At 66.8% G+C, this 56,346-nt stretch carries 51 protein-coding genes (1 of these 51 cut by a window edge); 35 read left to right on the top strand and 16 right to left on the bottom strand.

Features of this window, described 5'->3' with window-relative positions; translation table 11 throughout:
* Positions 1-288: 288 nt before the first annotated feature.
* From ACM0PB_RS15050 to ACM0PB_RS15015, 8 genes are all read left to right on the top strand, one after another.
* Positions 289-3,417 carry a TonB-dependent receptor gene (locus tag ACM0PB_RS15050; RefSeq protein ID WP_414604439.1) on the top strand — a complete coding sequence of 1,043 codons (3,129 nt, stop codon included), beginning with the start codon at positions 289-291 and terminating at the stop codon, positions 3,415-3,417.
* A 130-nt stretch (positions 3,418-3,547) separates the two neighbouring features.
* Positions 3,548-4,306: a SapC family protein gene (locus ACM0PB_RS15045; RefSeq protein ID WP_139727123.1), complete on the top strand. Its 759-nt coding sequence runs from the start codon at positions 3,548-3,550 to the stop codon at positions 4,304-4,306.
* Positions 4,307-4,309: 3 nt separating this feature from the next.
* Complete coding sequence (locus ACM0PB_RS15040) at positions 4,310-5,332, top strand: cupin-like domain-containing protein (protein ID WP_414604438.1); 1,023 nt, start codon at positions 4,310-4,312, stop codon at positions 5,330-5,332.
* 12 nt (positions 5,333-5,344) lie between these two features.
* Positions 5,345-6,877, top strand: a complete 1,533-nt coding sequence (locus ACM0PB_RS15035; RefSeq protein WP_414604437.1) for a tryptophan halogenase family protein — start codon at positions 5,345-5,347, stop codon at positions 6,875-6,877.
* A gap of 165 nt (positions 6,878-7,042) precedes the next feature.
* Positions 7,043-8,536, top strand: coding sequence for a xylulokinase (gene xylB, locus ACM0PB_RS15030; protein ID WP_414604436.1), 1,494 nt, complete (start codon positions 7,043-7,045; stop codon positions 8,534-8,536).
* A gap of 43 nt (positions 8,537-8,579) precedes the next feature.
* Positions 8,580-9,914: a xylose isomerase gene (gene xylA, locus ACM0PB_RS15025; RefSeq protein WP_111128083.1), complete on the top strand. Its 1,335-nt coding sequence runs from the start codon at positions 8,580-8,582 to the stop codon at positions 9,912-9,914.
* 31 nt (positions 9,915-9,945) lie between these two features.
* A complete protein-coding gene (locus tag ACM0PB_RS15020) occupies positions 9,946-11,355 on the top strand; it encodes a sugar porter family MFS transporter (protein WP_061478284.1) in 1,410 nt (469 codons plus the stop codon).
* Positions 11,352-13,910, top strand: coding sequence for a glycoside hydrolase family 3 protein (locus ACM0PB_RS15015; RefSeq protein WP_414604435.1), 2,559 nt, complete (start codon positions 11,352-11,354; stop codon positions 13,908-13,910). Before ACM0PB_RS15020 ends, ACM0PB_RS15015 begins: the two co-directional genes overlap by 4 nt.
* Before the next feature lie 8 nt (positions 13,911-13,918).
* Here the strand turns inward: ACM0PB_RS15015 and ACM0PB_RS15010 are convergent, their stop codons facing one another.
* Complete coding sequence (locus ACM0PB_RS15010; RefSeq protein ID WP_414604434.1) at positions 13,919-14,977, bottom strand: LacI family DNA-binding transcriptional regulator; 1,059 nt, start codon at positions 14,975-14,977, stop codon at positions 13,919-13,921.
* Between the two features lie 92 nt (positions 14,978-15,069).
* Between ACM0PB_RS15010 and ACM0PB_RS15005 the strand changes: the two genes are divergently transcribed.
* The 7 genes from ACM0PB_RS15005 (at position 15,070) to ACM0PB_RS14975 (ending at position 27,100) form a co-directional block, all read left to right on the top strand.
* A complete protein-coding gene (locus ACM0PB_RS15005; protein ID WP_414604433.1) occupies positions 15,070-17,244 on the top strand; it encodes an alpha-glucuronidase family glycosyl hydrolase in 2,175 nt (724 codons plus the stop codon).
* Positions 17,245-17,276: 32 nt separating this feature from the next.
* A complete protein-coding gene (locus ACM0PB_RS15000) occupies positions 17,277-19,229 on the top strand; it encodes a sialate O-acetylesterase (protein ID WP_414604466.1) in 1,953 nt (650 codons plus the stop codon).
* Between the two features lie 53 nt (positions 19,230-19,282).
* Positions 19,283-20,977, top strand: a complete 1,695-nt coding sequence (locus tag ACM0PB_RS14995; RefSeq protein WP_414604465.1) for a glycoside hydrolase family 43 protein — start codon at positions 19,283-19,285, stop codon at positions 20,975-20,977.
* A 62-nt stretch (positions 20,978-21,039) separates the two neighbouring features.
* Complete coding sequence (locus ACM0PB_RS14990) at positions 21,040-23,667, top strand: glycoside hydrolase family 3 protein (protein ID WP_414604464.1); 2,628 nt, start codon at positions 21,040-21,042, stop codon at positions 23,665-23,667.
* Between the two features lie 59 nt (positions 23,668-23,726).
* Positions 23,727-25,211 (top strand): MFS transporter, encoded by a 1,485-nt coding sequence (locus ACM0PB_RS14985; RefSeq protein ID WP_414604432.1) that lies wholly within the window; start codon positions 23,727-23,729, stop codon positions 25,209-25,211.
* A 16-nt stretch (positions 25,212-25,227) separates the two neighbouring features.
* Positions 25,228-26,265 carry a glycoside hydrolase family 43 protein gene (locus tag ACM0PB_RS14980; RefSeq protein ID WP_204324510.1) on the top strand — a complete coding sequence of 346 codons (1,038 nt, stop codon included), beginning with the start codon at positions 25,228-25,230 and terminating at the stop codon, positions 26,263-26,265.
* On the top strand, positions 26,255-27,100 hold the full coding sequence (locus tag ACM0PB_RS14975) for an aldose epimerase family protein (RefSeq protein ID WP_262220017.1): 846 nt from the start codon (positions 26,255-26,257) through the stop codon (positions 27,098-27,100). The genes ACM0PB_RS14980 and ACM0PB_RS14975 overlap by 11 nt, the downstream gene beginning before the upstream one ends.
* An 89-nt stretch (positions 27,101-27,189) precedes the next feature.
* On the opposite strand, the gene ACM0PB_RS14970 is transcribed toward ACM0PB_RS14975, so the two are convergent.
* The 4 genes from ACM0PB_RS14970 to ptsP form a co-directional block, all read right to left on the bottom strand.
* Complete coding sequence (locus tag ACM0PB_RS14970) at positions 27,190-28,443, bottom strand: carbohydrate porin (RefSeq protein WP_065186398.1); 1,254 nt, start codon at positions 28,441-28,443, stop codon at positions 27,190-27,192.
* A 14-nt stretch (positions 28,444-28,457) separates the two neighbouring features.
* The gene (locus tag ACM0PB_RS14965) at positions 28,458-30,164 is read right to left on the bottom strand and encodes a PTS fructose transporter subunit IIC (RefSeq protein ID WP_414604431.1); all 1,707 of its coding nucleotides are present in this window, start codon (positions 30,162-30,164) and stop codon (positions 28,458-28,460) included.
* An 86-nt stretch (positions 30,165-30,250) separates the two neighbouring features.
* Positions 30,251-31,207: a 1-phosphofructokinase family hexose kinase gene (locus ACM0PB_RS14960; RefSeq protein ID WP_065186396.1), complete on the bottom strand. Its 957-nt coding sequence runs from the start codon at positions 31,205-31,207 to the stop codon at positions 30,251-30,253.
* The gene (gene ptsP, locus ACM0PB_RS14955) at positions 31,204-33,717 is read right to left on the bottom strand and encodes a phosphoenolpyruvate--protein phosphotransferase (RefSeq protein ID WP_164230096.1); all 2,514 of its coding nucleotides are present in this window, start codon (positions 33,715-33,717) and stop codon (positions 31,204-31,206) included. The genes ACM0PB_RS14960 and ptsP overlap by 4 nt, the downstream gene beginning before the upstream one ends.
* Before the next feature lie 157 nt (positions 33,718-33,874).
* On the opposite strand from ptsP, the gene ACM0PB_RS14950 reads away from it, so the two are divergent.
* The 4 genes from ACM0PB_RS14950 to ACM0PB_RS14935 all read left to right on the top strand — a co-directional run bounded on the left by ACM0PB_RS14950 (position 33,875) and on the right by ACM0PB_RS14935 (position 36,478).
* Positions 33,875-34,858: a LacI family DNA-binding transcriptional regulator gene (locus ACM0PB_RS14950; protein WP_065186758.1), complete on the top strand. Its 984-nt coding sequence runs from the start codon at positions 33,875-33,877 to the stop codon at positions 34,856-34,858.
* A 126-nt stretch (positions 34,859-34,984) separates the two neighbouring features.
* Entirely contained in the window at positions 34,985-35,605 is a 621-nt protein-coding gene (locus tag ACM0PB_RS14945; RefSeq protein ID WP_231109150.1) for a hypothetical protein, read from the top strand.
* Between the two features lie 45 nt (positions 35,606-35,650).
* On the top strand, positions 35,651-36,097 hold the full coding sequence (locus tag ACM0PB_RS14940; protein WP_235646763.1) for a Rap1a/Tai family immunity protein: 447 nt from the start codon (positions 35,651-35,653) through the stop codon (positions 36,095-36,097).
* Between the two features lie 147 nt (positions 36,098-36,244).
* Positions 36,245-36,478, top strand: coding sequence for a metallothionein (locus tag ACM0PB_RS14935; RefSeq protein WP_061478271.1), 234 nt, complete (start codon positions 36,245-36,247; stop codon positions 36,476-36,478).
* Between the two features lie 15 nt (positions 36,479-36,493).
* On the opposite strand, the gene ACM0PB_RS14930 is transcribed toward ACM0PB_RS14935, so the two are convergent.
* The 3 genes from ACM0PB_RS14930 to ACM0PB_RS14920 form a co-directional block, all read right to left on the bottom strand.
* On the bottom strand, positions 36,494-37,045 hold the full coding sequence (locus tag ACM0PB_RS14930; protein WP_164093098.1) for a cysteine hydrolase family protein: 552 nt from the start codon (positions 37,043-37,045) through the stop codon (positions 36,494-36,496).
* Positions 37,046-37,048: 3 nt separating this feature from the next.
* Positions 37,049-37,687 (bottom strand): DUF6766 family protein, encoded by a 639-nt coding sequence (locus ACM0PB_RS14925; RefSeq protein WP_065196298.1) that lies wholly within the window; start codon positions 37,685-37,687, stop codon positions 37,049-37,051.
* Between the two features lie 99 nt (positions 37,688-37,786).
* On the bottom strand, positions 37,787-37,975 hold the full coding sequence (locus ACM0PB_RS14920; RefSeq protein WP_065196297.1) for a hypothetical protein: 189 nt from the start codon (positions 37,973-37,975) through the stop codon (positions 37,787-37,789).
* Positions 37,976-38,123: 148 nt separating this feature from the next.
* Here ACM0PB_RS14920 and ACM0PB_RS14915 point away from each other — a divergent pair, with 148 nt between their 5' ends.
* From ACM0PB_RS14915 to ACM0PB_RS14885, 7 genes are all read left to right on the top strand, one after another.
* The gene (locus ACM0PB_RS14915) at positions 38,124-39,287 is read left to right on the top strand and encodes a zinc-dependent alcohol dehydrogenase (protein ID WP_065186753.1); all 1,164 of its coding nucleotides are present in this window, start codon (positions 38,124-38,126) and stop codon (positions 39,285-39,287) included.
* 10 nt (positions 39,288-39,297) lie between these two features.
* Complete coding sequence (locus ACM0PB_RS14910) at positions 39,298-39,795, top strand: hypothetical protein (protein ID WP_414604430.1); 498 nt, start codon at positions 39,298-39,300, stop codon at positions 39,793-39,795.
* A 109-nt stretch (positions 39,796-39,904) separates the two neighbouring features.
* Complete coding sequence (locus ACM0PB_RS14905) at positions 39,905-40,846, top strand: acyl-CoA dehydrogenase family protein (RefSeq protein ID WP_414604429.1); 942 nt, start codon at positions 39,905-39,907, stop codon at positions 40,844-40,846.
* Positions 40,834-41,592 carry a PIG-L deacetylase family protein gene (locus tag ACM0PB_RS14900; RefSeq protein WP_065196296.1) on the top strand — a complete coding sequence of 253 codons (759 nt, stop codon included), beginning with the start codon at positions 40,834-40,836 and terminating at the stop codon, positions 41,590-41,592. Before ACM0PB_RS14905 ends, ACM0PB_RS14900 begins: the two co-directional genes overlap by 13 nt.
* On the top strand, positions 41,589-42,176 hold the full coding sequence (locus ACM0PB_RS14895; protein WP_065196295.1) for a class I SAM-dependent DNA methyltransferase: 588 nt from the start codon (positions 41,589-41,591) through the stop codon (positions 42,174-42,176). Before ACM0PB_RS14900 ends, ACM0PB_RS14895 begins: the two co-directional genes overlap by 4 nt.
* Positions 42,173-42,862, top strand: a complete 690-nt coding sequence (locus ACM0PB_RS14890) for a glycosyltransferase family 2 protein (RefSeq protein WP_005416574.1) — start codon at positions 42,173-42,175, stop codon at positions 42,860-42,862. The genes ACM0PB_RS14895 and ACM0PB_RS14890 overlap by 4 nt, the downstream gene beginning before the upstream one ends.
* Positions 42,863-43,040: 178 nt before the next feature.
* On the top strand, positions 43,041-43,469 hold the full coding sequence (locus ACM0PB_RS14885; protein WP_005416573.1) for a BLUF domain-containing protein: 429 nt from the start codon (positions 43,041-43,043) through the stop codon (positions 43,467-43,469).
* Between the two features lie 15 nt (positions 43,470-43,484).
* On the opposite strand, the gene ACM0PB_RS14880 is transcribed toward ACM0PB_RS14885, so the two are convergent.
* The gene (locus ACM0PB_RS14880) at positions 43,485-43,862 is read right to left on the bottom strand and encodes a response regulator (RefSeq protein WP_032954170.1); all 378 of its coding nucleotides are present in this window, start codon (positions 43,860-43,862) and stop codon (positions 43,485-43,487) included.
* 166 nt (positions 43,863-44,028) lie between these two features.
* Between ACM0PB_RS14880 and ACM0PB_RS14875 the strand changes: the two genes are divergently transcribed.
* The 4 genes from ACM0PB_RS14875 (at position 44,029) to ACM0PB_RS14860 (ending at position 46,651) form a co-directional block, all read left to right on the top strand.
* Positions 44,029-44,409 (top strand): hypothetical protein, encoded by a 381-nt coding sequence (locus tag ACM0PB_RS14875; RefSeq protein WP_229765966.1) that lies wholly within the window; start codon positions 44,029-44,031, stop codon positions 44,407-44,409.
* 286 nt (positions 44,410-44,695) lie between these two features.
* Entirely contained in the window at positions 44,696-45,163 is a 468-nt protein-coding gene (locus tag ACM0PB_RS14870) for a BLUF domain-containing protein (protein WP_005416570.1), read from the top strand.
* A complete protein-coding gene (locus ACM0PB_RS14865) occupies positions 45,160-45,927 on the top strand; it encodes a DUF72 domain-containing protein (protein ID WP_164230088.1) in 768 nt (255 codons plus the stop codon). The genes ACM0PB_RS14870 and ACM0PB_RS14865 overlap by 4 nt, the downstream gene beginning before the upstream one ends.
* On the top strand, positions 45,920-46,651 hold the full coding sequence (locus ACM0PB_RS14860; protein ID WP_414604428.1) for a DNA-formamidopyrimidine glycosylase family protein: 732 nt from the start codon (positions 45,920-45,922) through the stop codon (positions 46,649-46,651). The genes ACM0PB_RS14865 and ACM0PB_RS14860 overlap by 8 nt, the downstream gene beginning before the upstream one ends.
* 39 nt (positions 46,652-46,690) lie before the next feature.
* Here the strand turns inward: ACM0PB_RS14860 and ACM0PB_RS14855 are convergent, their stop codons facing one another.
* Both ACM0PB_RS14855 and ACM0PB_RS14850 read right to left on the bottom strand, forming a co-directional pair.
* Entirely contained in the window at positions 46,691-47,188 is a 498-nt protein-coding gene (locus ACM0PB_RS14855; protein ID WP_005416567.1) for a YciE/YciF ferroxidase family protein, read from the bottom strand.
* A 230-nt stretch (positions 47,189-47,418) separates the two neighbouring features.
* A complete protein-coding gene (locus ACM0PB_RS14850; RefSeq protein ID WP_139727112.1) occupies positions 47,419-47,697 on the bottom strand; it encodes a hypothetical protein in 279 nt (92 codons plus the stop codon).
* A gap of 178 nt (positions 47,698-47,875) precedes the next feature.
* Here ACM0PB_RS14850 and ACM0PB_RS14845 point away from each other — a divergent pair, with 178 nt between their 5' ends.
* Positions 47,876-50,557, top strand: a complete 2,682-nt coding sequence (locus tag ACM0PB_RS14845) for an excinuclease ABC subunit UvrA (protein ID WP_414604427.1) — start codon at positions 47,876-47,878, stop codon at positions 50,555-50,557.
* Here the strand turns inward: ACM0PB_RS14845 and ACM0PB_RS14840 are convergent.
* A complete protein-coding gene (locus tag ACM0PB_RS14840) occupies positions 50,554-50,904 on the bottom strand; it encodes a hypothetical protein (protein ID WP_235649597.1) in 351 nt (116 codons plus the stop codon). The two genes, ACM0PB_RS14845 and ACM0PB_RS14840, sit on opposite strands and share 4 nt — an antisense overlap.
* A gap of 83 nt (positions 50,905-50,987) precedes the next feature.
* Between ACM0PB_RS14840 and ACM0PB_RS14835 the strand changes: the two genes are divergently transcribed.
* From ACM0PB_RS14835 to ACM0PB_RS14825, 3 genes are all read left to right on the top strand, one after another.
* Positions 50,988-51,203, top strand: coding sequence for a hypothetical protein (locus ACM0PB_RS14835; protein ID WP_081275850.1), 216 nt, complete (start codon positions 50,988-50,990; stop codon positions 51,201-51,203).
* A 56-nt stretch (positions 51,204-51,259) separates the two neighbouring features.
* Positions 51,260-51,529: a hypothetical protein gene (locus ACM0PB_RS14830; RefSeq protein ID WP_414604426.1), complete on the top strand. Its 270-nt coding sequence runs from the start codon at positions 51,260-51,262 to the stop codon at positions 51,527-51,529.
* A 281-nt stretch (positions 51,530-51,810) separates the two neighbouring features.
* On the top strand, positions 51,811-52,092 hold the full coding sequence (locus ACM0PB_RS14825; protein ID WP_262220023.1) for a hypothetical protein: 282 nt from the start codon (positions 51,811-51,813) through the stop codon (positions 52,090-52,092).
* A gap of 43 nt (positions 52,093-52,135) precedes the next feature.
* On the opposite strand, the gene ACM0PB_RS14820 is transcribed toward ACM0PB_RS14825, so the two are convergent.
* Positions 52,136-52,447, bottom strand: coding sequence for a hypothetical protein (locus ACM0PB_RS14820; protein ID WP_111201036.1), 312 nt, complete (start codon positions 52,445-52,447; stop codon positions 52,136-52,138).
* 237 nt (positions 52,448-52,684) lie between these two features.
* Positions 52,685-53,638, bottom strand: a complete 954-nt coding sequence (locus tag ACM0PB_RS14815) for an alpha/beta fold hydrolase (protein WP_111201037.1) — start codon at positions 53,636-53,638, stop codon at positions 52,685-52,687.
* A 480-nt stretch (positions 53,639-54,118) separates the two neighbouring features.
* Here ACM0PB_RS14815 and ACM0PB_RS14810 point away from each other — a divergent pair, with 480 nt between their 5' ends.
* A complete protein-coding gene (locus ACM0PB_RS14810) occupies positions 54,119-55,039 on the top strand; it encodes an MBL fold metallo-hydrolase (protein WP_414604425.1) in 921 nt (306 codons plus the stop codon).
* Between the two features lie 112 nt (positions 55,040-55,151).
* On the opposite strand, the gene ACM0PB_RS14805 is transcribed toward ACM0PB_RS14810, so the two are convergent.
* Positions 55,152-56,033 (bottom strand): RNA polymerase sigma-70 factor, encoded by an 882-nt coding sequence (locus ACM0PB_RS14805; RefSeq protein WP_414604424.1) that lies wholly within the window; start codon positions 56,031-56,033, stop codon positions 55,152-55,154.
* Between the two features lie 75 nt (positions 56,034-56,108).
* Positions 56,109-56,346 carry the 3' portion of a cupin domain-containing protein gene (locus ACM0PB_RS14800; protein ID WP_065186737.1) on the bottom strand. 167 nt of this gene lie beyond the right edge of the window, so the window shows 238 of its 405 coding nt (coding positions 168-405); its start codon lies off the right edge, out of view; the stop codon is at positions 56,109-56,111.

Below are 56,346 nucleotides of genomic sequence, written 5' to 3'. Positions count from 1 at the left end.
GCGAACCTCGGTGATTACTCTCCGCTGCAACGCGATGGTAGCGCTACCAGTCGGACGGGGATCCTGGGTCCGGGAGGCTGCCTTCTTTGCCGCGTGTTTGTCCTGGCAGGCTTGAAAAGCAAGTGTAAGTCGCGGCGTGCCCGAGCACCCGTGCTGTTCGGTTTGGAATGCGGGCCACGCCCGTGCGTGCCCCTGGGAGGGGGCGGTACATCCATTCGATCGTATGTCAGAGGGGACTTTCATGAGCACCTGCAGTTTCCGTGGCACCCTGGCCCCGAGGTCCGGTTCATGAGCCGCGCATTGGCGAAGTTCCGGTCCCGGGCCATGTTCACCTTCGTGGGTGGCGCCCTGGTCATCAATCCTGCCTTTGCGCAGGACGCAGCACCGGCGACCGGGCAGCAGCCGCAGAGCCAGTCGCAGCCCACCCAGCTCGATGCAGTGCAGGTCACGGGCATACGCAACAGCCTGAGCCAGGCCATGGACATCAAGCGCGACTCGGCGGGCGTGGTCGACGCGATCAGCGCTGAGGACATCGGCAAGTTCCCCGATACCAATCTTGCCGAGTCGTTGCAGCGCATCACCGGCATCTCCATCGAGCGCCGTGACGGCGAGGGTGCGCAGGTGACCGCGCGTGGCTTCGGCCCCCAGTTCAACATGGTCACGCTCAACGGTCGGCAGATGCCGGGTGCCGATGCATTCGGTGCCTCTGGACAGGTCGCCATCGGCGGTGTCGACGGCGGCACCCGCGCCTTCAACTTCGCGCAGCTGGCCGCCGAGGCCATCAATGGTATCGAGGTCTACAAGACCAGCCAGGCACAGGTGCCCAGCGGTGGCATCGGTGCGACGATCAACATCCTGACCTCGCGCCCGCTCGATCACGCCGGCATCGTGGCCAACGCCGGGGCGAAGCTGGTGTCCGACCAGAGCCAGCCGTTCGACAATGACCTGACACCGGAGCTGTCGGGCATCTTCAGCTACAGCAATCCGGAAAAGACCTTTGGCGTCAGCCTCAGCGCGAGCCAGCAGAAGCGCAAGGGTGGCTCGGTGCAGGCCACGGAGAACTACTGGAACGTGCAGCCGTGGACAGGGTCGATGCCGGGCAATCCGACCGTGGTCAATGCCCCGGCCGTCGGCCAGCTTTACGCGCGGCCCAACGACCTGCGCTACGCGTTCTCCGAATTCGAGCGCGAACGCGTCAACGGCCAGGCCGTGCTGCAGTTCGCACCGACGGACAGCCTGACCCTGACCGTGGATTACACCTACTCGACCAACGAGATCACCGAGAATCGCGGCGAGCAGGGCATGTGGTTGCAGAACAGCAACTACACCAACGTCGAGTTCGACACCAGTGGCGCCGTCGCGACGCCGGTATACATCCGTGAAATCGCCGGCACCAAGGATTTCGGCCTGGAACAGCAGCGCAGCATGCAGGAATACAAGCTGGGTTCGCTGGGTTTCAATGCCGTCTGGAATGTCAGCGACCGCTTCAAGCTCAGTTTCGATGCGCACAACTCGAAGAACGAGAGCCGCCCGAATGACCCGCTCACCGGCGGTGGTTCGATCTTCATGAGCATCGCCGGCACCAACAACTGCACCCGTGGCCCGCATTGCGGTGGCTCCTGGGTGCAGGAGTTGAACTTCAACAATGGCCTGCCGGTTGGCACCCAGGTCTGGTATCCCAGCACCGCCGATGCGCTCGCCGGGACCAATGGCGTGGTCAATCCGGGCTTCCAGGAAGGCGAGGTCGGCACGCAGGTGCTGCGCGTCAACGCGCAGACCCAGATCAGCGAGATCAAGCAGGCGCGCGTCGATGGCGAATGGAACTTCGACCACGGGCGCTTCCAGTTCGGCGTGGACACCAACAAGTCCACCACCCACCGCATCCAGGCCGCCGAGGCCTACTCGACCCTGGGCGACTGGGGCGTGGCCAACGTGGACCGGGATACCGCCGCAGGCCTGATGGACCTGCTGCAGCCGGTCAGCATCGTCGGCCTGTTCGACGACTACAGTGCCAACAGCTGGCCCGCCTGGCGCGGCAATGCCGGGCAGCTCGCGCAATGGGCATCGCGCGAGTACGGCGTCGGCCTGGGTGTGAACCCGCAACGCGCGGCCGACAACTTCGTGGAAGAGAAGACCAAGGCGGCGTACTTCCAGGTGGAGCTGGACGGGGAGCTGGGTGGCATGCGCACCAACACCCGCCTGGGCGTGCGCTATGAAACCACTGACGTGGTGTCGACCTCGGTCATTGCCGTCCCCGAGTCCATCGAGTGGCAGGCCAACAACGATTTCCGCATCGTGCTGTCCGATGAGCAGCAGCCCTTCACGGAGAAGGCGCGCTACAGCTACATCCTGCCCAACCTTGATTTCAGCATCGACCTCACCGAGGAGCTGAAGGGCCGCGTTTCGTTCGGCAAAAGCATCGCCCGCGCGCCGTATGGCAATCTCTATGCGGGACCCGGGGCCCAGCAGCCGTTCGGCTCGGTGCTGATCGATCCCTCGTCGCGCGCCAGCGGCAACTCGCAGAACCCGAGCCTGAAGCCGCTGGAATCGGACAACCTCGACCTGGGGCTGGAGTGGTACTTCGCCGACGCCAGCTATGTGTCATTGACCTACTGGAACAAGTCGGTCAGCAACTTCATCGGCAACACCGTCGTGCAGGAAAGCCTGTACGGCCTCACCGACCCGACCTCCGGGCCGGATGCGCGGGCGGCGTTGGACTTCCTGACCAGTGGCGCCTGCGTCGCCCAGGTCGGGCCGGCCAATGCCGCTGCCTGCTCGGCCAACGACACCTCGCTGTTCACCGCACTGGCATTGCTGCGCAACGATCCTGCCGGCCTGGGCGCCTACAACGGCACTGATGCGCAGGTGCTGGCCACCGAAGCGGCCTACGATCTGTATGGGCAGCCCAACGACCCGCTGTACCAGTTCAACGTCAATCGCCCGATCAACCAGAACAAATCCAAGCTGCATGGCTGGGAGCTGGGCGGACAGTACTTCTTCGGCGACACCGGCTTCGGCGTGCTGGCCAACTACACCGTGGTCAAAGGCGATGTCGGCTACAACAATGGCGGTGACCCGGGCATCGACCAGTTCTCGCTCACCGGCCTGAGCGACACCGCCAACGCCATGCTGATGTACGAGAAGTACGGGTGGTCGGTGCGCCTGGCATGGAACTGGCGCGACCAGTACCTGATCCTGGCCAACCAGGGCTCCAGCCGCAATCCCTACTATGTGGAGCCGTACGAGCAGTGGGATCTCAGCGTCAACTACGCGCTGGATGACCACTGGTCCTTCAGCCTGGAGGCGATCAACCTGACCGGCGAGGATGTGCGCTGGCGCTCGCGCACCTCGCAGATGATCGTCAAGCTGGCAGACCAGAGCCCGCGCTACATGCTGGGCGTCCGCTACAAGTTCTGAGCCTGGTTGCCGATGCGTCCGGCATGGCACCACTGCCCTCCAGCGGTGCCCTGCCGGGACGGTGTCGCCGCACCTGTCGCGCCTGCGCTACGCTGCCGGCCAGCCACCCCGCACTGGACTGGATACCCTGATGGCCCGCTACGAAATGCTCAACAACATCGCGCATCGGGACCTGAGGGTCGCCACCGGATTCGGGCCGCAGTTCGGCGATGCCGTGGGCATGGTGCCGGCCTATCCCAGCGAGTTCGCCGAACTGCAGCGTGAGTATCCGATCTTCCTGCGCAGGGATACCGGGACGAAGGCGTGGCAGTCCGTGGCCCTGCTGGGTTTCGAACAACACGAGAACCTGTTCCTGCAGGACGGGCGCTGGAATGCTTCCTACCTGCCAGGCGCGGCGGCCAAAGGGCCGTTCCTGATCGGCTTCCAGGAGCACTACGTGGATGGCGTGCTCACCCAGGATTCGGTGATGCACGTGGACCTGGACCATCCGCGCGTCACCGACGGCGCCGGTGAGCCGGTGTTCCTGCCGCAGGGCGGCAACACGCCCTACCTGGACCACATCGCCGGCGTTCTGCGCGGCATCCACGAGGGCAGTGCCTTCGCGGCCAGTATGTTCACGATGCTCGACGACTGCGGGCTCATCCAGCCGGTCACGCTCGATGTGCAGCTCGCGCCGCACCACCGGGTGAGCGTGAGCGGATTGCACGGCATCGACCGCGAGCGCCTGGCTGCGCTGGACAGTCCACGCCTGGCTGCGTTGAACCGCGCCGGTTACCTGGAGGGTGCGTACCTGATGCTTGCCTCGCTGCATAACATGCGCCACCTGATCGCCGAGAAGCAGCGCCGTCTCCGCGTCCAGGACGGCACCGCGCAGGCGGCCAGGAACTGACCGGTGCAGGCCACCCTGCCGATGCGGATGCTGGAAGGCATCGATCCTGCCGCCTTGCCACTGGCTGACCTGGTGGAGGCCGGTGAGCCGGTCGTACTGCGTGGCATCGCCACCGATTGGCCACTGGTCCAGGCCGGGCTGGGCGGGGTGCAGGATGCAATGGCGTACCTGTGCAGCGTCGATGCGGGTGCACCCATCCAGTACTCGTTCGGCGGCGCCGAGATCGGGGGGCGCCCGTTCTACAGCGCGGACTTCACCCGGTTGAACTTCGAAGTGCGGCGCGGCGTGCTGGCCCAGGTGCTGGAAGAGATCGCCATGACGCTGCATGCACCGCAACCGCCCACTTACTACGTGGCCTCGCTGCCGATTGCGCGGGCACTGCTGCCGGCATTCGCGCAGGCCAACGACGCCGGTCTGGCGAAGCAGGGCATCGACGCCACCGCCAGCATCTGGATCGGCAACCGGGTGACGGCCTCGTGCCATTTCGACACACCCGACAACCTCGCCTGCTGCGCGGTGGGGCGGCGCGAGTTCACCCTGTTCCCGCCCGCCCAGATCGACAACCTCTATCCGGGCCCGCTCGATCCCACGCCGGGCGGACAGGTGGTCAGCGTGGTGGACTTCGAACAGCCAGACTTCGATCGGCATCCACGTTTCCGCGAGGCGCTGGCGCACGCGCGCAGTGCGGTGCTTGGGCCCGGCGATGCGATCTTCATTCCCAGCATGTGGTGGCACCATGTACGCAGCCTGGAACCGTTCAACGTGCTGGTGAACTACTGGTGGCGAAGCTCGCCGGCCTGGCTGGGATCCGCGCTGGCGGCGCTGCACCACGCGATGTGGGCCGTGCGTGATCTGCCGGCGCGCGAAAAGCAGGCCTGGGAAGGGCTCTTCCGCTACTACGCATTCGGCCCTGGCGAGCGCGCGGGGCAGCACCTGCCTGACGCGGCGCGCGGGGATCTGGCACCGTTTGACGAGCAGCGCGCCCGCCGCATGCGCGCGATGCTGCTGGGCAGGCTCAACCGTTGAGAGAGGGGCACCATGTTGGATACCCAGAGCACGCCCTCAGGGCGCATCCGCAAGGTGGTCATTGCCGGTGGCGGTACGGCGGGTTGGCTGGCCGGCTGCGCGCTTGCGCACCAGTTCCGTGACCAGCTGCAGATCACGCTGGTCGAGTCCGAGCAGATCGGCACGGTCGGTGTCGGTGAGTCCACTGTGCCGCCGATCCGCACCTTCCACCGCTTCCTGCAGATCGACGAGCAGGAGTTCCTGCGCGCGGTGGCCGGCACCTTCAAGCTGTCGATCTCGTTCGAGAACTGGCGCCTGCCGGGCGATCGCTTCTTCCATCCGTTCGGCACCATCGGCCATGGCACCTGGGCGGCCCCCTTCCATCACTTCTGGCTGGACAGCCTGCGCCGCGGCATGCCCTCGGACCTGGGCGACTTCTGCCTGGAGAGCATCGCCTCGCGTGGCGACCGCTTCTCGCTGCACACCCAGCCGCAGGCCAGCTATGCGTATCACTTCGATGCCGGGCTGTATGCGCGGTTCCTGCGCGGCAGGGCCGAGGCCCACGGCCTGCGCCGGATCGAAGGCCGGATCGCCCAGGTCAGGCAGCACGCGCACGACGGGTCGGTGCAGGCGCTGGTGCTGGACGACGGCCAGGTGATCGAGGGCGATCTGTTCATCGACTGCACCGGCTTCCGCGGCCTGCTGATCGAGCAGGCACTGGGCACCGGCTACGAGGACTGGCACGAATGGCTGCCATGCGACCGGGCCGTGGCGGTGCAGACCGAAGCGGTGGCGCCGCCGGTACCCTATACCCGGGCGATCGCCCACGAGGCGGGGTGGCGCTGGCACATCGCGCTGCAGCACCGCGTTGGCTGCGGGCTGGTGTATGACAGCCGCCATCTGTCCGATGACGAGGCCGCCGCGAAACTGCTGCGCGATGCCGGGGCTCGACCCTTGCGCGATCCATGGAAGGTGCCGTTCCGCAGTGGACGCCGGCTTAAGGCCTGGAACAGGAACGTGGTGTCGCTCGGGCTGGCCAGCGGCTTCATCGAACCGCTGGAGTCGACCAGCATCCATCTGACGATCAGCGCGGTAGTGCGCCTGATCCAGCTGTTCCCGTTCGACGGCATCAGTGCGTCGCTGGTGCAGCTGTACAACGATGTCAGCCGCCAGGAAATGGAGCACGTGCGCGACTTCATCATCCTGCACTACCACGCCACGCAGCGCAGCGAACCGATGTGGAAGGCCTGTCGCGAGATGCGCGTGCCGGAATCGCTGCAGCAGCGGCTGCAGGCGTGGCGCGAGCGTTCACATGCGTGGCAGGACCCCGGCGAGCTGTTCCGTGTCGAATCCTGGACCAGCGTGCTGCTCGGGCAGGGCATCGCGCCCGGTCCTGCGCACCCGCTGGCGCGGGCCGTGAGTGATGTCGATCTGCTCACCTTGTTGAAGGGCATCCAACGGCCTGTGCAGCAGGCCGCCGCGCAGATGCCGGCGCAGGCGGAGTTCATCGCGCAGTACTGCAGGTCCGGCGTGGACGTGTGGCGTTCGACGGCAGCAAGCGCGTAGCAGGGTTTTGCGTTGCAGCACGCTTTTTCCGCTGCAGCTGGTTACAGTGCGGCAACACCGCTGGCGATGACGCGCGCGGTGGCAACGAGGGGGCCGGACACCACGCCCCCTTTTTGAGTCCACGGAATGTTAGCGCTACCTTTTTGTTGATCGGAGGCGGTTTCGATGGGTCTGGTTGCAGGGATCGATGCAGGGACGCAGAGCCTGAAGGTGCTGGTCTATGACCCGCGGAAGCAGGCGGTGGTGGCCTCGGCCGGCGCGCCGCTCGCGCTGGACAGCGGTGCCGACGGCAGCCGCGAACAGGCGCCGGCCGACTGGGTGTCGGCCCTGCGCGACTGCTTTGCCCGGATCGATCTCTCGCTGCGCGCACGCATCGTCGCGCTGGCGGTATCGGGGCAGCAGCATGGGTTCGTGCCGGTCGATGATGCTGGCGAGGTACTGGCGCCGGCCAAGCTGTGGTGCGACACCAGCACCTCGGCCGAATGCATCCAGATCATGGACGCCGTGGGTGGGTTCCAACGGACCATCGCGCTGGCGGGCAATCCGATCCTGGCCGGCTACACGGCCTCCAAGCTGCCCTGGACCCGGACCCACCGTGCCGACGCCTATGCGCGGCTGGCGACCATCCTGCTGCCACACGACTACCTGAATTTCGTGTTGACCGGGCAGCGGTTCTGCGAGCTTGGCGATGCGTCCGGCACCGGCTGGCTGGACGTGCGCACACGCACATGGTCGCAGGAACTGCTGCGCGCAACCGATCCTGATCGTGATCTTGCTGCCTGCCTGCCGCCGATCGCTGCGCCCGATGCCCTGTTCGATATCGCGCCGAAGGCAGCCGCCGAGTTCGGGCTGCCGGCGGCCGTGAAGATTGCCGTGGGTGGCGGCGACAACATGATGGCGGCGATCGGCACCGGCTGCGTCACGGAAGGGCGGCTGGCGATGAGCCTGGGAACCTCCGGAACGCTGTTTGCGTATTCCGGCTCGCCAGTGATCGATCCGGACGGCGCGTGGGCGGCGTTCTGCTCGTCCACGGGGGGCTGGCTGCCGCTGATCTGCACCATGAACTGCACCGTGGCCACCGAACGCGTGGCCACCGCCTTCGGTTTCAGCAGCCGCGACGGCGACGCGCATCTTCGCGCAACGCCGCCGGGGGCAGGGGGCCTGGTGATGCTGCCGTTCCTCAATGGCGAACGCACCCCTGACCTGCCGCTGGGCAAGGGTGTGCTGGCTGGCCTGGATACCGCCAATTTCACCCCGGCGCATCTCTACCGCGCCGCCATGGAGGGCGCGACCTACAGCCTGAAGTACGGCTACGACGCCTTCGTCCGCGCGGGCATGCAGTTCGATCGCATCGTGCTCACCGGCGGTGGCAGCAACAGCGCTGCCTGGCGTCAGCTGGTGGCTGATGTGTTCGGCCTGCCGGTGGACGTCCCGGTGCAGGCCGAAGGTGCGGCGTTTGGTGCGGCACTGCAGGCGCTGTGGGCGCTCGCCCGGGCGCTGGGAGACGCCACCTCGATCAGCGACATCACCGCGCGCCACGTCACCGTCGATCCCGCGCTGTCCGCACGGCCGGATCCGGACCGCAGCGATGCCTATGCACGGGCCTACGCACGCTTCCTCAGTCATCTCGATGCCATCACGCCGCTGCAGCGCGGCTGATGACTCCTCCACGACACCCCGTACAACGACAGGAGCACGCACCATGAGCACGCAGCCCTTCATCGGCGCCAAGGAATACTTCCCCGGCGTCGGCCGCATTCCGTTCGAGGGCAAGGGCTCGGACAATCCGCTTGCCTTCAAGGTCTACGATGCCAACCGGGTCATCGGTGGCAAGACCATGCAGGAGCATCTGCGCTTCGCCGTGTGCTACTGGCACACCTTCTGCAATGCCGGGCACGATCCGTTCGGCCCGGGCACCCGCCAGTTCCCGTGGGAGGCCGCCTCGCCACTGGCCACGGCCGAAGCAAAGGTGGACGCGGCGTTCGAGTTCTTCACCAAGCTGGGCGTGCCGTACTGGTGCTTCCACGATATCGACCTGGCGCCGGATGCCGACGACATCGGCCAGTACCAGAAGAACCTCTCGCATATGGTGGGCCTGGCCAAGGCGCGCCAGGAGGCCACCGGCGTCAAGCTGCTGTGGGGCACGGCCAACCTGTTCTCGCACCCGCGCTACATGAACGGTGCATCGACCAATCCCGACTTCGCGGTGGTCGCGCGTGCAGCCGTGCAGGTCAAGGCCGCCCTCGAGGCCACGGTCGAACTCGGTGGCGAGCACTACGTGTTCTGGGGCGGGCGCGAAGGCTATGCGTCGCTGGCCAATACCCAGATGAAGCGGGAGATCGAGCATTTCGCACGTTTCCTGACCATGGCACGCGACTATGGCCGCAGCATCGGGCTGAAGGGCAACTTCCTGATCGAGCCCAAGCCGATGGAGCCGATGAAGCACCAATACGACTTCGACAGTGCCACGGTGGTGGGTTTCCTGAAGGAGCATGGGCTGGACAAGGACTTCAAGCTCAACATCGAGGCCAACCACGCCACATTGTCCGGGCACACCTTCGAGCACGATCTGCAGGTCGCGTCCGATCACGGCCTGCTGGGCAGCATCGATGCCAATCGCGGCAACGCGCAGAACGGCTGGGACACCGACCAGTTCCCCAGCGATCTGTACGACACCGTCGGCGCGATGCTGGTCGTGCTGCGCCAGGGTGGGCTGGAGGGCGGGTTGAACTTCGATGCGAAGGTGCGCCGCGAGTCGACCGACCTGGAGGATCTGTTCATTGCCCACATTGGCGGCATGGACGCGTTCGCACGCGGGCTGGAGGTTGCCCATGCACTGCTGACCGAGTCGCCGTGGGAGCAATGGCGTGCGCAGCGCTACGCCAGCTTCGATTCCGGCGCCGGCCAGGATTTCGAGCGTGGCACGCTCAGCCTGCCGGACCTTGCGGCACTGGCCGCCCGCCTCGGCGAACCGCGCCAGGCCAGCGGCAAGCAGGAGCGTTACGAAAACCTGCTCAACCAGTACCTGCTGCGCTGAGCGCGGCCACGGTGCACTCAAGGGGATGGGGATGAACCAGGCAGCAGGCAGCGGTGAGAACACGCGGCTGATCGTACTGATCAGCGTGGTGGCGACGATTGGCGGTTTTCTGTTCGGCTTCGACAGCGGCGTGATCAATGGCACCCAGGATGGTCTGCACCAGGCGTTCCGGTCCGGCGAGTGGATGCAGGGCTTCGAGATCGCGTCGATGCTGCTGGGCTGTGCGGTGGGCGCGTTCAGTGCAGGCCGGCTGGCCGACCGCCTGGGCCGTCGCAACGTGTTGATCCTGTCGGCAGTGATGTTCCTGCTGTCGGCACTCGGTGCCGGGGCGGCGGTCTCCTCGGGTTGGTTCATTGCGGCGCGGGTGGTGGGCGGATTCGCGGTAGGCGCGGCCAGCGTGATCTCGCCGGCCTACATTGCCGAGGTCGCTCCGGCCCGCTATCGCGGCCGCCTGGCTACCGTGCAGCAGATCGCGATCATCACCGGGCTCACCGCCGCGTTCCTGTCCAACTACCTGCTGGCGGCTGCAGCGGGCGCGTCGACCGAACCGCTGTGGGGCGGGCAGCCCGCCTGGCGCTGGATGTTCTGGATGCAGGCCGCGCCATCACTGGTGTTCCTGCTGCTGTTGCTGACCATTCCGGAGAGCCCGCGCTACCTGGTGGTGAAACGGCGCAAGGAAGACGCCCTGCGGGTACTGACCCGGCTGCTGGGCAGCGACAAGGCCAGGGCCACGCTCGAGGAGATCGATGCCTCGCTGTCCAACGACCATCATCGCCCGCGCCTGTCCGATCTGAAGAGCCGGGCGACCGGGCGGATCCGCCCGATTGTGTGGGTCGGCGTCGGGCTGGCCTGCTTCCAGCAGCTGGTCGGCATCAACGTGGTGTTCTATTACGGCGCGGTGCTGTGGCAGGCAGTCGGCTTTTCCGAGAACGACGCGCTGCTGATCAACGTGCTGTCCGGAGCACTGAGCATCGGTGCCTGCGTGGTCACCGTGCTGCTGATCGACCGGATCGGCCGCAAGCCCCTGCTGTGGTTCGGCTCGGCCGGGATGTCGCTGTCGCTTGCACTGGTGGTGGTGGCGTTTGCCAGCGGTTCGCTGGCCGACGGGCATCTGCAGCTGCCCGGCCGCATGGGCACGCTGGCGCTGGTGGCGGCCAATGCCTACGTCGTGTTCTTCAATCTGTCCTGGGGGCCGGTGATGTGGGTGATGCTGGGCGAGATGTTCCCGAACCAGATCCGCGGTTCGGCACTGGCAGTCGCCGGCGCGGCGCAGTGGACCTCCAACTTCGTGGTCACGGTGACGTTCCCGATGCTGCTGGCCGCGGCAGGGCTGGCAGCCACCTACGGCATCTACCTGGTGGCTGCCGTGATCTCGGTGATCTTCGTCGTCCGACATGTGCACGAGACCAAGGGCAAGGAACTGGAGCAGATGGAAGGATGAGCGCCATGACATCGCAGACCTTCGTAATCCGCAGCGGCGCGCTGGTCGCCGCACTGATGCTGGGATTGCTCGGCTGCCGCGGCCAGGACCGGGCTGCCGCCGCCGCAGCCACCGACAAGGATCCCTGGCCGGAGGTCACCTGGCCGCTGGCTGCGGACCCGGCGCTGGAGAAGCGCATCACCGACCTGCTGGCCGGCATGACGGTGGAGGACAAGGTCGGCCAGCTGGTGCAGGGCGACATCGCCAGCGTCACTCCAGATGATGTGCGCCGCTACCGGCTCGGCTCGATCCTGGCCGGGGGCAACTCCGATCCCGGTGGCCGCTATGACGCGTCGCCGGCCGAATGGCTGGCGCTGGCCGACGCCTTCTACGACGCCTCGATGGACACTTCGAAAGGCGGCAAGGCCATTCCGCTGCTGTTCGGCATCGATGCCGTGCACGGGCAGAGCAACATCATTGGCGCCACGTTGTTCCCGCACAACATCGGGCTGGGCGCCACGCGCAATCCGGGGCTGCTGCGGCAGATCGGTGGCATCACCGCGCTGGAGACCCGCGTCACCGGCATGGAATGGACGTTCGCGCCGACCGTTGCCGTACCCCAGGATGATCGCTGGGGACGCACCTACGAAGGCTACTCCGAATCGCCGGACGTGGTGGCCAGCTATGCCGCCGCCATGGTGGAGGGATTGCAGGGCAGGGTGGGAACGCCGGAGTTCCTCGATGGCCGCCATGTGATCGCCTCGGTGAAGCACTTCCTGGGCGATGGGGGCACCACTGACGGCAAGGACCAGGGCGACACCCGCATCAGCGAGTCAGATCTGGTGCGCATCCACGCCGCCGGATATCCGCCGGCAATCGCCGCCGGCGCGCAGACCGCGATGGCGTCGTTCAACAGTGTCAACGGCGAAAAGATGCATGGGCACCGGCATTACCTCACCGATGTGCTCAAGGGCCGCATGAACTTCGGTGGCTTCGTGGTGGGTGACTGGAATGGTCATGGACAGGTCAAGGGCTGCACCACCACAGACTGCCCGGCCACGATCAACGCGGGCCTGGACATGGCGATGGCCTCGGACAGCTGGAAAGGGTTCTACGAGACGACGCTGGCTGCGGTGAAGGATGGGCGGATCACGCCGCAACGCCTGGACGATGCGGTGCGCCGGATCCTGCGGGTCAAGTTCCGCCTTGGGCTGTTCGAGGCCGGCAGGCCATCCACGCGGGCCGTCGGCGGGCAGTTCGCACTGATCGGCGCGCCGGCCCATCGCGCGGTTGCCCGGCAGGCCGTGCGCGAGTCGCTGGTCCTGCTGAAGAACCAGAACGGCCTCCTGCCGCTGTCGCCGAAGCAGCGGATCCTCGTGGCCGGCGACGGTGCCGACGATGTCGGCAAGCAGGCCGGCGGCTGGACGCTCAACTGGCAGGGCACCGGCACCACCCGCAAGGACTTCCCCAATGCGGACACGATCTACGAGGGCATCGCGCGCCAGGCCAGCGCGGCGGGTGGTGAAGCCGTGCTTGCCGTCGACGGACGCTATGCAGTGAAGCCCGACGTGGCGGTGGTGGTGTTTGGCGAAGACCCCTATGCCGAGTTCCAGGGAGACCGGCCGACGCTGGCCTACAAGCCCGGCAACGAAACGGACCTGGCGCTGCTCAAGCGGCTCAAGGCCGAAGGCATACCGGTTGTTGCGGTTATCCTGAGCGGGCGACCGCTCTGGGTGAACCGGGAAATCAATGCCGCCAATGCCTTCGTGGCTGCATGGCTGCCGGGTTCGGAAGGCGCCGGGATTGCCGATGTGCTGCTGCGCGGAAGCGATGGCCGCGTGCAGTACGATTTCAAGGGCAAGCTCAGTTTCAGCTGGCCGCGCACTGCCACCCAGTACGCCAACAACGTGGGCCAGAAGGACTACGATCCATTGTTTGCGTTCGGCTTCGGCCTGACCTACGCCGACAACGGCGACCTGGCCGCGCTGCCGGAGGCATCGGGCGTGACCGGCAACGAGGGCGCGAACGGCGTGTTCTTTGCGCGCGGTGACGCAGGCCCTGGCATGGCGCTGCGGCTCGAGGATGCTGCTGGCCAGGGCCTGACCGTGACCCGCGTGCCGGACGCATTGCCCGATGATCGGCTGAAGATCACCGGCGTGGATCATCTGGCGCAGGAGGATGGACGACGCCTGGCCTGGTCGGGCAAGGGCGAAGCCGTCGCGGCACTGCAGTCGCACACGACGCTGGACCTGCAGCGCGAATCCAACGGCGACCTGATGCTGCTGACCACGCTACGGGTGGACGCAGCCCCGAAGGGTGAGGCGTGGCTGTCGGTGGGCTGCAGTGCGGGCTGCTCGGCGCGCGTCGCCATCGGGCCGGCGTTGGCGGCGCTTCCACAGGGCCAGTGGAAGCGTGTCGGCGTGCCGCTGAAGTGCCTGGCCAGGGCGGGTGCAAGGATGGACGCGATCGACCGACCGTGGTCGGTGGTGACGGGCGATGCGATGACGATCTCCGTGTCACGCGTCGCGCTGGGTGCGCTGAACGAAGCCGAGGTCACCCTCGGATGCGGAGCATGATGCCTGCGCTACCGCCGCCGGGGCGGCGCGGCGACCGAATCGCGTGCGATCAGCCGATGCGGCATCACATGATCGCGCAGCACCGTTGCGTCCGCCGCCGGACGGCGGATGGTGCGCAGCAGGATGTCGACGGCCGCGTTGGCCATCGAGGCGATGGGCTGGTGGATCGTGGTCAGTTCCGGCCACACGGTGGTGGCGGCCGAGGTGTCATCGAAACCCACGACCGACAGGTCGCGCGGCACTTCCAGCCCGCGCCGGTGCGCGACGGAGATGGCGGCAGCGCCCATGTCGTCGTTGCTGGCGAAAATCGCGGTCGGTGGGCGGCGTTGGGACAACAGCTTTTCGGCGGCAGCGAGGCCGGACCGGTAGGTGTAGTCACCGTGTTGGACCAGGCCAGGCTCCACCGCAAGCCCGGCCTCGCGCAGGGCGGTGACGAAGCCGTCGTAGCGGAGCGCACTTGCGCTCAGGTCATCGCGCCCACGGATGAAACCGATGCGGGTGTGTCCCTGCCGGAGCAGGTGATCGGTCATCTCCTTGCCGGCACTGAAATCGTCGATGCGGACGCAGGACAGGGCCTCGCTCAGGCGCCCCGATGCGATGGCCACGACCGGAATGCCTGCCTTGACCAGTTCGCTTACGGCGGCCTGCGATTCGCACAAGGGTGGCGGCAGGATCACCCCGTCGACGCGTCCGGCGAGCGCACGCGCCGCCTTGCGTTCGGATTCGGCATCCAGGTTTTCCCAGTAGTCGATGACCAGCTGGATGGCGGAACTGGAGGCGACGCGCAGCAGGCCCACCAGCAGTTCGCGCAGGTAGGCGCCGCTGGGGTTGGTGTAGATCAGCGCAATGCGCGTGTGCTGTGCGGCGGCCAGCGAACTGGCGGCAAGATTGGGTGTATAGCCGAGCTCACGCACGGCGCGCAGCACGCGCTCGCGGGTGACGTCGCGCACCTTGCCCTGGTTGATCACCCGCGACACTGTCATCGGCGAAACGCCGGCAAGGGCCGCAACCTCGTCGATCGTCACGCCTGCGGTTCTGCGGCGAACCGATTTCTTCGGCTTGTCCAATGCACGATCCCTTTTTTCTTGGTGGCGCTGCCGCGCGGGTGCGAAGGACGATGATGCGCTGCCCCGGGCCCGAACGTAGTTTACAAAGGCGCATGTTAACGCCGTTGTTGCGTGCTGTCGGCACGCGCCTGTGCGCCGTGCTCGCACTGCTGGCCTGTGCTGGCGGGGCAGGGGCGGAGGATGGCTACAGGCTGTGGATGCGCTACCAGCCGGTTGCCACAACGGTCGCTGCCGTCTACCGGCGGCAGCTGGCCGAAGTGGTGGCCCCGGATGGCACGCCGATGCAGCGCGCCACCCGCGACGAGCTTGCGCGGGGCCTTTCTGGATTGCTGGAAACGGCCCCGCCAATGCGAACGGCAATCACTACTGACCATGCCCTGGTGCTGGGTACGCCGCAGTCTTCGGCGCTGGTTGCCGCGTTCGGCAACGAGATCGCCACGTTGGGCGACGAGGGCTTCCTGATCCGGCAGGTCCGGACCGGGGGGCGCGATGTGCTGCTGGTGGCGGCACGCCGGGATGTCGGCGTGCTGTATGGCATGTTCCACCTGCTGCGCCTGTTGCAGCGTGGCATGCCGCTGCAGGGCCTGGACGTGCGGGAGTCGCCGCGGGTCGCACTGCGCGTGCTCGACCATTGGGACAACCTGGACCGCTACGTCGAGCGTGGCTATGCGGGCAGCTCGCTATGGGACTGGCAGACGTTGCCGCAATGGCGTGACCCGCGCTACACCGACTACGCCCGTGCCAACGCCTCGCTCGGCATCAACGGCACCGTCCTCAACAACGTCAATGCCAGTGCGATGAGCCTGTCGCCGGCCTATCTGGCCAAGGCCGCAGCGCTGGCCGACCTGTTCCGCCCCTATGGCATCCGGGTCTACCTGAGCGCGCGCTTCAGTGCGCCCATCGAGCTCGGCGGTCTGGCAACGGCCGATCCCCTGGATCCGGCTGTGCGGCGCTGGTGGCGCGACAAGGTCGATGAGATCCATGCGCGCATTCCGGATTTCGGCGGTTTCCTGGTCAAGGCGAACTCGGAGGGGCAACCCGGCCCGCAGGATTACGGTCGTTCCCATGCCGACGGCGCCAACCTGCTGGCCGACGCGCTGGCGCCCTACAACGGCGTGGTGATGTGGCGGGCCTTCGTGTATTCGCACGAGGTTCCCGAAGATCGCGCCAAGCAGGCGTACAGCGAGTTTGTCGGGCTGGACGGTGCCTTCCGCCCCAACGTGATCGTGCAGGTGAAGAACGGCCCCATCGACTTCCAGCCGCGCGAGCCGTTCCATCCGCTGTTCGGCGCGATGCCACGCACGCCGCTGATGATGGAACTGCAGATCACCAAGGAATACCTGGGTTTTGCGACGCACCTGGTCTACCTGGGAACGCTCTACGAGGAAGTGCTGCAGGCCGACACGCATGCCCGCGGCGAAGGCTCCACGGTTGCCCGCGTGGTCGATGGTTCGCTGGAGGGCCACGCACTGACCGGTATCGCCGGCGTCGCCAACATCGGCATGGACCGTACCTGGAGTGGCTCGCACTTCGACCAGGCCAACTGGTACGCCTTCGGCCGACTGGCATGGAACCCGCAGCAATCCGCGCGCGCGATTGCCGAAGACTGGGCAGCGCTGACGTTCTCGCCCGACCCGCAGGTGACCGGCCCGATCGTGCGGATGATGATGGACTCGCGCGAGGCGGCAGTGGATTACATGACGCCGCTGGGCCTGAATCACCTCATGGCACGCGGCCATCACTACGGCCCCGGCCCCTGGGTGGACGGCGGCCCGCGTGCGGACTGGACGTCGGTGTACTACCACCGCGCAGACAGCCAGGGCATCGGCTTTGACCGCAGCGCAAGCGGAAGCAACGCCGTGGGCCAGTACGCCCCGCAGGTCGCCGAGATCTACGGCGATTCCGCGCGGGTGCCCGAGTCGCTGCTGCTGTGGTTCCATCATGTGCCGTGGGACCGCCGCATGCGCTCGGGCAGGACGCTCTGGGATGAGCTGGTCGGGCGCTATTCGCGCGGTGTGCGCCAGGTGCGCTCGATGCAGGACACCTGGGCAGCCCTGCGCGACCGGATCGATCCGCAGCGGCATCGGCACATCGCGGCGTTCCTGCAGATCCAGCACGATGAAGCGCAATGGTGGCGTGACGCCAGCGTGGCGTACTTCCAGTCGCTCAGTGGCCGCCCGCTGCCCGCCGGCGAACAGCCACCGCCGCAGCCATTGTCGTACTACCAGGCCTTGCAGTTTCCGTCCGCAGCGGGGGATGGCCGATGAGCAGGTTCGGAGCAGTCGGGTGTGCGCTGTTGATGATGGCTGCGGCAGTGGTGGCGATGCCGGCCGCGGCGCGGGAAACGACGGGATTGCTGCATACGCTGTTCAGCGATCACGCCGTCCTGCAGCGTGACCGGCCCATTGTGGTCTGGGGGCACGCAGGCCCTCGGCAGCCGGTTTCCGTGGCGTTTGCCGGGCAGGCGGTAAGCACCCGGGCGGACGCCGCAGGCGGCTGGCAGGCAACGCTGCCCCCGGTGGCCGCGGGCGGTCCGCACACGCTGGAAGTAAGCGCCGGGACACGTCGGGAGATGGCGCGCGATGTGCTGGTCGGCGACGTATGGCTGTGTTCGGGCCAGTCGAACATGGAGTTGCCGGTGTGGCGCGCGCTCAACGCAGCCAGCGAGATCGCCGCAGCCACGATGCCACGGATCCGGCTGTTCACCGTGCCGCAGCACGCCGCCGTGCAGGCACAGGAGAGCTTCAACGGCAGCACTGCCTGGACATCGGCAACGCCTGATACGGCGCGCGAGTTCTCTGCCACCTGCTTCTACTTCGCGCGCGAACTGCAGCGCACGGTCGACGTGCCGATGGGGCTGATCGAGGCAGCGTGGGGTGGCTCGCGGATCGAGGCCTGGACCAGCGTTGGTGCGCTGCGCGGGCAGGGCGGCCTGGACGAGGCCCTCGATATCCTCGCGCGGTCTGCGCGTGATCCGCTGGAGGCACGCGCAGCCTGGGGCCGCTACTGGCAGCACTGGTGGGCCACACGCGAGGGCACGCTGCCCGGCGACGCCCCATGGCGCGCGGATGCCGATGACCGAGGATGGTCGCGCGCACCGGCCACACTGGGCGCATGGGAGCGTTGGAACGTGCCCGCGCTTGCCGATTACAACGGTATGGTCTGGTATCGCACGCAGGTGGTGCTGAGCGCTGAACAGGCTGCACGCGGCGCCACCCTGGAGCTGGGATCGGCCGACGAGGCGGACGTGACCTGGGTGAACGGCGTCTCCGTGGGCAGCCAGTACGGCACCGGCGAGAGGCGCTACCCGTTGCCCAGCGGCCTGCTGAAGGCAGGGTCCAACAGCATTGCGGTCAACGTGCTCGACACCTACGGTGAAGGCGGCCTGGCTGGCCCCGCCACGGCATACGGCCTGCAGTTCGACAACGGCGATCGGGTGGCACTGCAGGGTCCGTGGAAGTACCGGGTGGCGCCGGGCCAACAGGCGCCGCCATTCGCCCCCTGGCAGGCCGCCACCGGGTTGTCGACGCTGTACAACGGAATGATCGCACCGCTCGGCGCTTTTGGGCTGCGCGGCATGCTGTGGTACCAGGGTGAATCGAACACCGGTGATGGCGCGGCGTACGCGGCGCGGTTGCGTGCGCTGCGCGACGATTGGCGGCGTCAGTTCGGTGCGCGCACGCCACTGCTGCTCGCGCAGCTGGCCAGCTATGGCCAGGCACCGGTTTCGCCCGCCGATAGCGGTTGGGCGCAGGTGCGCGAGGCGCAGCGGCGCGTCGCCGCCGAGGATGCGCAGAGCGGGCTCGCCATCGCCATCGACATCGGCGATGCCTACGACATCCACCCGCCGAACAAGCAGGAGCTCGGGCGCCGCTTGGCGCGCGTGGCCCGCCACGTGGTGTACGGCGAGCAGGATCTGGCACCGTCAGGTCCGCGGGCGGTCACGGCCGTGCGGACGCCCACGGCCGTGGCCATTGCGTTCGAGGATGTCGAAGGCGCGCTCACCGCAAGCGGTTCGCTGCGTCCGATCGGCTTTGAACTGTGCGAGGCCAAGGGCCATGCGCGCCACTGCGAGTACGCCGACGCCGAACTGGATGCGCGCCGGATCCTGCTGCGCGGCCCGCTGTCCACGCGTGCAACGCATGTGCGCTACTGCTGGGCCGATGGCCCGGTGTGCACGCTGCGCGATCGCAGCGGGGCGCCGGCCGGCCCGTTCGAACTTCCCATTGCCGAAGCCGAGGCCCGACGATGATGACGTTGTCCACGCAGTCCCCTCTGGCCCGCGACAGGGCCGGCCTGAGGTCGATGGCGCGCCGCCTGCTGGGGGCGTTGTTCCTGCTGTCGGCCGCTGCCACCCGGGCCAGCGCGCCGCCGGACGCTCCGCCGGTGTACTTCGACTGGTTCGAGTACCGCGGCGATGACCAGGCGTTTGAAGTGCCGCTGCCGGCCGGCCATTACCGCAATCCCGTCCTGGCCGGCTTCCATGCCGATCCCAGCATCGTGCGCGCGAACGGCCGGTTCTATCTGGTCAATTCCAGCTTCACCTACTTCCCGGGCATTCCGGTGTTCGAGAGTGCTGACCTGGTGCACTGGAAGCAGATCGGCAATGTGATTGACCGCCCCACGCAGCTGGATTTCGACGGGCTGAGCGTCTCGCGCGGCATCTTTGCCCCCACAATCGAGTACCACGACGGGGTCTTCTACGTGGTGACCACGGCCACCGACAGCGGCGGCAACTTCATTGCCACTGCGCGCGACCCGGCCGGGCCGTGGTCCGATCCGCACTGGCTGCCCGGCATCGATGGCATCGATCCATCACTGTTTTTCGACGACGACGGCAAGGTGTACCTGATCAACAACGATGCACCGCCCGGTCCGCCGCGCTACGACGGGCACCGCGCCATCTGGATGCAGCAGATCGATCTGGCGGCATTCAAGCCGGTCGGGCCACGCCGGGTGCTGGTTGATGGAGGCGTGGAGCCAGCGAAGAATCCGATCTGGATCGAGGGACCGCACATCTACAAGCGGGAGGGCTGGTATTACCTGTCCGACGCTGAAGGGGGTACCGGGCCGCAGCATTCGCAGGTGGTGCTGCGCAGCCGCACGGTGTGGGGACCCTACGTTGCCTATGCGGGCAATCCGATCCTGACCCAGCGCGAACTGCCGGACGACCGTCCGCTTCCGATCACCAATGCCGGCCACGCCGACCTGGTCGAAGGCCCGGATGGCTCGTGGTGGGCGGTGTTCCTGGCCAGCCGCAACTATCAGAAGCGCCACTACAACACCGGGCGCGAGACCTACCTGTTGCCGGTGCGCTGGCAGGATGGCTGGCCGCAGATCCTGCCGGCCGACCAGGCCATTCCCTACGTGGCCAAGGCGCCGTCATGGATGCAGGGCGAGGCATCGCAGGCCCCGTCGACCGGCAATTTCGTGGTGCGCGACAATTTTGATGGCCCAGCGCTCGATCGCCAGTGGCTGCGCGTGCGCGTGCCCAGGCATGCCTGGGCTGACCTGCACAAGCGCCCCGGGATGCTGGCCGTGCACCCGCTTGCCGAGGATCTGGACACGTTGCGCAATCCGGCATTTCTCGGCCGGCGCCAGCAGCACCTGCGCTTTGAGGCGAGCACCGCGATGACCCCGCCAGTCCCCGGTGTCGCCGCCGGTCTGGCGGCGTTCCAGAGCGAGGCGTACTGGTACTTCCTCGGCGTTCGTGACCTTGGCGGGGGGCGCCTCTCGCTCTTTCTCGAAGCGCGTGACGGGGGTGGCAGCACGCGGACGCTGGCCAGCCATGACGTGCCGGCGTCTGCAGCACTGCGCCTGAAGATTGCCGGCAACGAGGGCGACTACGCGTTCTCGTTCGACACCGGCGACGGGCAGGGCTGGCAACTGCTCGCGGGCGACGTGGACGGCACCGTTCTGAGTACGGACCGGGCAGGCGGCTTCGTGGGCGCATTGCTGGGTCCCTTCGCGCGCGACGAGCGCACCGGGAGAAGCAAATGAGACTGTCGATTTCGTCCAGGGCCCGCCGCCGTACGTGGCGTGGACGGGCCACCGTGTTCGTCCTGAGCTGCGTGGCGGCCGCCGCATCCGCGGCCGCGCCACGGCCCTGGCTGGATGTCTCGGCAAGCTTCGAGCAACGGGCCGCCGCACTCGTCGCGCAGATGACCCTGGAAGAGAAGGCCGCGCAGATGCAGAATGCCGCGCCGGCAATCGAACGGCTGGGTGTGCCCGCCTACGACTGGTGGAATGAGGGGTTGCATGGCGTGGCGCGGGCAGGGCAGGCCACGGTGTTTCCGCAGGCAATCGGCCTGGCCGCGACCTTCGATGTACCGTTGATGGGGCAGGTGGCCACGACCATCAGCGACGAGGCCCGCGCAAAGCACCACCAGTTCCTCCGCGAAGGCGCGCATGGCCGTTACCAGGGCCTGACCTTCTGGTCGCCGAACGTCAACATCTTCCGCGACCCGCGCTGGGGTCGCGGACAGGAGACCTACGGCGAGGATCCCTACCTCACCGCGCGCATGGGCGTGGCCTTCGTACGCGGCCTGCAGGGCGACGACCCCGTCTACCGCAAGCTGGACGCCACCGCCAAGCACCTGGCCGTGCACAGCGGACCGGAGGCCGACCGCCATCACTTCGATGCACGCCCCAGCCGGCGCGACCTCTACGACACCTACCTGCCGGCGTTCGAGGCGCTGGTGAAGGAAGGCGAAGTGGATGCGGTCATGGGCGCCTACAACCGCGTGTACGGCGAGTCCGCCAGCGCCAGCCGCTTCCTGCTGCGTGATCTGCTGCGACGCGACTGGGGCTTCAAGGGCTACGTGGTCTCGGACTGCTGGGCCATCGTCGACATCTGGAAGCACCACCGTATCGTCGGCACGCGCGAAGCCGCCGCGGCGCTGGCGGTCAGGAACGGCACGGAGCTGGAATGCGGCCAGGAGTACGCAACGCTGCCTGCGGCAGTGCGCCAGGGGCTGATCAGCGAAGCGGAGATCGACGATGCGGTGACTCGCCTGTTCACCGCACGGATGCGCCTGGGCATGTTCGATCCGCCGGAGCGGGTGCGCTGGGCGCGCATTCCGGCCTCGGTGAACCAGGCGCCGGCCCATGATGCGCTCGCGCTCAAGGCCGCGCAGGCATCGCTGGTGCTGCTGAAGAACGATGGCATCCTGCCGCTGTCGCGCGACACCAGGCGCATTGCCGTGGTTGGACCCACCGCCGACGACACCATGGCGCTGCTCGGCAACTACTTCGGCACACCGGCCGCGCCGGTCACGATCCTGCAGGGCATACGCGAGGCGGCCAAGGGCGCTGAGGTGCGGTATGCGCGTGGCGTGGACCTGGTGGAAGGGCGCGACGATCACGGTGCAACGCCGTTGATCGAGCCGACCTTCCTGCGGCCCTCGGCGGACTCGACCGAGCGCGGCCTGCGCGGCGAGTACTTCCGCACGCCCGACCCGTCTGGCACTCCGGCCCTGGTGCGGACCGACGCGCAGATCGGCTTCCGCTGGGACCGGGGCTCGCCGACCGACAACCTGCTGGCACGCGGCGAAGCGGCACCGGGGCAGGGGATTCCCAACGACCGCTTCAGCATCCGCTGGAGCGGCCAGCTGCTGCCCCCCGTGTCCGGTCGCTACCGGCTGGAGGTGGCCGGCGATGATGGCTACCGCCTGTACATTGACGGGAAGCGTGTGATCGATCACTGGGTGAACACGGATCGCCTGCATGCCGAGGGTGTCGAACTCGACCTGCAGGCGGGGCGTGCCTATGACCTGAAACTGGAATACTACGATGACCAGCGCGATGCCGGCGTGCGCCTGGGGTGGCGCATGCCCGGTGCCAAGGCGCCGTTCGATGAAGCGCTCGATGCTGCACGCGAGGCCGATGTGGTGGTGTTCGTCGGTGGACTCACCGGCGATGTCGAAGGCGAGGAAATGACGGTCAACTATCCGGGCTTTGCCGGTGGCGACCGCACCGACCTGCGGTTGCCCGCGCCGCAGCGCACCCTGCTGGAGGCCCTGCACGCTACCGGCAAGCCGGTGGTGATGGTACTCACCGGCGGCTCGGCCATCGCGGTGGACTGGGCGCAGGCGCATCTGCCGGCGATCCTGATGAGCTGGTACCCCGGGCAGCGCGGCGGCACCGCCGTCGGCCAGGCGCTGTTCGGCGATGTCAATCCCGCTGGCCGTTTGCCGGTCACATTCTACCAGGCCGGCGAAGCAATGCCGGCATTCGAAGACTACGCCATGGAGGGCCGCACCTACCGCTACTTCCGTGGCACGCCGCTGTACCCGTTTGGTCACGGGCTGTCGTACACGCGCTTCGATTATGGAACGCTCCGCCTCGATGCGGACACCATCGGCGCCGATGGTCGCGTGACCGCGTCGGTGGATGTGACCAACGCAGGCACGCGCAGCGGTGACGAAGTGGTACAGCTGTACGTGCGGCGCGAACACGCCGGTGGCGGTGATGCCGTGCAGGAACTGCGCGGCTTCCAGCGGGTCCATCTGGCTCCGGGCGAACGCCGCACGGTGACGTTCACCCTGGAGGCAGCGCAGGCTCTGCGCCACTATGACGAAGCGCGTGCGGCGTACGCGGTTCAGCCCGGTGCCTACGAGGTCAGGGTAGGGGCGTCCAGTGCCGATATACGTGCGCAGGTCAGGTTCACCGTGGTGCCCGCGCATGACTGATCGCCCTCGTTGGCATCGATGCCCCTTCGACCAGATCCCTTTTCCAGGACGTCCGCTGCATGGCAAGCACTGAACACGCGCTGTCGGTTCGCGAGAAGCTCGGCTACAGCCTGGGCGATCTCGCTGCCAACCTGATCTTCCAGACCCTGATCACCTACCTGGCATTCTTCTACACCGACGTCTACCGCCTGCCGGCTGCGACCGCGGCCACGATCATCTTTGTGGTCGGCCTGCTGGGTGCGTTCGTGTTCACGCCGTTGATCGGCATCGCGGCCGACCGAACGTCCACCCGCTGGGGCCGCTTCCGCCCGTGGATCCTGTGGACGGCCATCCCCTTTGGCGTACTGTCCCTGCTGGCGTTCAGCACCCCGGACCTGGGCGAGCGCGGAAAGGTGATCTATGCACTGGGCACCTACGCGCTGCTGGTCTGCGTTTACGCCGCGAACAACCTGCCGTACTCGGCGCTGAGCGGCGTGCTGACCGGCAGCATGGCGCAGCGCAACAGCCTTTCGGCTTACCGCTTCGTGGCCGTGATGATCGCGCAGTTCATCATCCAGGTGCTGCTGATGCCGCTGGTGCTGATTCTGGGTGACGGCGACCGGGTGCGCGGCTTCGAACAGGTCATGACCGCCTTCGCACTGATCGGAACAGTGTTCTTCCTGATCACCTTCGCCACCACCCGCGAACGCATCGTGCCGACGCGCGAGCAGACCGGCGGCATAGTGCAGGACCTGTCGGACCTGCTGCACAACCGCCCGTGGCAGGTGATGCTGGCGCTGACCGTGCTGGTGTTCATCAACCTGGCGTTGAAAGGCGGCACCTACATCTATTACTTCCAGTACTACATGAGCGAAGCGGCGCTGGCCAGCTTCCTGGAAAACTCAGGCTTCAATGGCCTGATCAGTGCATTGAATGGCGCCCTCGCCAGCGCCGGTTTCGCGGCGTTCACCTGGCCGAAGGACGCGGCCACCTCGGCGTTCAGCCTGTTCAACGCGTGCGGCATCCTCTGCATGATCGTGGGTATTGGTGCATCACGGCGGCTGGCGGATCGCTTCGGCAAGCGCAATGTCTTCGGTGGCGCCTTGTTTGTTTCGACCCTGTTCCTGCTGGCCTTCTACCTGTTCCCACCCACGGCGGTGGCGGTGGCGTTCGCAGCCTTCATGCTGCATGGCTTCTGCTATGGCATCACCATCCCGCTGCTGTGGGCGATGATCGCCGACGTCGCGGACTACTCCGAGTGGAAGAATCATCGCCGGGCCACTGCGATCATCTTCTCGGCGATGCTGTGCGGCCTGAAGATCGGCCTCAGCGTGGGTGGCGCACTGGTCGCCGCGATCCTTGCCCACTACGGCTACCAGGCAGGCCTGGTGCAGCAGCCTGAGGCCGTGGTGCAGGGCATCCGCCTGACCGTAAGCGTCTATTGCTCCCTTCCGTTCCTGCTCGCCGTGGCGCTGCTGTTCTTCTACCGGATCGACAAGCGCGCGGAAACGCGCATCGAGCAGGATCTCCACCTGCGTCGCCGTTCCGCCGACGCCTCCGCGTAACGCCAAGATGACAACCATGATCGACCTCTCTGCCGGTGAAGACGGCCAGGCCAGCGAAGCCCGTCTTGCGCAGCTCAGCGCACACGCCATTTCGCAACCGCTGGTGACCCACATCTACACCGCCGACCCTTCGGCGCACGTGTTCGAGGGACGCCTGTACATCTATCCGTCGCACGACATCGACGGTGGCCAGCCCTTCGACGATGAAGGCGGCCATTTCGGCATGCAGGATTACCATGTGCTGAAGATGGATACGCCCAACGGCACTGCCGTCGATTGCGGCATGGCGTTGCACGTGCGTGACGTGCCCTGGGCGCGGAAACAGATGTGGGCCCCCGATGCCGCCTGCCGTGATGGCCGCTACTACCTCTACTTTCCGGCCAAGGATGCCGGGGGCCGGTTCCGGATCGGCGTGGCGATCGGTGCGCGACCGGAGGGCCCGTTCGTGCCCCAGCCGGAGCCGATCAAGGGCGCGTACTCGATCGACCCGGCCGTGTTCGAGGACGACGATGGCAGCCACTACCTGTACTTCGGCGGCATCTGGGGCGGGCAGCTGCAGAAGTATCGTGACAACCAGTACAGCGAAGCGCACGAGGAACCCGAGGGCAGCGCGCCGGCCCTGGGGCCGCGCGTGGGCCGCCTGGATGCCGGCATGACCGAGCTGGCCGAGCCTACCCGCGAAGTGCAGATCCTGGATGAGCATGGCCAGCCGCTGCGTGCGGACGACCACGCGCGCCGCTTCTTCGAAGGCCCGTGGCTGCACAGGTACCAGGGTCGCTACTACCTGTCGTACTCCACTGGCAACACCCACCAGCTGTGCTACGCCGTGGGAGACAGCCCGTACGGGCCGTTCACCTATGCTGGCGTGATCCTCACCCCCGTGGTCGGTTGGACCACCCACCACTCCATCTGCCAGTTCCAGGGGCAGTGGTACCTGTTCTATCACGATGCGCTGATGTCCGGCGGCATCACCCACCTGCGCTCGGCCAAGTGCACGCCGCTGCACATGGAGCCGGACGGACGCATCCGAACGATCAATCCCTATGGGGCCTGAGCGCATGCTGCCGATGGATGATGCGCTGGCCCCGCTGGCGGCCGGTGAGCTGCATTGGCTGAGGTGCGGCGAACTGGAGGTTGCGCTCGCCGCAGGGGCGGGCGGGCGCATCGCGCACCTGCGTTACAGAGGCGTGGAATGGTTGGTGGACGCGCAGGAGACCGTGGCGGCGGCGATCGCCTGGGGCTGCTACCCGATGGTGCCGTGGGCCGGGCGCATCCGCCGTGGACAGTTCCGTTTTGACGGCAGGCCGCATCGGCTGCCGCTCAACTTCGACGGGCATGCCATCCATGGGGTGGGCTTCTCGCGACCCTGGCAGATCGACCGGCTCGATGCGGCCGCAGCCGAGGTGTCGCTGCAGCTACCGCGCGACAGCTACTGGCCCTTCGGTGGCATTGCCCTCCAGGAAGTGAGCCTGCACCCTCACACCCTGCAGCTGCGCCTTTCGGTCCAGGCCGGCGAGCAGGCGATGCCGGCGGTGCTGGGCTGGCACCCCTGGTTCAGGAAGCCGGACCGGTTGCTGTTCAATCCTCGCGCGATGTATCCGCGGGACAGGGAAGGTATTGCCACGCTGCCCCACGTGGAGCCCACCACCGGCCCCTGGGATGACTGCTTCGTTGCCGACGGTGACATCACGCTGGTACGCGAAGGCCAACGCCTGCGGCTGAGGTCGGACCACGACCACTGGGTGGTCTACGACGCTGCGCCGCACGCCACCTGTGTCGAACCGCAGAGTGGCCCGCCGGACGGCTTCACGCTGGCGCCGCACCGGCTGGAGCCTGGCCAGCGCCTCGCGTTGACGTTCGAACTGGCGTGGGTGGCGGACAGCAGTTGAAGCCCGGCCGGAGTGTCGGTACGCCGCCCGGAGCGGGTGTGGACCCTGGTGCCTGGCACGGGCTGCGCCTCACCACCACGTGCGATCTGCTACAGGTTCCAGTCAACCCGCATGCCCGCGATCAGTGCATTCGGCAGGTCCCGCTGCCGCGCAGGTTCGTTGAACGGGTCCGGATGCACGATGTAGTGCAGGTTCGGTGCAATCCTGAGCTGCGGGGTGAGCTGGATGCCATAGCTCAGCTCCATCATCACCTGGCTTCCGTGCGGGGTGCCGCTGCCGCCGGCGGCAGCGCGGGCCAGGCGGAGGTTCTCCAGCGCGATGCCGCTGTACTTCTGCCGGGTGACGACGAAGCCGATGCTGTCCTGCGGCCGGCGGGCGAACGTGCCTTTCTGCACAAGCCCGGCCTGCAGGAAGTGATCCTCGATCAGCTGCCCGGAGGTACCCTTGAGCGCGGCGCCGAAAAGGGTCAGGCCGCGGCCATTGCCATCGCCGGTAAGCTGCTGCTCGAAGCGCGCGAACGCACCGGAGCGACCGTGGCGTGCCGCGTACTCCTGGCCACTGAGCAGCGCGGGAATGCCGTTGGCATCGCGCAGCGGATCGCGATAGGTCGAGTTGTCCTGCCAGCCACCGAGTTCGTAGCGGGCATTCAGTCGTGCCGAAGCCGGGCTGCGCCAGCCGATCGTGTAGGGCACGATCCACCCGGTGGCCTGGTTCGTATTCCACTTCAGGCCATGCTGGCCATCCTCGGCCTGGCTGGGATCGACCTGGTAGGCACCGATGCGGACATAGACATCGGGCGTCACCCAGGCCGTGGCGTCGGCCATCCAGCTCGACACCGGCCACCAGGTGAAGTTGCTGGTGCGGAAAACGTAGGTCGGGTTGCCGCACGCCGAGTTGCCCTGGAAGTACTGGCACAGCTCCGACCCGAGGTGGTGGATGTTGGCGACGCTGCGACCGGCCTCCAGCACCAGCCGGTCGTTGAACAGCTTCTGTTCCAGGGTCAGGTTGGCCAGGCGGGTCCCCTGGCCGCCGTAGATTTCCTGCACCGAGGTGCTGTTGCCGGTGCTGCTGTTGGCGAGGTTGGTGCCGTGGCGATTGATGCCATAGGCCTTGATCGTGGCCCCCCGCCAGCCGAACGCAGCGTCGAGGTCAACATCGGCGCCGAACATCAGCTGGCCGGCGTAAGCGGTGCCGCTGTGCTTGCCGCCATCGAGCGTGGCGGCCGCCTCGCCGGTGTAAGCCAGCTTGGGAGTGAGGACATCACTCGCGTTGGCAGCTACGGTCAGTGAGGGCAGGGTCAGCAGGATCGCTACCGGCACCAGGCGGCAGGAAGGGCAGGTCATGGGCGGGGTTCCTTTTACAGGGTGGGGGCCGTGACCGGCTTCTTGAGGATGCGCAGTGCAATCGCGGTGACCAACACGCCGGCCAACAGCGCCAGCAGGTAGACACCAAGATGGGTGACCGCGTTCGGGATCGGCAGCACGAACACACCGCCGTGCGGCACCTTCAATTCGACGCCTGCGGCCATCGAGATCGCACCGGCCACGGCCGAGCCGAGGATCAGCGCAGGAATGGTGCGCAGCGGATCGCGTGCCGCGTAGGGAATAGCCCCCTCGGTCACGAAGCTCAGGCCGAGCACGCCGGCGGCACCGGCGGTGCCGCGCTCCTCGGCAGTGAAGCGGTTGCTGAACAACCACGTCGCCAGCGCGATGCCCAGCGGTGGCGTCATGCCGCCGATCATGGTCGCCGCCATCGGCGTGTAGACCTGGCTGGAAATCAGGGCGGTGGAGAAGGCGTAGGACGCCTTGTTGACCGGTCCACCCATGTCAACGGCCATCATGCCGCCCAGCAGCAAACCGAGCAGGATCGCGCTGCTGCCCTCCATGCCGCGCAGCCAGTCGGTCAGCCAGGTCAGCAGTGCGGCCACCGGCGTGCCGATCACGTACATCATCAGCAGGCCGACCAGCAGCGTGCCCAGCACCGGCAGGATCAGCACCGGCTTGAGGCCTTCCAGGCTGCGCGGCAGGCGCAGCGCACGGTTGATCCAGTGCACGCCATAGCCGGCGATGAAGCCCGCCAGGATGCCGCCGATGAAACCTGCGTCCATGTTGACCGCAACCAGCCCGCCGATCATGCCGGGCGCGATGCCGGGGCGGTCGGCGATGGAGTAGGCGATGTAGCCGGCAAGCGCCGGCACCATCAGCATGAAACCGGACTTGGCGCCGATCTGGAACAGCGACCAGGCCAGCGTTCCCTTGTGGGCATCGTCGAAGGCATAGATGCCGCCGAGCGCGAACGCCAGGGCGATCAACAGGCCGCCGGCTGTCACGAAAGGCAGCATGAACGACACCCCGGTCATCAGGTGCTTGTAAGGGCCGGTGCTCTTGTTCTTTTCTGCGGTACGGCCCGAAGCCGCTGTCCCCGCGTGCACGCCGACCTCGGCCAGCGCCTTGCGGATCAGGTTCTGGCCGTCATTGATCGCCGGCTTGGTACCACTCTTGAACAGGCGCTTGCCAGCGAAACGCGCCAGATCGACTTCGCGGTCGGCGGCGATCAGCACCACATCGGCAGCGGCGATTTCCGCATCGCTCAACGCATCCTGCGCGCCGACCGAGCCCTGTGTTTCCACCCGGATCGCATGGCCCAGCGCTTTGGCAGCCTGTTGCAGGCCTTCTGCCGCCATGAAGGTGTGAGCGATGCCGGTGGGGCAGGAGGTGACGGCAACGATGCGCTTGCCAGCCCCGGTGGCGGGGACACTGGCCGGCGCGGCTGCGAGCGGTGCAAGCGCGGCGACCGGATCGTCCAATACCTCGCCCAGGCTGGCATGCACGATCCGGGCATTGCCGAAGCGTGCGATGTCTGCCTCGCCATCGCCCACCAGCAGCAGTTGGGTCGCGGAGGCGGCGTCCGAGGCGGGCAGCGCGCCGGTCACGCCCTGGTCGCTGCGGATTTCGATCATCAGCTCAAGCCCGCGCTGGCGGGCCGCGCGACGCAGGGCCTCGGCGGCAAGTACCGCCTCGATGCTGCGTTCGCCAGCGGCGATGACTACGGTGGAAGCGTGCATGGGAACTCCTGGAATGCTTCGGGTTCGTCCTTGCCGGAGGCATCGCGGGTGGCCCGAAGCCAACCGCTGCTCCTCCGGCAGGTGTTTCAATCCAACCGCTCGATCAGTACATCGCCGGCCCCGGCGCGCACCTGCGCCGGATCGAGCCGCCGCGCGTCTCCGCTATCCAGCCGGCTCATCGAGAACGCCGTGGCCAGTCGTGCACAGGCGGCCAGGTCGAGGGAGCGCTCCAACAGCGCGGCGGCGATGCCGGCGACCATGGCATCACCGGCGCCCACCGTGCTGCCCTGGGCCAGACGCGGCGGTCGCGCGACCAGTGCGCCGGCGCGATCAATGAACAGCGCGCCGTCGGTCCCCATGGAGATGGCGACGAGTGCGACACCGCGTTCGACCAAGGCCTGGCCTGCAGCGCGCAGTGCGCTGCGATCCGGCAGCGACGTGCCGGTCCAGGCCTCCAGTTCGTGGCGGTTGGGCTTGATGGCGTAGGGCAGCGCGCCCCGCGCGCCGTCCAGCGCAGCTGCAAGCGCATCGCCGCTGGTGTCCAGCAGCACGCGCGCACCGGCCGTTCCGGCCTGCGCCTGCAACCGCGCCCATGCATCGGCCGGTAGTCCGTGCGGCAGGCTGCCGGACAGCACGACCGGCAGGCCGGGCGCGAGCAGGGCGCCGAGCTGGCGCGACACCGCGTCCAGATCGGCAGCGTCCACGGCCAGGCCTGGCAGGTTGATGTCCGTCGTTTCGCCGTTGGCCTCTTCGACCAGCTTGATGTTGGTGCGGGTATGGCCCGGAACGCGCAGGCAGCCGTCAATGATGCCCCGCTCACGGAACAGCGTGCGGAACACGCCGTCGTTGCCGTCGCCCAGCACGCCCAGCGCGGTGATCGGCACGCCCCAGTCGGCCAGGCAGGCCGCCACGTTGATGCCCTTGCCGCCTGCGTCGTCGCGGGAGCTGCCGGCGCGATGCACGCGGCCTGGCTGCAGGCGGGCCAGGCGCACGGTCTGGTCGATGGCCGGGTTCAGGGTCACGGTGACGGCGCGGGCAGTCATGCGCGCGCTCCATCGAGGCCGCGCACCTGCTCGGCGGTTTCGCACCCCAGTGCGGTGCTGGCCAGCGCTTGCAGTTCGGTCATCGCGGTGCCACGCAGGCGCGCCTTCACCGCCGGGATGTCGTTCGGGGTCATCGACAGTTCGTCCACGCCCAGGCCAGCCAGCAACATGGCGCCGAAGGGATCGCCGGCCAGGCCGCCACAGACGCCGACCCAGCGCCCATGCAGCCGTGCGCCTTCAACCGTGGCGCGGACCGCGCGCAGCACCGCCGGATGCAGGCTGTCGGCCTCGGCGGCGAGTTCCGGGTTCTGGCGGTCGATCGCCAGCACGTACTGGGTCAGATCATTGGTGCCGATCGAGAAGAAGTCGGCATGGCGCGCCAGTACGTCGCTCTGAGCGGCGGCAGCCGGCACTTCGATCATGATGCCGATCGGCACCACCGGCGCCTCCAGCTCGGCACGCAGGCGCTCACAGATGGCGCGCAGTGCGACCAGCTCGGTCACCGACGTGATCATCGGGAACATGATGGACAGGCGTGCACCGTCCTTGGCGGCGCGATACAGCGCACGCAGTTGCGGCTCCAGCAGGTCAGGGCGGCGCAGCAGCAGGCGCGCGCCGCGCACGCCGAGGAACGGGTTCTCCTCGCGTGGCAGTTCCAGGTGCGCCACCTGCTTGTCGCCGCCGATGTCGAGCGCGCGCACGATCAGCGGGCGGCCGTTGAGTGCCTTGGCCATCGCCAGATAGGTGGTGTACTGCTCCTCCTCGCTGGGCGTACTGCCACGTTCGAGGAACAGGAACTCGGTGCGCATCAGGCCGACGCCTTCCGCACCCTGTTCCAGTGCCAGTGGCACCTGGTCGGGCAGGTTGACGTTGGCGCCGATGTCGATGCGGTGGCCGTCGAGGGTCTGGGCGGGTTGCGCGCGTTGCGCGGCTTCGCGCTCGCGGATCTGCTGCTGTTCGGCGATCCATTCGCGTGCCGAGGCGAGATCGGCTTCGGAGGGGGACAGGTAGAGCCGTCCGCTGCTGCCGTCCAGGATCGCTTCGCGGCCTGGCTGGATCGCCAACAGCCCGGCGCCGCCGGCCACCAGCGCTGGCAGGCCCAGCGTGCGCGAGAGGATGGCGGTGTGCGAGGTCGGCCCGCCCTGCGCGGTGGCCAGGCCGAGCACGCGACCGGTGTCGAGATTGGCGGTATCCGAAGGCGACAGATCTGTGGCGATCAGGATGCACGGTTGCGACGGCAGATCCGCCAGGCCACCACCTTCAGCAGAAGGGTCAAGCTGCGCCAGCACGCGTCGGCCGACATCACGCAGGTCCGCCGCGCGCCCGGCCAGCACCGGATTGCCCAGCGCCGCCAGCCCGGAGGCGATCTGCTCGATGGCCTGGTGCCATGACCACGCCACACCATGGCCTTCGACCATCAGTTGGCAGGTGCGGGTGATCAGGTCGGTGTCGTCGAGCAGCGCGGCCTGCGCCTTGAAGATCGCCGCATCCGAAGCGCCAAGGCGGCGCTGGGTGTCGTCCTGCAGGGCGGCCAGCTGCTGGCGGGTGCGGCCGAGTGCATCCTGCAGGCGTGCGCCGCCCTCGCCAAGCGGGGCAGGACGGTCGGTGACTTCCGCCTGCGTGCTGGCCAGCACATGCACCGGGCCGATCGCCAATCCGGGGCTGGCGCCGATGCCAATGATCGTCGCCTGCGCTTCGGGCGGTTTCCACCCGGCGACAGGGGCTGCTGCCTTGCGCTGGGCTGCACGCTCGGCATCAGCCCTTTCCTGTGCGACCAATCCATCCATGACCTTGCGCAGCGCAGCCAGCAGCGCGGGGGCATCGGCGCCCTCGGCAGAAACACGCACGGCATCGCCCTCACGCAGCCCGAGCTGAAGCAGCGCTACCAGACTCTTGGCATCGGCCGCCTGATCGCCTGCGCGGACCTGCGCGCGGGCTGCGAAGCCGCGCGCCGTCTCGGCCCAGCGCGTGGCAGGACGGGCGTGCAGTCCGTTGGGGTAGGCGATGGTCCATTCGAAGCGCTCGGCCAGATCCACCGCTGGCGCGTGGGTGGCGGCAATCGCAACATCGCCGGCCAGCGCGTTCACGATCTCGCCCGCCTCGGTGGTGGTGAACAGCCGCTGCAGCGTGGACTCGTCCTGGATCAGCCGGGTCAAGCGGCGCAGCACCGTGATGTGGGTATCCGACTGGGCAGCGATGCCGACCACCAGACGGGTGATCTGTCCCGGGTTCCATTCCACGCCTTGCGGCAACTGCAGCACGGCGATGCCATCGCGGTGCACCAGATGGCGGTCCTCGCCAAGCCCGTGCGGGATTGCTACGCCGTGTCCAAGGAAGGTGTTCGCCAGCGTTTCGCGCCGCCCCATGCTGGCTTCGTAACCCGGCGCCACGCAGCCGGACGCGACCAGCATCTGGGCGACCTGCGCAATGGCATCGGTCTTGTCCTGCGCCCGCGCGTCCAGGCGGATCAGTTCCCGGGTGGCCGGGGAAGGGGAGGTCTGGGGCGACAAAGGGGGCTCCGCGGAGGGGGTGGCTGGGACGTATTGGGAACGTTCCCACTCGCCATTTCAATGTGCAGTGCACAAAAATCCAATAGTCCTTTGGCGTTAACATGGTGCTGGAGGGCCGTCCGGCCCAGAAAAGCGCTCGATTCCGGGAACGTTACCAGTGAGCATCAGCATCAATGACGTCGCACGCGTGGCGGGGGTATCCAAGTCCACGGTGTCGCGGGTGCTCGGCGGCGGCCCGGTCAGCGAGGCCGTGCGCGGCCGGGTGGAGGCGGCGATCCGCCAGACCGGATATCACCCCAACCTGCAGGCAAGACGCCTGCGCGCCCGGCATACGGGCATCATCGGCCTGATCGTGGCCGATATCCGCAACCCGTTCTTTACCGCGCTGATCCGCGCCGTGGAGGAAGTCGCGTACCGGGAAGGCCTTCGAGTCACCCTCTGCAACACCGATGAGGACCCCGAGCGCGAGGCGCTGTATCTGCAGTTGATGCACGAGGAACGCATCAGTGGGCTGATTTTTGCGCCCACCCGGACCACGGTGGGGCGGCTGGACCGGCTCACGCTGGATTACCCTACGGTCCTGGTCGATCGTGCCGCACCCGGTGGCTCGATCGACAGCGTGGTCCTCGACAACGCAGCGGCGATGGCGGGCCTGGTCGAACACCTGGCCGAGCGCGGCTATTGCCGCATCGGTGGCCTGTTCGGCAGCACCAGTACCACCGCGGCCGAACGCCGCGACGGCTATATCGCTGCAATGCGCAGGCACGGGCTGGAACCGGACTACCGCGAGGTAGAGCCCACGGCCGAGGCCGCCATCGCAACAGTCGAGCAGTGGTTGACCAGTCCTTCGCGTCCCGATGCGCTGGTCGCCAGCAACAGCCTGCTGCTCATGGGCGCATTGAAAGCGGCCCGCAGCGCTGGGCTTGCGATTCCAGGAGAGCTGGCGCTGGCAGGGTTCGACAATGAGCGATGGACCGAACTGGTCGAACCCGGGGTTACCGTGGTCGAGCAGCCGGTTGAAGAGATGGGGCGAGCCGCGATGTCGCTGTTGCTGGAGCGCCTACGCATGCCGCAGCTGCCGGTACGCAGACTGGTGATGACGGGAAGGTGCGTGGTGAGAGGGTCAACGGCTGCGCGATAGTCCGGCGCCGCGCCTGCGGCAGTCGCAGTCGCAGTCGCAGTCCATGAGGCTGGCACTGGGGTGTTGGCGGGTCGCGCGTTGTCTGCTAAAAGCCATCTGGACACGCGGACCGGATGGATCATCGCCTTGTCAGAGCCTTATTCAGCGCTGTTGCGCCTGCAGTTGCGCCACGAAGATCTCTCCAGATGGCTGGCGGCGCCCCTGCCTTCGCCATCCCGATGGTCCGACTGGCGATGCATCGCTGGGCCGTGGCGCTTGGGCAACGGTGAATGCCTGGCGTCTTCAAGCGACGAGGCGTTGGATGAACTGCTCATAGACTGCCAGGCCCTGCTGGCCCGCTACCCCGACAATCGCGCCGCATTGAAGGCCTTCCTTGCATCCGCGCAGGCCGAGAATATCCAGGTTGCCGCCTATGACCGCACTGGTACGCACTTTGTTGCGGGATCGCTGACGTATTCGGAAAGCCTCTACGATCTCATCGCGTTTCTGGCTGTGGCACGGGGCGCGGCCGATTTCCTGAAGGCGGGCGACCATGGGGTGGCACTGGTCCACGACTATCTCTGGGCAGAGGAAGGTGAGCGCGAGACCGTTGCCGCGATTGCCCTGGCCGGCCAGGGGGAATCCGGATTCCTTTCTTCCACGGACCTGGATACCGCTGCCGCGCCCTTCGACGCCTTGGTGGAAGCCATGCTGGAAGCTGAGGACGACCCGGCGTTTCAACCACGCAACCAGCTTGATCAACTCTGACCGGCGCCGCGTGGAATCCAGAAAAACGACAGCCAGGACCCCGATATGAAAGGACATCAAGCCCGCCGCGCGCACCGCCGCATGCGTTGGCTCCTGACACTGTGCCTAGGCGCCCTGGTGGGACCCGCCGTGGCAGGCACAACGCAACCGGAACGCACCTGGTTTGTCAGTGGTGCGGAGCTCATCACGCTGCTGCAGGGCAAAGGCGCTGACGGGTTCTGCGATGGCGAACACTGCCGGGGGCTGTCCAGCGCCCGGGCCAGCAGCTATATCCTAGGTGTCGCCGATGCCAGCCGCGGTCAGTGGTGTGGGCAGGGCCGGATCCTTCCGCATGAACTGGTCGATCAGGTGTCTTCCCATCTCCGGCAGCTGCCCCGCGTGCGATTGCAACAGGATGCGTCTCCCCTGGTTGTCGAAGGGCTGCGCGCGGCGTTTCCCTGTGGTCGCGGCACATCGCCTGGTGGCAGTGCCGAGCCCGGCAAGGCACGCTGAGACGCGTGGGCTGGGCGTTGGCAACGCGGGCTGCAGCCTGCGTAATGAACACATCGGTGTTCTGCACGCTGGCGACACGATGCATTCACGACCGCCGACCCCCGCGCCCGCGACACTGCATGCTCCTTTCTCCGCATGAGGTGCCCCATGGCTACCTGTGATGTCTGCGGCAATGACTACGACAAGAGCTTCACCCTCCAGCAGGGTGGACGCAGCGGCACCTTCGATTCGTTCGAGTGCGCCATCCATGCGTTCGCACCACGCTGCGCACATTGCGACTGCGCGATCATCGGGCATGGCGTTGAAGGAAACGGTCATATCTTCTGCTGCGCACATTGCGCCGGTCACGCCGGTGTAAAGGGAATCGCAGACCGGGCCTGAGCCCGCTCCGGCCGGTCATGCCGGGACCAGCGAGGCGAGCCGCGCGACCCGGGCCGCGCCCGAATCGGCGAGCAGCGCCATCGCACGCTGTTTCCGGGCCGGCGTCCCCGCCACAGCCTCCCGTGCCACCACTACGTCGAATTCCCTGGCGTTGGCGTCCAGCGCGGTAGCCAGGACACATGAATCGGCCGTCATCCCACCGAGCCAAAGGCTGCGCACGCCAAGCTTCGCCAGCAGAATCGGCAACGGGCTGGCCAGGAACGCCGAATGCTTGGGCTTGAGCACGAAGTAGTGGCCGGGCAGGGGAGAGAGGAGGTCGGCAATCCGCCCGGCCGGTCCTCCATCCCGCTGGCACTGTGCTACCTGCTGGCGGAAGTCACGCTTCCAGTCGGAGAAGTTGTCATTGGCGTAGATGACCGGCCATCCGTGGCCATCAAAGTGGTCTCTCAAGCGTCGGATCTGTGCGGCCGCCCGCTCCGCTGCTGGTGCCAGCGCCTGCGCGCCCGGGAAGTCGAAGCGACTGAACATGTCGATGATCAGCAAGGCGGTTGACGGAGCATTTCCCATGGTTCAATCCCCTGTCTGCGCGTGCGGAGCTTCGACCGGCTTGGATTGCGGTGAGTCCTTCTGCCGCAGGAAGATCGTAAGTACAACCAGGGACAGCACCGCAAGAAACTCACTCTGCCAGTTCTGCATCGACTCGAACCAGAACGTGCTGCTGCCCAGATGCTCCAGGAAACCCGGCACCGGCAACCCTTGCAACTGCTGCTCGACCTGATCGGCGCGCCAGCTACCCAAGGCGTGCAATGTAAAACTGAGCAGGAACAACAGCCCGAAGGCGATCGCAAGCGAGTGAGCGTAGAGCACCTTCCATGCGCCGCCGCGACGAACCGGCCACGGCGCAGGTCCCGGCTCCACGCGGTTCTGCTCCTGCGCGGGGTCCAGCGGCCGGGATTCGGCTGATCCACGCTGGCGCAGGGTGACGGTCAGAAGAACGTACATCCCCATCTGCAGGAACTCGCTCTCCCAGTTTTCGAATGTAGCGCTGACAAAATGCCCGGTCGCCAGGTAGTGCCACAGGTCGACCGGCGCGCGTCCGTGCTGGGTCAACTCCTGATTGTGCACGTGATGTCCCGCAACTGCCTGCCCGGCAATGAAGACGACAGTGAGTGCAAGCAGTACCAGCGAGAGACCGTTGCGTTTCCACATGCAACACCTCGTTCAGGCCGACCAGAAATCGTGCATGCAGCTTGCGCCGGCAGCGCACCATGACGCGTGAATCCGGCGCATCCAGGATGTGAGGCGGCCTCAACGCTTGCCCGTCGGATCGGGGTCGGGACGTTCGTAGTCCTCGGGTACGGCCTTGGGGCCATCGCCGTCGTCCGGCATGTCGTGCGCCTTCCACTTCGCTCGATCATTGCGCCGCTCGTCCGGGGTGTGCGCCTTCGATTGATCGTCCACGTCTGTTGTTGGATTGAAAGGCAGCTCGTCGTTCATGCTGGGCTCCTGTGGCGGGTGTTCGCAGCGTGACCCGGTCGGGGTTAACGCTACGACGCCGCGGAATGAACGCTGTGCACACCTGGATGTCACCGGGGCGGGAGGACGTCCCTGCGATGCTGTCGTTCCGATCTTCTGGAGAAGCACGATGCAGGCATTGACCTATCACGGCCGCAAGGATGTGCGCGTCGAGACCGTGCCGGACCCGGTGCTGGCGGCTGAGGACGATCTGATCCTGAGGGTTACCGCCACCGCCATCTGTGGTTCGGACCTGCACCTGTATCGGGGCAAGATTCCCGATCTGCACGACGGCGATGTGCTGGGCCACGAATTCATGGGCGTGGTGGAAGAGGTCGGCAGCGGCGTAACGCAGGTGAGGCCGGGTGATCGCGTGGTGATCCCCTTCGTGATCGCCTGTGGCGAGTGCTTTCACTGCCGGCTGGCCGAGTATGCCGCCTGCGAGACCACCAACCCGGGCAAGGGCGCTGCGCTGAACCAGAAGGGCCTCCTGCCTCCGGCGGCGTTGTTCGGGTACAGCCATCTGTATGGCGGCGTGGCAGGCGGACAGGCCGAATTCGTGCGCGTGCCCAAGGCGAATGTGGGCCCACTGCGCATTCCGGAAGGCGTGGCCGACGAACAGGTTCTGTTCCTGTCGGACATTCTGCCCACCGGCTATCAGGCCGCGCTGAACGCTGGGGTCAAGCCGGGCTCGACAGTAGCCATCTTCGGTGCCGGTCCGGTGGGACTGATGAGCGCGGCCTGCTGCCGGCTGCTGGGTGCGGAGACCATCTTCATGGTCGACCATCTTCGCTACCGCCTGGACTACGCGCGCCGTGCCTATGGTGTGACGCCGATCGACTTCAAGGAGATCGAGGACCCAGCCGACTACATCCTGACCCAGACCAGTGGGCGCGGCGTGGATGCCTGCATCGAGGCCGTCGGTTTCGAGGCCGAGGGCAGTGCCCTGGAGTCAGCGCTGACCGCCGTGAAACTGGAAGGCAGCAGCGGCGTGGCCATCCGTCAGTGCATCGCAGCCGCCCGCCGCGGCGGCGTGGTCAGCATTCCCGGTGTCTATGCCGGTTTCATCCACGGGTTCCTGCTGGGCGATGCGTTCGACAAGGGGCTGACATTCAAGATGGGACAGACCCACGTGCAGGGACTGATGCCGGAACTGCTGGACGCAATCATCGAAGGAAAGCTGGATCCGGGGGACATCATCTCGCACCGGATGCGCCTGGCCGATGCAGCGCAAGGCTATGCGATGTTCGATGCCAAGGACGACGACTGCCGCAAGATCGTATTGACACCCTGAGCGAGCCGTCATGAGCGGGATTGTCATGGCCTGTGTCTACGCAGTCTGGTTGACCGCCGGTGCGCTGGACTTCCACTTTCACCGGCGTACCGATCTGCCGCACACGTCCGCGATGCGCGAGAGCCTGCTGCATGGGCTGCAGCTGCTGCTCATCGGCAGCGGCGTGCTGGCGTGGCTCGTGCTGGAAAGCACGTGGTTGCTCGTCACGCTGCTGGCAGTCCTGGTCATCGCGCATGCAATCGCCGGCTACCTCGACACCGTCAGCGCGGACGGGCGGCGACGCATCAGCCCGGCCGAGCAGCACGTGCACAGTGTGCTCGACGCCGCTCCCTGGGTGCTGCTGGGCGGAGTGGCGTGGCAGGCCGAGCCTCGTTGGGCAGTCAATGTGGCACCGGCAGCACCGGCGCTGTGGGGGTTTGTATCGCTGCCGGCGCTTGGCCTGGTGGTGTTGCCATGGCTATGGGAACTGCGCCAGTGCGTGCGTGCAAGCGAACAGCGCCAGCGGTGACCGCGTGAGGAACACTGCGCCAGGTATTCATGTGGCCGCCACATCGCCAAGACAGTGATGTGACCGCAGGGCGCCTACGTTCATGACCTATCTTCATTGCAGACCGGCCATGCAGGATGTGACGTCGCCTTCTTCGCTGTTCAACCGCGCGCGCCAGGTTCTCGCCCAGCAGCCCGCGCTGCCTTTGCCCGGAAGTGGCCACACGCTGCAGCGTTGGCGGGCGCTGGCGGCGTGGGGGGCAGAGGACCTCTGCTTGGCCAAGGTACTGGAAGCGCATTACGACGCCCAGGCGATCATTGCCGAGCTGAACGCGCCTAGGGTTGCTGAAGGGCAGCTGCTGGCGGTGTGGGCCGCAGAAGGCCCAGCCAACACCCTGCGCATCGACGCCGGCGGTGGACTGTATGGTGACAAGCCCTGGTGTTCAGGCAGCGCGTGGGTGGATGCGGCACTGGTAACCGTGCGGAACACACACGGCGTGTGGCTGTGCCATGTGCCGGCGGAGCATTGGTGCACGCTTTCGGGTGAGCCCTGGCCGGCGGCTGGCATGGCCGGCATTCCGTCCACGACGGTGCGCTTCGACGGCGCACCGATGACGATTCTGGGACCGCGCGACGCCTACCTGCAACGGCCGGGCTTCTGGCATGGCGGAGCCGGTATCGCGGCGGTCTGGTTTGGCGCAGCGGTGGCACTGGCTCAACGCATGCGGCCGGCCTGCAGCGACGGCAACCGCGCACGGCTGCTGGGTGCAGCGGACCTTGTGCTGGGGCCGGCTGCGGCGCTGCTTCGCGAAGTGGCCGCACGCATCGACGACGCGCCTCAATCGGCGCATCGGGAAGACGTAGTGCGGCTGCGCTGCGTGGTCGAACGGGCGGCGACGCGCGTCCTGGACCTTGCAGGCCGGGCGCTCGGTCCGGCGCCGATGTGCCTGGAAGACGGTCACGCCCGCCGCTGGGCGGACCTGACGGTGTTCCTCAGGCAGTGCCATGCCGATCGCGATTGGCAGTGGCTGGGTGAGCAGCGGGCAGCCGAGGAGACCGCATGGGCGCTGTAGCCAGCACACCCCTGCAAGGACAGGGAACTCAGGAACAGGCCTGGCTGCGCTGCGATTGGCTCTGGCAGCAACCGTCCACGCCCGCCCGTTCACTGTGCGCCGGCCACGACCGCCTTGTGGTCGTTGCGCCGCATCCCGACGACGAGATTCTTGGCTGTGGTGGGCTGCTCCATCATGCCGCGGCACAGGGCATGGAGGTTGGCGTCATTGCCGTGACCGATGGTGAAGCGTGTTATCCGGGTGAACCGTGGTGGACACCGGAGCGCCTGCGGTCGGCGCGTCGGGCAGAGCTTGCTGCGGCATTGGCGGAACTTGGGATTGCGGCCGACGCGACGTTTCATCTCGGCATCGGCGATGGCGCGGTCAGCAAGCACGAACAGGGCCTGCAGGACTGGCTGCAGCAGCACCTGCAGCCGGGCGATCTGGTACTGGCGCCCTGGCGCTTCGATGGGCATCCCGATCACGAAGCGGCAGGGCGTGCAGCCTGCCGCGCCGCGCGCGCAGTGGGTTGCCGTCGCCTGGAGTACCCGGTATGGGGCTGGCACTGGCTGGATCCGGCCTGCGCGCATATGGCGTGGGAGTTCCCGCAGCTTGTCGACATTTCCGCAGTGGCGTCGGTGAAACGAAGTGCGATCGCCCGGTTCCGGACGCAGACGGGCAACGTGCCGGGCCTGAACAGCCCGCCGGTGCTGCCTTCCCATGTACTGGCCCGATTTTTCCGCGATTACGAGGTATTTCTGGCATGAGCGCGCAACCGTACTTCGATGAACTGCATGAGCAGGAAGACCCTTTTGGCTACCGCAGTCGGTGGTATGAAGAACGCAAGCGTGCGTTGCTGCTGGCCAGCCTGAGCCAGCGCCAGTTCAATCGTGGCTGGGAGCTGGGATGCTCCAACGGCGTGCTGACCGAGGCCCTGGCGGCCCGCTGTGAGCGCCTGCTGGCCACCGATATCAGCCCGCGCGCAGCGTTCCGGGCCCGCCGCAACCTGGCCCACCTGCCGCACGTGCAGGTCCACTGCGCCAGCCACCCCGAGCAATGGCCGCCGGGGCGCTTCGACCTGATCGTCTGCGGTGAGATGGGCTACTACCTGGGGACGAGCGCCCTTCGCGAGCTGCGTGCCGGAATCGATCAAGCACTTCGTGACGACGGATTGCTGGTCGCCTGCCATTGGTTGCCCTCGTTCCCCGGGCGGGTGAGCCGGACCGAAGTCGTGCATCGGTGCCTGGGCCACGGCCTGCACGAAGCCTTCCACTATCGCGATGCGGACTTCGTGCTGCAGGGCTGGACGCGCGGCACGCTGTCACTGGCCCGCAACGAGGGCCTGCGGTGATAGGCGTTCTGGTCCCCGCGCACAACGAGGCAGCCAGCATGGCGCGCTGCCTGCAATCGATCCGAAGGGCGGCCCTGCACCCGGGCCTGGGCGGCGAAGCGGTCGAAGTGGTGGTTGCACTGGACGCTTGCTCGGATGCGACGGCGTCCATCTGCCACCAACAGCGCGTCGGCATTGTGCGGCTGGATGCACGCTGCGTGGGGATTGCCCGCGCAGCGGCCGCCGTCGAGCTGCTGGGTCGCGGCGCCAGGTGGTTGGCCAGCACCGACGCTGATAGCGAGGTCCCTGGCGACTGGTTGGTTGGACAACTGGAGCAGCCGTGTGACGCCTTCTGCGGACTGGTGGACATTGCGGCGCGCTGCCCGTCCGAACATCGCCTGCGCAGGGTATTCCAGGGGCGGCAGCAGTGGGGGGAAGGTCACGGGCGCATCCATGGTGCCAACCTGGGTGTCTCTGCCCATTTCTATCGTGCGGTCGGCGGCTTTCCTGCCTTGCGCTGCGGGGAAGACGTTCAGATGGTGAGGGCGCTGCAGGCCTGCGGCGCGGATGTACGCTGGGCCGGTGCTCCCGTCGTCTTCACCAGTGCGCGTCTGGAAGGGCGCGCCGCAGGGGGATTTTCAGCCTATCTGGCGGAAATGGGGGCGGCGGGTGCCCCTGCCGTGCTGACCGGGCCGGCCATTGCGTAAACACCGGCCATTTCGCCGCACCGCAGCAGGGGGGCGCGCCGTCAGGCGTCTCCGATTCAGGCCGAATCCCATGAAACCCGGGCACATCGGCCGATATGTGACGCGCTCCCTGTACGCGTTTACGGCGCGTGAACGCTGCCGACCTTAGATTGATCGGCTCGGAGAGCAGGAGCGGCCGATGCCGAACAGCGCGATTGTCTACGCCAGCCGGGCTGCCCCCGGGTTCACGCCGGAACGCCTGGCTGCACTGATGGAAGATGCGGCCCGCTTCAATCGATCAGCGGGCGTGACCGGGGTCCTGTTGTTCGACGGGCAGCGCTTCCTGCAATACATGGAAGGCCCCGCGGACGGGCTGGATGTTGCCTTCTCCCGCGTAAGCGGCGCCCGCAGCCACACCGAACTGACCGAACTCGGGCGTGGCCGTGTCGGGCAGCGGCGGTTGCCGTTCTGGCCGATGCGCTGCCTGTCGGTCAGCGCGGGCGAGCTGCAGAGGATCGCCCTTGCTGACTGGAGCCGTTTCATCCAGCGGGCGGTAACGAGCCAGGACGAAGCCGAAGCGATGGAGAAGCTGCTTGCAGTCGTTGAGCCCTACGCGAACGCCGCCTGAAGTGCGGGACGGGTGCTAGCATGTTGTGCAGCTGATCACACGCCGCACAGTGTCCTGCAACTGATCGATGTGGAATGGCTTGGTCACGAAGGCGGCGCGGCGGTGGCGCTGTGGCACCAGCTGGTCATAGACCGCAGAGACGAACAGAAAGGGGATGCCAAGTTCCGCCAGGCGATCAGCGACTGGAAATACCACGCCGTCTCGAAGCTCGACGTCCAGCACGGCGCCGTCGAACCGCTGGGTATCCAGCAGTCCCAGCGCGTCGAACACGCTGTAGGCGTGTGTCACCTGGTCGCCAGCGTCCTCAAGTGCATGTTCCATCAGTGCTGCCAGGTCGAGCTGGTCTTCCACCAGCAGCAGGTTGCATCTGCGCTGGCTCAATCCGGATTGCATGTGTGCAGCCTGTGTTGCTTCGGGAACGCCAGTCTGTGCTGTGAAGCATCAATACGGTGCGTGCGGCTTGTCAGCCCGGCGCGAAGCCCGTGAAGCGCGCTTCCAGCACCGTATATGCAGCGTGCAGGGCCGGATGGAGTTTGTTGACGGCGCCTTGGCACGTGCCATGGATACTGCCGCCGTCCCCCGCATCGGAGCTTTTCTCATGCCGCTATCCGGAACCGATTCTGCTTCCCCCCGCGTGCTGCGTGTCGAGTGCATGCCGCTGGACTGCGGTGGCACGGCCGTCGTAGTGGAACTGGACCGCATGCCTGAACGGACGTGGATGAAGTCGCTCAAGCGGGCGCTGCAGGCCGACGATGTCCTGGAGGACGCGCACGCCAAGTTCGATGGGCGCTTCGTGTATGTCGTGGGCGTGGAAGGCGGCGCTCACCGTATGCAACATCGTGTGGTACAGGCGCTGGTGGCAGCGGACGCTCCGCGCGCTCCGGCTGGCAGCCTGCGAAGTCGAGCCGGCGGCACGGCACTGTCCAGCCCGATGCCCTGAGCGCAGACCAGGGCCATCCCGAAGTCCGTAGATGCTATCGCTGCATCAGGGCTGCGTGCAGCGCACACCTTGGGCGGTTCACACCTCCCGACGAGGCGGTCCCCTGCTGAGGTGGCTGCGTACCGGTCGCGCCGGACATTGCGGTGGTCTGCGGCTTGTGCCCGATCAGCGCGTCATGCCCAAGCGGCGTGGACGCGCCGCAACTCGACGCAGCCTCCACACCGGACTCACCGCGCGTACGACCGGCATCGCTAAGGTAAAGCGGTCCGCAACCATCGGTGGTGCCATGCCTCTTCGTGCGATTGCCTACGTGAGTGAAGCCTCCCGCAACCTGACCGCAGCGCGGCTGCAGCAGCTTGTGGCCGAAGCGGTGCAGTTCAACGAATCCGTCGATGTCACCGGCACGCTGCTGTTCGATGGCTCGCGCTTCCTGCAGTATCTGGAGGGCCCGGAGGCCGGGATCAATGCGGCGTACACGCGCATTCTCGCGGCCTGCAGCCACAGTGGGATCGTCGAGCTGAACCGGGGCAGGGTGGGGCGCCGACAGTTTCCGCACTGGCGGATGCGTAGCGTGCGGGTGGACGAGCTGGCGCTGGGAAAGATCGCCATCTCCGACTGGACCGGCTTCGTGCGCAGCGCGTCGGCGCTCGACTCGGGCAAGAGTGCACTGGATCGTCTGCTGTCGATTTCGCAGTCGCACACGGAGGCAGGTGCGGGCGGCATCACCGAACCGGACGGGCAGCTGGCACGATGAATGCCACAGCCGCCCCGGTTGCGCCCGCCCCACCACGCGTCGGTTGTGCGGGCTGGTCGCTGCCGCGGGCGGTTCACGAAGCGTTCGGCGCGGGCGACAGCGCACTGCAGCGCTATGCCACACGCCTGCCGATGGTGGAGATCAACTCGTCCTTCTATCGACCGCACCAGCCCAGCACCTACGCGCGATGGGCGGTGAGCGTTCCGGAGGGCTTCCGGTTCGCGGTGAAACTGCCGCGGGAGATCAGCCATGAGCGCCGGCTGCGCGATGCGATGCAGCCGTTCGAGCAGTTCCTGGATGGCGTGCTGGAGCTGGGTGGAAAGCTGGGGCCGCTACTGCTGCAGTTGCCGCCAAGCCTGGTGTACGACGCGGCCACGACCAGGGAATTCCTGCGGGGCCTGCGTTCACGCACCCAGGCCGATGTGGCGTGCGAGCCGCGCCACCCGAGCTGGTTCACGCCGGAAGTGGATGCACTTCTGAGTGCGCATGGCGTGGCACGGGTCGCTGCGGATCCGGCACGTGTGCCGGTTGCAGCGATTCCCGGCGGTGACCGCACGTGGAGCTACTGGCGCTGGCACGGCCAGCCGCAGATGTATCGCAGTGCGTACAGCGAGCAGAGCCTGGCGGAGCTGGTGCAGCCGCTGCGGCGCGAAGCCGATGCGCAACGGCCGGCCTGGTGCGTACTGGACAATACCGCACTGGGCCATGCCACCGGCAACGCGCTGCGCCTGCAGGCGCTGCTGCAGGAGAACGCACATGCCTGAAGGCCCTTCGATCGTGCTGTTGCGCGAAGCCGCAAGCCATTTCAAGGGGCACGTGGTCCGCACCGTGTCCGGTAACAGCCGCATCGACCTGTCACCGCTGCAGGGCCGCAGGGTCAAGGCGGTCCGCAGTTGGGGCAAGCACTTCCTGCTGGAGTTCAGCCGCCACACGCTGCGCATCCACCTGATGATGTTCGGCAGCTGGCGCATCGACGAACGGAAGCCAGGCCCGGCGCGGGTATCGCTGGTGTTCGACAACGGTGAGCTGAACTTCTACGCGTGCTCCGTGCGCCTGATCGACCAGCCGCTGGACGACATCTACGATTGGCGTGACGTGATGAACGAGGCCTGGGATCCAAAGCTGGCCCGGCGCAAGCTGAAGGCCATGCCGGATGTCATGGTCTGTGATGCGCTTCTGGACCAGACCGTCTTCGCCGGCGTGGGCAACATCATCAAGAACGAGGTGCTGTTCCGGATAGGTGTCCATCCGGCCAACCGGCTGGGCGACCTGCCGCCACGCAGGCTTACCGCCATGATCGAGCAGGCCCGCGCCTACAGCTTTGATTTCCTGGAGTGGAACCGCCGTTTCGAACTGAAGAAGCATTGGCAGGTGCACACGAAAAAGGTCTGCCCTCTGTGCGGCGGCCCGATCAGCAAGCTCTACCTGGGGACCACACGGCGGCGCACGTTCTTCTGCCCGAATGATCAGGTGCTGTACGGGCCCTGACGCGGCCATCCGTGGCCGCCGGGTTCCGGCGTGCGCCGGTCAGGCGGCCTGCGCGGCCTTGGCGTTGCCGCCGCCCTTGGCCAGCAGGGTCAGCTTTTCGTCGGTGGCCTTCTCTTCCTCCAGCGTCTCCAGCAGCAGCGGAAGGGCATCCTTGTAGCCCAGCTGCTTGGCCAGCGCGGCGATGGTGCCGTAGGACGCAATCTCGTAATGCTCGACCTTCTGCGCGCCGCCGATCAGGGCCGCATCCCGCACCGGCCCCTTGTCGATGCTGTCGATCACTTCCTTGCCTTCCTCCACCAGGCCCTCCATCGCCGCACACTTGATGCGCTTCAGGCGAATGCCAAGCACCTCCACCACCTGATCGATGCGTTCGATCTGGCCCTGCGTTTCTTCCAGGTGCGTTTCGAACGCTGCCGCCAGGTCCGGGTTCTCGGCCGCACGGGCCAGGCGCGGGAGGGCCTTGGTCAGCTGCTTCTCGGCACTGTAGATATCCGAGAGTTCGTGGATGAACAGGTCTTCCGCCGTCTTGATAGCCATACTGGGCTCCGCAGTGAGTGGAGTGCTCAGCGTAGGTCCTGCCCGGTTGCGATCGGGCAGGGGCCAGGTGAAGGCGGCATGTGAGCGCCCGCAGGATTACTGCGCACGGTCTTTACGAGAGTGCGCCAGAACCGTACGGCATGCAGCGGCCTCCTCATCCGTGTGACGGTCCGGCCCCATCAACGGTGGGGGAAAGTAATGTCAAACCTTCAGGCAACGCGCATTAACAATCAGCAGGGCGGGGGAGCCCGGCGTCGGCCGCGGCGGCGCCACGCCATCACCTGGCCCACCACCGCCGTCAACAGCAGCATCGCATTGGTCACCACGAAGACCACGCTGCCCAGCATCGCGCTGTACACCGTGAACAGCGCAGATGCGGTCATCTGGCCTGCGAACAGCCACCTGGATACGGCTTCCGGGTTGGACGACTGCCACTGCTTCACCATCTGCCGGATCAAGGTTGCCATCAGTACCGCCGTGGCGGCCCAGCCAAGTATGTCGGGGTGCATGAGGGCCTCCGGTGTGTGGGCAGCCCCACGCTAGCCCTTGGCTGGGCAACGCCGTACGAACGAGAGGTGAAGACAGCATCCCGCCTCCGGCGCCCTCGCGCCATTCACTCCGGACCGGTGACAATGGCCGCTCGGGCGCACCATGCGCGATCCGCCCACCGAATGCAGGAATGCTGAGATGTCCAACACCCCCTTTGGCGAATCGTCATGTGCTGCCGCAGCCAGCGGCTGCATCGAGGTCCGCGGTGCGCGCGAGCACAACCTGAAGAATGTCGATGTCTCCATTCCACGCAATGCACTGGTGGTGTTCTCCGGCGTGTCGGGGTCCGGCAAGTCCTCGCTGGCCTTCGGCACGGTCTTCGCCGAGGCGCAGCGGCGCTACTTCGAATCCGTCGCGCCGTACGCGCGTCGCCTGATCGACCAGGCCGGCGTGCCCGACGTGGATGCCATCGACGGCCTGCCGCCGGCGGTCGCCCTGCAGCAGCAACGCGGTGCCAGCAATGCGCGCTCATCGGTGGGCAGCGTGACGACGTTGTCCAGCCTGGTGCGCATGATGTACTCGCGGGCAGGGGCCTACCCGGCCCACCAGCCCATGCTGTACGCCGAAGACTTCTCGCCCAACACCCCACAGGGTGCCTGCAGCACCTGCCACGGCCTGGGGCACGTCTACGAGGTGACCGAAGCGCTGATGGTGCCGGACCCGTCGTTGAGCATCCGCGAGCGCGCCATCGCCTCCTGGCCACCGGCATGGCATGGCCAGAACCTGCGCGACATCCTGGTCACGCTGGGCTATGACGTCGATGTGCCGTGGAAGAAGCTGCCGAAGAAGGACCGGGACTGGATCCTGTTCACCGAGGAAACGCCCACGGTGCCGGTCTATGCCGGCTTCACGCCGGCCGAGACCCGCGCCGCGCTCAAGCGCAAGCTGGAGCCCAGCTACATGGGCACGTACACCGGCGCACGCCGCTACGTGCTGCACACCTTTGCCAACACCCAGAGCGCGCTGATGCGCAAGCGTGTTTCCCGCTACATGGAAGGCCGGCTGTGCCCCGCTTGCCAGGGAAAGCGCCTGAAGCCGGAAGCGCTTTCGGTCACCTTCGCCGGCGTGGACATCGGCGAGTTCATGCGGCTGCCGCTGGACCAGCTGGCGGCCTTGCTCGAGCCCATCGCGCAGGGCGATTTCAGTGCACACAGCCACGGCGCGCGTACCAGCAGGCGTGCAACGCCCAGCGATCGCGCCAAGCGGGCAGCAAGTGGCCGCGCGACCCACGAAGGCGCACCCGACGTGCGTCTGACCTCAGCCTTGTCTGAGGAAAAGCGCCTGGCGGCACAACGGCTGGCGGGTGGGGTCATGGCGCGGGTACGACAACTTCGCGAGCTCGGCCTGGGCTATCTCTCACTGGACCGCGCCACGCCCACGCTGTCGGCCGGCGAACTGCAGCGCCTGCGCCTGGCCACGCAGCTCAGCTCGCTGCTGTTCGGCGTGCTGTACGTGCTCGACGAACCGTCGGCCGGCCTGCATCCGGCCGACAGCCAGGCGCTGTACGACGCGCTGGAACGGCTGCGCGACGGCGGTAACTCGGTGTTCGTTGTTGAACACGATCTGGAGCTGATGCGCCGCGCGCAGTGGCTGGTGGATATGGGCCCGCAGGCAGGGGAACATGGCGGACGCGTTCTCTACAGTGGCGAGCCCGACGGCCTGCGCAACGTTCAGGATTCGCGCACGGCGCAGTACCTGTTCGACCGGGTGCCCGCGCCGGCCAGCCGGCAGCGCAGTGCCAACAGCTGGCTGGCGCTGAAAGGCATCCACCGCCACAACCTGCACGGTGTGGATGCGCAGGTGCCGTTGGGGTTGCTGACTGCAGTGACCGGCATTTCCGGATCGGGCAAATCCAGCCTGATGGCGCAGGCGCTGCCCGAGCTGATGCTGCTGCACCTCGGGCATGAGACGGCAGACGACGGCGCCGACAGCGCACCTGCCGAAGGACCCACCGTAATCGAAGCAACGCGGGGCCAGCTGGCCGGCGACGTGGACGCCATCCAGCGCGTGGTGCAGGTGGACCAGAAGCCCATCGGCCGCACGCCACGCTCCAACCTGGCTACCTACACGGGCCTGTTCGACCACGTGCGCAAGCTGTTCGCCGCGACACCCGACGCGCGCCGCCGCCGTTTCGACGCGGGCCGCTTTTCGTTCAACGTAGCCAAGGGGCGATGCGAGACCTGCGAAGGCGAGGGTTTCGTCAGCGTCGAACTGCTGTTCATGCCCAGCGTCTATGCGCCGTGCCCCACCTGTCACGGCGCCCGCTACAACGAGGCCACGCTGAAGGTGCAGTGGAACGGCCGCAACATTGCCGAGGTCCTGCAGATGACGGTGGACCAGGCCCATGCGTTCTTCGCAGAAGAAGAGGCCATCGCCCGCCCGCTGCAGTTGCTGCAGGAGATCGGCCTGGGCTACCTGCGGCTGGGCCAGCCGGCCACGGAGCTTTCAGGGGGTGAGGCGCAACGCATCAAGCTGGCCACAGAGCTGCAGCGCAGCCAGCGCGGGCGCACGCTGTACGTGCTGGACGAACCCACCACCGGCCTGCATGCATCAGACGCCGACAGGCTGCTGGTGCAGCTTCAGCGGCTGGTGGACGCAGGCAACACGGTGGTGATGATCGAGCACGACATGCGTTCTGTCGCACAGGCCGACTGGGTGATCGACGTCGGTCCGGGCGCTGGCAGCGCGGGCGGCACCATCGTGGCGAAGGGCACGCCGCAACAGGTGGCCCGCGCCAAGGGCAGCAGGACGGCGCCGCTCCTGGCATCCGAGCTGGGGCAGGGTGTGCGCGAGCGGAATCGTCCGGCAGGAGGCGCCTAGCCGCAGGACAGCAGCTTCCAGCAACGATCGGCAATCTCTGCCGCGCCAGGGTGGCCGCGCAGGCTTGATCGTTTCGCAAGGCGGCACTGCAGGTCGTCCATCCAGGCTGACCGGGAACCGTGCGGATCTCTCACATAGATATCGCAGGCAAGCCGGATGACCGGCGCCACTTCGTGCCGGAAACTCATCGCGGGCAGCGCACCCAGATTGAACGCGGTTTCCCAGTGGGCCAGCTCGCGCTCCACATCGACAACGTGCTTGCTTCTTCCGTGGCTCACGGCGCCTACCCCTGTTCGAAACCTCAGTACACGCTTGCTGCCGGGAGCCTGTTCATCACAACCGTTCATACAACGCGCTTGCCGGCCTGTTCCCGTAACGGCAACAGGCCCACAGTCAATCGGCAGCACCCTTGCTGCGACGGAGAATCGAAATGAACAGCGTCCCCGAACAGAACAGGAATGACCGCTCCAACGCTTCCGCTGAAGCAGAACAGCCCGTGCAGCAGGGGCAGGTCGAGGGGGGCGAGCCCAGCGTGGAAGAGCCTGGCCGGCAAGGCGAACAACAGCAGCAGGACAAGAAGGATCGTAGCGACTCGAATCCAACGGACCAAAAGAAAGGCGGTCCCGGCGGTGATACGCGTCGCTGAAGAACAGGAGGAGCCGCGCGCCGCGCGGCTGCTTCCGCAGCAGACAGGGAGCGTGCATGTCCGCACAAAGCCAGGCGATCAGCCTGATGACCAAGATCATGTACCAGTGCCGCCCGGAGAGAACGACGACGATGGCGCAATGCCGTTGCTGCGATGCGCCCAGTCCTGGCGGGATGGAGTGCGCACGGTGCCTGACCGGAAGGCTTGGCGAAACGATTCACAATCGTGGCGCAGCGTTCGGCTGGCTGGAGTCGTTCCGCAGGGTCCAGCAGGACGAAGCACACGTATTCGAATGCGCAAAGCGCGTCGATGCGGCATCTTCCTAGGCGTCGCATCCAGACCTGACATCGCGCAGGCGTATGCTCGGGTCATCCAGGAGCAACGCCATGACTTTTCCGATCTGCATCTACGATAGAACGGGCACGGGGCTCCGGCTGCCCACGGGGTGGTGGATCGACCTTCAGTCCGATCTGCCCGCGCTGGTGAACGGCGCCGCACGTATCGACCTTCCGCGCTCTTCGAAAGACGAGCATCCACGCTTGGATCCAGAGGTCCTGAGGGACCTTTTCCGGCGCATCGGGGGTTCGCAGTGGCTAGGTTGAATCCGGTGCGTTCCCTGGGAGTGCGCTGGCTGTTCTTCCGTCTTCGCAACGGCCAATCCATCAGTCCCGCCAGGTTGATGTCCGTCTGGTCCGAGGCTGCCGAATCCAATGAGTGCGCCGTGCGCCGCGAGATCATCGACGGCGCAGGCTACGTCTATGCCCTGTACGCGCCCAACAGCCTGCTTTCCCCCCGGCGTGTGGAGCTGCGCATGAGAGCGCTGCTGGAGGAGGCGGGCTACGCCTTCACGATGGGTAGCGTGGCAGGGCGTCACCCCGGCGACGGTTGAGGCGCGGCGCTGAGGCGCCGGCCGGACAGCCCATGTGTCGCTCTCATTCGGGGCCATCAGGCTCCAGAGGTTCGTCAGGTGCGGGATCGAAGAGCGCCAGCATCCGTTCCCGCCGGCACTGTTCGAGCCAGTGGTGCCATATCTCCACCTCGTCCATCAGCCCCGTGGCACCGCACGCGGGGCACGTGAGCGTCGTGCCCAATGGACTCGTCTTGAGGCCGGCGTCCTGGGTCATTGATGAGCGCAAGCCGCAGCTCTTGCAGGTCGATCGCAACTGATCGAGGCGAACGATGGCGCCATTGCGCGCAAGAAGGGGCTGGATCGCGTGGATCCGGAAGGCATTGGGAGGATGCATGGCCGTGTCGTCTGGGGCTGGACACGGGAGCAAAGGATTCTGCGCCGGAGAAGAGCCGTGAGAGCGCAGTGTGCTTTGTTGGAGGTTAACCCTTCATCAAGGTGCACACCGCGCGCCATGACTGGCCTGAAATCCCACGGCCGCAATCGTGCACTGACGTGGCAGCCGGCGCTCGTCCGGTGCCGGCCCTGCCTCTGGGCAGGAAGGGCTCCGCCGTCACGACGGAGCCCCGTACACTCACTTTTCCTGCAGGAACGCCAGCAGATCCTGGTTGACCTTGTCCTTGTGGGTGTCGGTCAGGCCGTGCGGCGCACCCGGGTAGACAATCAGCTTTGCGCCCTTGATGAGCTTCGCCGATTGGCGGCCTGAGATATCGATCGGCACGATCTGGTCGTCGTCACCGTGGATGACCAGGGTGGGCACATCGAATTTCTTCAGGTCTGCGCGGAAATCGGTGGCCGAGAACGCAGCGATCGAGTCGTAGGTGTTCTTGTGGCCGCCCTGCATGCCCTGTGCCCACCACGCATCGATCAGCCCCTGCGACACCTTCGCGCCCGGGCGGTTGAAGCCATAGAACGGGCCCGACGGAATGTCCTTGTACAGCTGCGCGCGGTTATCCATCTGTGCCTTGCGGATGCCATCGAACACTTCGATCGGCAGGCCGTTCGGGTTGTCGGCGGTCTTCAGCATGAACGGCGGTACCGAGCTGATCAGCACGGCCTTCTTCACCCGCCCGGTGCCATGCCGGCCGATGTAGCGCGCCACTTCGCCGCCACCGGTGGAGAAGCCCACCAGGGTCACATCGTGCAGGTCCAGCGTACTGATCACCGTGGCCAGGTCATCGGCGTAGTGATCCATGTCGTTGCCATCCCACGGCTGGCTGGAACGGCCGTGGCCGCGACGGTCATGGGCAATGACGCGGTAGCCGTGGTTGGCCAGGAAGATCATCTGCGATTCCCAGCTGTCCGAGTTCAACGGCCAGCCGTGGCTGAAGGTCACGACCGGGCCGTTCTTCGGGCCCCAGTCCTTGTAGTACAGCTGCACGCCATCGGCGGTGGTGATGTAGCTGGCGGTGCGCGCGATGCTGGTGACTGCCGCCGGCGTGGCCGGTTCGGCGGCCTGCGCGGACAGGCCGGCCTGGACCGAGAGGGCGAGGGTGGCAACGGCCAGGGTACGGGCGAAGGTGTTCATGCGGGAACTCTCATGGGTGGGTGGTGAGACGTACTTTGCGCCAGCAATCAGGCATCTGGGATATGACAAGTCCGAATTTCTTGATAGATCGTCCTGATTGCGCGGACCCACAGTGGGGTCGACTGGATGATCATCCGAAGCTGCCCGACCTGGACCTGCGCACTACCGAACGAGCCAGAGGCGCTTGCGATGGTGACATTGCAGCCGGTTCTGCATTGCTTCCCGGAACGCAACATGACGTACCCCTTCACGGAGCTACCGCACCTGCGGCGTGCTGCCTAGGCTGATCCCACACGGCACCTGCCGTGTTCCGGGCCCATTGCCCGCGCAGTGGCCCGTCTTCCCATGAACTCCGCAGCGCTGGCCGCCAGGCAACCGTGCCCTGGCAATGTCACTGCCTGCGCCATGGGCAAGCGCCCGGATTCGTTCGCGCCAGCCTTGCATTGCTGCCCGCCAAATGGCTCTTCGTGGAGATCCCTCATGTTCAGTATGGAAAACACCGCCGCGCCCATTGCTCCCGCACTCGATGAACTGGTGCCCTCGCGCTACGCCCTGAAAGTGGGCGACGTCGAAGTGCTGGTGATCAGCGATGGCGTCCTGCCGTTGCCCACCCAGATGCTCGGCCACAACGTGCCGGCCGCCGACCGTGCCGAATGGTTCGAAGAGATGTACCTGCCGCAGGATGCCTTCGACTGGGCATTGAACGTGATGGTGGTGCACAGCGGTGATCGCACCATCCTCATCGATGCCGGCCTGGGCATGGACCCGGACCTGCAGCTGCCGCGCGCCGGCCAGCTGATCCGCCGCCTCGGTGCCGCCGGCATCAACCTGGGCGAAATCACCGACGTGGTGATTACCCACATGCACATGGACCACGTCGGCGGCCTGCTGGTTGAAGGCGTAAAGGAACGGCTGCGCCCGGACCTGAAAATCCACGTCGCAGCCGCGGAAGTGGAGTTCTGGAAGTCGCCGGACTTCAGCCGTACCAACATGCCGCAGGGCTTCCCCGATGCACTGCGCGCCACGGCCAAGCACTTCTGGGCCGAGTACAGCAGCTATGTGCTCACCTTCCAGGACGAACAGCAGATCGCGCCGGGCGTGACGGCCCGCCGTACCGGTGGGCATACCCCGGGCCACTGCGTGGTGCGCGTAGCGTCCGCGGGGCAGGCCCTGACCTTTGCCGGTGACGCGGTGTTCGCGGTCGGCTTCGACCAGCCGAACTGGCACAACGGTTTTGAGCACGATCCGGAGGAATCCGCACGCGTTCGCGTCGCTCTGCTGAAGGACCTGGCCGGCACCGGCGAACTGCTGGTGGCCACCCATCTTCCGTTCCCGTCAGTGGGCCGGGTGTCGCTGGACGGCGAGACGTTCCGCTGGGTGCCGGTGTTCTGGGACTTCTGATCGGATCCTGCGGATACAGCGCAAGCAAGGGTTTTCGACGGGGCGCATCGGCGCCCCGCTCGAATCCCGCAAGGGCGGCCGGCAACGGACGCCATCCCTGGCTGGCGTGGAACTACTGGATGGCGATAGGGCGAGCCAACCGCTGCAGCTTGCGCGGGTTGCGCTGCACCAGAACCTGCGTGATCCGCTCGCCATCGGTCTCGAAGGCCATCGCCGCCTCCAGCTCGCCATCGAAATAGCGCAGCAGTCCCAACCGTCCGTTGAGCATGGCCGGCACCATCCGCAACTGCGCGCTGCGCCGCAGGTGCGGGGCATACAGCAGCTGGGCAATGCGTGCACCCCCGACCATCGGCCCGGGGAAGCTGGTGACGATACCGCCGCCGTCACCCACCAGCTCGGCCGATTCGGCCATCAAGGCCTTCATCGTGCGGAAATCCCCGCTGGACGCGGCCTCGGCGAAGCGGCGCAGCAGTTTCTGGTGCACGTCCTGCGGGACGTTGTAGCGCGGGCGTTCCTGCCGGAGCTGCTGGCGCGCACGATGCACGATCTGCCGGCAGGCGGCTTGCGTCTTGTCCAGGGTGCGCGCGACCACGGCGTAATCCTGATCGAACACGTCGTGCAGCAGGAAAGCCGCACGCGCATCCGGGGCCAACCGTTCCAGCACACTGAGGAAGGCGACCGACAGATCGCTGGCGGTTTCCAGCACGTACTCGGGCGTGGCGGTGTCATCGGTCAGCAGCGGCTCGGGCAACCACATGCCCACATAGTGTTCGCGCGCATGCCGGGCCAGGCGCAGGCCATCAATGGCGCGACGGGTGGTGGTCGCCACCAGCCAGGCTTCCGGATTCTCGATCTGTGACTGGTCGGTGCCATGCCAGCGCAGCCAGACATCCTGCACCACGTCTTCGGCTTCGTGCGAAGACCCAAGCATGCGGTAGGCCACGCCGAACAGGCGTGGGCGGAGGCGTGAGAACAGCGCAGTGGATTCGTCCATGCCAGCGTAGACGGGACAGGTCCCCGGATTGTGACACCCGGGAACCTGTCGTTGGTGCCAGCGCCGGACGTGCGATCAGTGCGGCGGCAGCACCGCCGGCTTGCCGATGTCCTTGATCAGGAACACCACGAACTTCGCCGGCTCGGTGGCGCTGGCGTTGCGGCCTACGGTGTGCAGATCGGCCGGGCCTTCATGGAAGGCCTCGCCCGGGCCAAGGGTGACTTCCTTGCCGCCGGCCACACCCATCACGATCCGCCCTTCCAGGACATAGACGAAGCCATGGGCATCGTGGCGGTGGACAGGATCGGCGCCA

Origin of the sequence: Stenotrophomonas sp. AR029 (genome assembly GCF_047520695.2) — a bacterium.
GTDB classification, from domain to species: Bacteria; Pseudomonadota; Gammaproteobacteria; order Xanthomonadales; family Xanthomonadaceae; genus Stenotrophomonas; species Stenotrophomonas sepilia.
Note: the sequence above shows the minus strand (reverse complement) of the source record. Positions and strands in the feature narration are given on the sequence as shown.

Excerpts from the sequence above, each read along its gene's own strand:
- ACM0PB_RS15050 (WP_414604439.1), top strand. The coding sequence starts at position 289 with ATGAGCCGCGCATTGGCGAAGTTCCGGTCCCGGGCCATGTTCACCTTC.
- ACM0PB_RS15045 (WP_139727123.1), top strand. The coding sequence starts at position 3,548 with ATGGCCCGCTACGAAATGCTCAACAACATCGCGCATCGGGACCTGAGG.
- ACM0PB_RS15035 (WP_414604437.1), top strand. The coding sequence starts at position 5,345 with ATGTTGGATACCCAGAGCACGCCCTCAGGGCGCATCCGCAAGGTGGTC.
- xylB (WP_414604436.1), top strand. The coding sequence starts at position 7,043 with ATGGGTCTGGTTGCAGGGATCGATGCAGGGACGCAGAGCCTGAAGGTG.
- xylA (WP_111128083.1), top strand. The coding sequence starts at position 8,580 with ATGAGCACGCAGCCCTTCATCGGCGCCAAGGAATACTTCCCCGGCGTC.
- ACM0PB_RS15020 (WP_061478284.1), top strand. The coding sequence starts at position 9,946 with ATGAACCAGGCAGCAGGCAGCGGTGAGAACACGCGGCTGATCGTACTG.
- ACM0PB_RS15015 (WP_414604435.1), top strand. The coding sequence starts at position 11,352 with ATGAGCGCCATGACATCGCAGACCTTCGTAATCCGCAGCGGCGCGCTG.
- ACM0PB_RS15005 (WP_414604433.1), top strand. The coding sequence starts at position 15,070 with ATGTTAACGCCGTTGTTGCGTGCTGTCGGCACGCGCCTGTGCGCCGTG.
- ACM0PB_RS15000 (WP_414604466.1), top strand. The coding sequence starts at position 17,277 with ATGATGGCTGCGGCAGTGGTGGCGATGCCGGCCGCGGCGCGGGAAACG.
- ACM0PB_RS14995 (WP_414604465.1), top strand. The coding sequence starts at position 19,283 with ATGGCGCGCCGCCTGCTGGGGGCGTTGTTCCTGCTGTCGGCCGCTGCC.
- ACM0PB_RS14985 (WP_414604432.1), top strand. The coding sequence starts at position 23,727 with ATGGCAAGCACTGAACACGCGCTGTCGGTTCGCGAGAAGCTCGGCTAC.
- ACM0PB_RS14980 (WP_204324510.1), top strand. The coding sequence starts at position 25,228 with ATGATCGACCTCTCTGCCGGTGAAGACGGCCAGGCCAGCGAAGCCCGT.
- ACM0PB_RS14975 (WP_262220017.1), top strand. The coding sequence starts at position 26,255 with ATGGGGCCTGAGCGCATGCTGCCGATGGATGATGCGCTGGCCCCGCTG.
- ACM0PB_RS14970 (WP_065186398.1), bottom strand. The coding sequence starts at position 28,443 with ATGACCTGCCCTTCCTGCCGCCTGGTGCCGGTAGCGATCCTGCTGACC.
- ACM0PB_RS14965 (WP_414604431.1), bottom strand. The coding sequence starts at position 30,164 with ATGCACGCTTCCACCGTAGTCATCGCCGCTGGCGAACGCAGCATCGAG.
- ACM0PB_RS14960 (WP_065186396.1), bottom strand. The coding sequence starts at position 31,207 with ATGACTGCCCGCGCCGTCACCGTGACCCTGAACCCGGCCATCGACCAG.
- ACM0PB_RS14940 (WP_235646763.1), top strand. The coding sequence starts at position 35,651 with ATGAAAGGACATCAAGCCCGCCGCGCGCACCGCCGCATGCGTTGGCTC.
- ACM0PB_RS14935 (WP_061478271.1), top strand. The coding sequence starts at position 36,245 with ATGGCTACCTGTGATGTCTGCGGCAATGACTACGACAAGAGCTTCACC.
- ACM0PB_RS14930 (WP_164093098.1), bottom strand. The coding sequence starts at position 37,045 with ATGGGAAATGCTCCGTCAACCGCCTTGCTGATCATCGACATGTTCAGT.
- ACM0PB_RS14925 (WP_065196298.1), bottom strand. The coding sequence starts at position 37,687 with ATGTGGAAACGCAACGGTCTCTCGCTGGTACTGCTTGCACTCACTGTC.
- ACM0PB_RS14920 (WP_065196297.1), bottom strand. The coding sequence starts at position 37,975 with ATGAACGACGAGCTGCCTTTCAATCCAACAACAGACGTGGACGATCAA.
- ACM0PB_RS14915 (WP_065186753.1), top strand. The coding sequence starts at position 38,124 with ATGCAGGCATTGACCTATCACGGCCGCAAGGATGTGCGCGTCGAGACC.
- ACM0PB_RS14910 (WP_414604430.1), top strand. The coding sequence starts at position 39,298 with ATGAGCGGGATTGTCATGGCCTGTGTCTACGCAGTCTGGTTGACCGCC.
- ACM0PB_RS14905 (WP_414604429.1), top strand. The coding sequence starts at position 39,905 with ATGCAGGATGTGACGTCGCCTTCTTCGCTGTTCAACCGCGCGCGCCAG.
- ACM0PB_RS14900 (WP_065196296.1), top strand. The coding sequence starts at position 40,834 with ATGGGCGCTGTAGCCAGCACACCCCTGCAAGGACAGGGAACTCAGGAA.
- ACM0PB_RS14895 (WP_065196295.1), top strand. The coding sequence starts at position 41,589 with ATGAGCGCGCAACCGTACTTCGATGAACTGCATGAGCAGGAAGACCCT.
- ACM0PB_RS14885 (WP_005416573.1), top strand. The coding sequence starts at position 43,041 with ATGCCGAACAGCGCGATTGTCTACGCCAGCCGGGCTGCCCCCGGGTTC.
- ACM0PB_RS14880 (WP_032954170.1), bottom strand. The coding sequence starts at position 43,862 with ATGCAATCCGGATTGAGCCAGCGCAGATGCAACCTGCTGCTGGTGGAA.
- ACM0PB_RS14875 (WP_229765966.1), top strand. The coding sequence starts at position 44,029 with ATGGATACTGCCGCCGTCCCCCGCATCGGAGCTTTTCTCATGCCGCTA.
- ACM0PB_RS14870 (WP_005416570.1), top strand. The coding sequence starts at position 44,696 with ATGCCTCTTCGTGCGATTGCCTACGTGAGTGAAGCCTCCCGCAACCTG.
- ACM0PB_RS14865 (WP_164230088.1), top strand. The coding sequence starts at position 45,160 with ATGAATGCCACAGCCGCCCCGGTTGCGCCCGCCCCACCACGCGTCGGT.
- ACM0PB_RS14860 (WP_414604428.1), top strand. The coding sequence starts at position 45,920 with ATGCCTGAAGGCCCTTCGATCGTGCTGTTGCGCGAAGCCGCAAGCCAT.
- ACM0PB_RS14855 (WP_005416567.1), bottom strand. The coding sequence starts at position 47,188 with ATGGCTATCAAGACGGCGGAAGACCTGTTCATCCACGAACTCTCGGAT.
- ACM0PB_RS14850 (WP_139727112.1), bottom strand. The coding sequence starts at position 47,697 with ATGCACCCCGACATACTTGGCTGGGCCGCCACGGCGGTACTGATGGCA.
- ACM0PB_RS14845 (WP_414604427.1), top strand. The coding sequence starts at position 47,876 with ATGTCCAACACCCCCTTTGGCGAATCGTCATGTGCTGCCGCAGCCAGC.
- ACM0PB_RS14840 (WP_235649597.1), bottom strand. The coding sequence starts at position 50,904 with ATGAACGGTTGTGATGAACAGGCTCCCGGCAGCAAGCGTGTACTGAGG.
- ACM0PB_RS14835 (WP_081275850.1), top strand. The coding sequence starts at position 50,988 with ATGAACAGCGTCCCCGAACAGAACAGGAATGACCGCTCCAACGCTTCC.
- ACM0PB_RS14830 (WP_414604426.1), top strand. The coding sequence starts at position 51,260 with ATGTCCGCACAAAGCCAGGCGATCAGCCTGATGACCAAGATCATGTAC.
- ACM0PB_RS14820 (WP_111201036.1), bottom strand. The coding sequence starts at position 52,447 with ATGCATCCTCCCAATGCCTTCCGGATCCACGCGATCCAGCCCCTTCTT.
- ACM0PB_RS14815 (WP_111201037.1), bottom strand. The coding sequence starts at position 53,638 with ATGAACACCTTCGCCCGTACCCTGGCCGTTGCCACCCTCGCCCTCTCG.
- ACM0PB_RS14810 (WP_414604425.1), top strand. The coding sequence starts at position 54,119 with ATGTTCAGTATGGAAAACACCGCCGCGCCCATTGCTCCCGCACTCGAT.
- ACM0PB_RS14805 (WP_414604424.1), bottom strand. The coding sequence starts at position 56,033 with ATGGACGAATCCACTGCGCTGTTCTCACGCCTCCGCCCACGCCTGTTC.